Annotated in this window: 45 protein-coding genes, 1 tRNA gene and 1 pseudogene; 33 read left to right on the top strand and 14 right to left on the bottom strand. The window is 66.1% G+C overall.

Annotated elements, in window-relative coordinates; translation table 11 throughout:
• The first annotated feature begins 49 nt into the window (after positions 1 to 49).
• The 3 genes from BLIN9172_RS06015 (at position 50) to BLIN9172_RS06005 (ending at position 3,935) form a co-directional block, all read left to right on the top strand.
• Positions 50 to 1,645, top strand: a complete 1,596-nt coding sequence (locus BLIN9172_RS06015; RefSeq protein ID WP_101554245.1) for an HNH endonuclease — start codon at positions 50 to 52, stop codon at positions 1,643 to 1,645.
• Between the two features lie 171 nt (positions 1,646 to 1,816).
• Positions 1,817 to 2,281 carry a hypothetical protein gene (locus tag BLIN9172_RS06010; protein WP_101554244.1) on the top strand — a complete coding sequence of 155 codons (465 nt, stop codon included), beginning with the start codon at positions 1,817 to 1,819 and terminating at the stop codon, positions 2,279 to 2,281.
• Between the two features lie 94 nt (positions 2,282 to 2,375).
• On the top strand, positions 2,376 to 3,935 hold the full coding sequence (locus BLIN9172_RS06005; RefSeq protein ID WP_145997925.1) for a hypothetical protein: 1,560 nt from the start codon (positions 2,376 to 2,378) through the stop codon (positions 3,933 to 3,935).
• Between the two features lie 45 nt (positions 3,936 to 3,980).
• On the opposite strand, the gene BLIN9172_RS06000 is transcribed toward BLIN9172_RS06005, so the two are convergent.
• Complete coding sequence (locus tag BLIN9172_RS06000; protein WP_101554242.1) at positions 3,981 to 5,939, bottom strand: FAD-binding monooxygenase; 1,959 nt, start codon at positions 5,937 to 5,939, stop codon at positions 3,981 to 3,983.
• Positions 5,940 to 5,984: 45 nt separating this feature from the next.
• On the bottom strand, positions 5,985 to 7,388 hold the full coding sequence (locus BLIN9172_RS05995) for an MFS transporter (RefSeq protein ID WP_101554241.1): 1,404 nt from the start codon (positions 7,386 to 7,388) through the stop codon (positions 5,985 to 5,987).
• Positions 7,389 to 7,506: 118 nt separating this feature from the next.
• Between BLIN9172_RS05995 and BLIN9172_RS05990 the strand changes: the two genes are divergently transcribed.
• From BLIN9172_RS05990 to BLIN9172_RS05965, 6 genes are read left to right on the top strand one after another with little or no spacing between them, the layout of a single operon-like run.
• Positions 7,507 to 8,997 (top strand): fumarylacetoacetate hydrolase family protein, encoded by a 1,491-nt coding sequence (locus BLIN9172_RS05990; protein ID WP_101554240.1) that lies wholly within the window; start codon positions 7,507 to 7,509, stop codon positions 8,995 to 8,997.
• Positions 8,979 to 9,716, top strand: a complete 738-nt coding sequence (locus BLIN9172_RS05985; RefSeq protein ID WP_025777012.1) for a GntR family transcriptional regulator — start codon at positions 8,979 to 8,981, stop codon at positions 9,714 to 9,716. Before BLIN9172_RS05990 ends, BLIN9172_RS05985 begins: the two co-directional genes overlap by 19 nt.
• Positions 9,713 to 11,218: an aldehyde dehydrogenase gene (locus BLIN9172_RS05980; protein ID WP_101554239.1), complete on the top strand. Its 1,506-nt coding sequence runs from the start codon at positions 9,713 to 9,715 to the stop codon at positions 11,216 to 11,218. The genes BLIN9172_RS05985 and BLIN9172_RS05980 overlap by 4 nt, the downstream gene beginning before the upstream one ends.
• Before the next feature lie 7 nt (positions 11,219 to 11,225).
• Entirely contained in the window at positions 11,226 to 12,362 is a 1,137-nt protein-coding gene (hpaD, locus tag BLIN9172_RS05975) for a 3,4-dihydroxyphenylacetate 2,3-dioxygenase (RefSeq protein ID WP_101554238.1), read from the top strand.
• A gap of 11 nt (positions 12,363 to 12,373) precedes the next feature.
• A complete protein-coding gene (locus BLIN9172_RS05970) occupies positions 12,374 to 13,159 on the top strand; it encodes a fumarylacetoacetate hydrolase family protein (protein ID WP_101554237.1) in 786 nt (261 codons plus the stop codon).
• Entirely contained in the window at positions 13,144 to 13,932 is a 789-nt protein-coding gene (locus tag BLIN9172_RS05965) for an HpcH/HpaI aldolase family protein (RefSeq protein ID WP_101554236.1), read from the top strand. The genes BLIN9172_RS05970 and BLIN9172_RS05965 overlap by 16 nt, the downstream gene beginning before the upstream one ends.
• Before the next feature lie 58 nt (positions 13,933 to 13,990).
• Here BLIN9172_RS05965 and BLIN9172_RS05960 read toward each other — a convergent pair whose 3' ends face one another.
• Positions 13,991 to 16,015: an LPXTG cell wall anchor domain-containing protein gene (locus BLIN9172_RS05960; protein WP_101554235.1), complete on the bottom strand. Its 2,025-nt coding sequence runs from the start codon at positions 16,013 to 16,015 to the stop codon at positions 13,991 to 13,993.
• Positions 16,016 to 16,843: 828 nt separating this feature from the next.
• On the opposite strand from BLIN9172_RS05960, the gene BLIN9172_RS05955 reads away from it, so the two are divergent.
• Both BLIN9172_RS05955 and BLIN9172_RS05950 read left to right on the top strand, forming a co-directional pair.
• Positions 16,844 to 18,193, top strand: coding sequence for a PrsW family intramembrane metalloprotease (locus tag BLIN9172_RS05955; protein WP_240812022.1), 1,350 nt, complete (start codon positions 16,844 to 16,846; stop codon positions 18,191 to 18,193).
• Between the two features lie 9 nt (positions 18,194 to 18,202).
• A complete protein-coding gene (locus tag BLIN9172_RS05950; RefSeq protein WP_101554234.1) occupies positions 18,203 to 19,393 on the top strand; it encodes a MarP family serine protease in 1,191 nt (396 codons plus the stop codon).
• A gap of 42 nt (positions 19,394 to 19,435) precedes the next feature.
• Here BLIN9172_RS05950 and BLIN9172_RS05945 read toward each other — a convergent pair whose 3' ends face one another.
• From BLIN9172_RS05945 to upp, 3 genes are all read right to left on the bottom strand, one after another.
• Positions 19,436 to 20,377, bottom strand: coding sequence for an endonuclease/exonuclease/phosphatase family protein (locus BLIN9172_RS05945; RefSeq protein WP_101554233.1), 942 nt, complete (start codon positions 20,375 to 20,377; stop codon positions 19,436 to 19,438).
• A gap of 75 nt (positions 20,378 to 20,452) precedes the next feature.
• A complete protein-coding gene (locus tag BLIN9172_RS05940; RefSeq protein WP_101554232.1) occupies positions 20,453 to 21,271 on the bottom strand; it encodes a winged helix-turn-helix transcriptional regulator in 819 nt (272 codons plus the stop codon).
• 286 nt (positions 21,272 to 21,557) lie between these two features.
• The gene (gene upp / locus BLIN9172_RS05935) at positions 21,558 to 22,196 is read right to left on the bottom strand and encodes a uracil phosphoribosyltransferase (protein WP_025777002.1); all 639 of its coding nucleotides are present in this window, start codon (positions 22,194 to 22,196) and stop codon (positions 21,558 to 21,560) included.
• A 73-nt stretch (positions 22,197 to 22,269) separates the two neighbouring features.
• On the opposite strand from upp, the gene BLIN9172_RS05930 reads away from it, so the two are divergent.
• The 11 genes and pseudogenes from BLIN9172_RS05930 to BLIN9172_RS05880 all read left to right on the top strand — a co-directional run bounded on the left by BLIN9172_RS05930 (position 22,270) and on the right by BLIN9172_RS05880 (position 34,467).
• The gene (locus BLIN9172_RS05930; protein ID WP_101554231.1) at positions 22,270 to 22,821 is read left to right on the top strand and encodes a tRNA adenosine deaminase-associated protein; all 552 of its coding nucleotides are present in this window, start codon (positions 22,270 to 22,272) and stop codon (positions 22,819 to 22,821) included.
• A 32-nt stretch (positions 22,822 to 22,853) separates the two neighbouring features.
• Positions 22,854 to 23,285, top strand: a complete 432-nt coding sequence (locus BLIN9172_RS05925) for a nucleoside deaminase (protein ID WP_101554230.1) — start codon at positions 22,854 to 22,856, stop codon at positions 23,283 to 23,285.
• Positions 23,286 to 23,348: 63 nt separating this feature from the next.
• Positions 23,349 to 23,439, top strand: a tRNA-Ser gene (locus tag BLIN9172_RS05920).
• Between the two features lie 272 nt (positions 23,440 to 23,711).
• The gene (locus BLIN9172_RS05915; protein ID WP_101554229.1) at positions 23,712 to 25,172 is read left to right on the top strand and encodes an NCS2 family permease; all 1,461 of its coding nucleotides are present in this window, start codon (positions 23,712 to 23,714) and stop codon (positions 25,170 to 25,172) included.
• A 196-nt stretch (positions 25,173 to 25,368) separates the two neighbouring features.
• Positions 25,369 to 26,826 (top strand): xanthine dehydrogenase small subunit, encoded by a 1,458-nt coding sequence (locus BLIN9172_RS05910; RefSeq protein ID WP_101554228.1) that lies wholly within the window; start codon positions 25,369 to 25,371, stop codon positions 26,824 to 26,826.
• Positions 26,826 to 29,204, top strand: a complete 2,379-nt coding sequence (gene xdhB, locus BLIN9172_RS05905) for a xanthine dehydrogenase molybdopterin binding subunit (RefSeq protein ID WP_101554227.1) — start codon at positions 26,826 to 26,828, stop codon at positions 29,202 to 29,204. Before BLIN9172_RS05910 ends, xdhB begins: the two co-directional genes overlap by 1 nt.
• Positions 29,201 to 29,986 (top strand): xanthine dehydrogenase accessory protein XdhC, encoded by a 786-nt coding sequence (gene xdhC, locus BLIN9172_RS05900; protein WP_170286880.1) that lies wholly within the window; start codon positions 29,201 to 29,203, stop codon positions 29,984 to 29,986. Before xdhB ends, xdhC begins: the two co-directional genes overlap by 4 nt.
• Positions 29,987 to 30,018: 32 nt before the next feature.
• Complete coding sequence (gene guaD / locus BLIN9172_RS05895; protein ID WP_101554226.1) at positions 30,019 to 31,296, top strand: guanine deaminase; 1,278 nt, start codon at positions 30,019 to 30,021, stop codon at positions 31,294 to 31,296.
• Between the two features lie 100 nt (positions 31,297 to 31,396).
• A pseudogene (locus BLIN9172_RS05890) lies at positions 31,397 to 31,849 on the top strand (thiamine pyrophosphate-dependent enzyme); the annotation flags it as partial.
• A gap of 128 nt (positions 31,850 to 31,977) precedes the next feature.
• Positions 31,978 to 33,333: an allantoinase AllB gene (allB, locus tag BLIN9172_RS05885; protein WP_101554225.1), complete on the top strand. Its 1,356-nt coding sequence runs from the start codon at positions 31,978 to 31,980 to the stop codon at positions 33,331 to 33,333.
• Between the two features lie 240 nt (positions 33,334 to 33,573).
• A complete protein-coding gene (locus BLIN9172_RS05880; RefSeq protein ID WP_101554224.1) occupies positions 33,574 to 34,467 on the top strand; it encodes a DUF559 domain-containing protein in 894 nt (297 codons plus the stop codon).
• A gap of 70 nt (positions 34,468 to 34,537) precedes the next feature.
• Here BLIN9172_RS05880 and BLIN9172_RS05875 read toward each other — a convergent pair whose 3' ends face one another.
• Both BLIN9172_RS05875 and BLIN9172_RS05870 read right to left on the bottom strand, forming a co-directional pair.
• A complete protein-coding gene (locus BLIN9172_RS05875) occupies positions 34,538 to 35,017 on the bottom strand; it encodes a peroxiredoxin (protein ID WP_101554223.1) in 480 nt (159 codons plus the stop codon).
• Positions 35,014 to 36,207, bottom strand: coding sequence for a glycerate kinase (locus tag BLIN9172_RS05870; protein ID WP_101554222.1), 1,194 nt, complete (start codon positions 36,205 to 36,207; stop codon positions 35,014 to 35,016). The genes BLIN9172_RS05875 and BLIN9172_RS05870 overlap by 4 nt, the downstream gene beginning before the upstream one ends.
• Positions 36,208 to 36,406: 199 nt before the next feature.
• Between BLIN9172_RS05870 and uraD the strand changes: the two genes are divergently transcribed.
• The 4 genes from uraD (at position 36,407) to aceE (ending at position 41,097) form a co-directional block, all read left to right on the top strand.
• The gene (uraD, locus tag BLIN9172_RS05865) at positions 36,407 to 36,898 is read left to right on the top strand and encodes a 2-oxo-4-hydroxy-4-carboxy-5-ureidoimidazoline decarboxylase (protein ID WP_101554221.1); all 492 of its coding nucleotides are present in this window, start codon (positions 36,407 to 36,409) and stop codon (positions 36,896 to 36,898) included.
• Positions 36,895 to 37,218, top strand: a complete 324-nt coding sequence (gene uraH / locus BLIN9172_RS05860; RefSeq protein WP_101554220.1) for a hydroxyisourate hydrolase — start codon at positions 36,895 to 36,897, stop codon at positions 37,216 to 37,218. The genes uraD and uraH overlap by 4 nt, the downstream gene beginning before the upstream one ends.
• A gap of 154 nt (positions 37,219 to 37,372) precedes the next feature.
• Entirely contained in the window at positions 37,373 to 38,257 is an 885-nt protein-coding gene (gene pucL / locus BLIN9172_RS05855) for a factor-independent urate hydroxylase (protein WP_101554219.1), read from the top strand.
• A gap of 95 nt (positions 38,258 to 38,352) precedes the next feature.
• Positions 38,353 to 41,097 (top strand): pyruvate dehydrogenase (acetyl-transferring), homodimeric type, encoded by a 2,745-nt coding sequence (gene aceE, locus BLIN9172_RS05850; protein WP_101554218.1) that lies wholly within the window; start codon positions 38,353 to 38,355, stop codon positions 41,095 to 41,097.
• A 19-nt stretch (positions 41,098 to 41,116) separates the two neighbouring features.
• Here the strand turns inward: aceE and BLIN9172_RS05845 are convergent, their stop codons facing one another.
• Entirely contained in the window at positions 41,117 to 41,896 is a 780-nt protein-coding gene (locus tag BLIN9172_RS05845) for an IclR family transcriptional regulator (RefSeq protein ID WP_101554217.1), read from the bottom strand.
• Between the two features lie 161 nt (positions 41,897 to 42,057).
• On the opposite strand from BLIN9172_RS05845, the gene BLIN9172_RS05840 reads away from it, so the two are divergent.
• The 3 genes from BLIN9172_RS05840 to BLIN9172_RS05830 all read left to right on the top strand — a co-directional run bounded on the left by BLIN9172_RS05840 (position 42,058) and on the right by BLIN9172_RS05830 (position 45,713).
• Complete coding sequence (locus BLIN9172_RS05840; RefSeq protein WP_101554216.1) at positions 42,058 to 43,440, top strand: NAD-dependent malic enzyme; 1,383 nt, start codon at positions 42,058 to 42,060, stop codon at positions 43,438 to 43,440.
• Positions 43,441 to 43,540: 100 nt separating this feature from the next.
• Positions 43,541 to 44,854 (top strand): DUF6986 family protein, encoded by a 1,314-nt coding sequence (locus tag BLIN9172_RS05835; protein WP_101554215.1) that lies wholly within the window; start codon positions 43,541 to 43,543, stop codon positions 44,852 to 44,854.
• A gap of 34 nt (positions 44,855 to 44,888) precedes the next feature.
• On the top strand, positions 44,889 to 45,713 hold the full coding sequence (locus BLIN9172_RS05830; RefSeq protein WP_101554214.1) for a bifunctional allantoicase/(S)-ureidoglycine aminohydrolase: 825 nt from the start codon (positions 44,889 to 44,891) through the stop codon (positions 45,711 to 45,713).
• A gap of 126 nt (positions 45,714 to 45,839) precedes the next feature.
• Here BLIN9172_RS05830 and BLIN9172_RS05825 read toward each other — a convergent pair whose 3' ends face one another.
• The gene (locus BLIN9172_RS05825) at positions 45,840 to 47,315 is read right to left on the bottom strand and encodes a malate:quinone oxidoreductase (protein WP_101554213.1); all 1,476 of its coding nucleotides are present in this window, start codon (positions 47,313 to 47,315) and stop codon (positions 45,840 to 45,842) included.
• Positions 47,316 to 47,529: 214 nt separating this feature from the next.
• On the opposite strand from BLIN9172_RS05825, the gene BLIN9172_RS05820 reads away from it, so the two are divergent.
• Together BLIN9172_RS05820 and BLIN9172_RS05815 are read left to right on the top strand one after the other, a co-directional pair.
• Positions 47,530 to 48,591, top strand: coding sequence for an aminotransferase class I/II-fold pyridoxal phosphate-dependent enzyme (locus tag BLIN9172_RS05820; RefSeq protein WP_101554212.1), 1,062 nt, complete (start codon positions 47,530 to 47,532; stop codon positions 48,589 to 48,591).
• Between the two features lie 2 nt (positions 48,592 to 48,593).
• Positions 48,594 to 50,000, top strand: a complete 1,407-nt coding sequence (locus tag BLIN9172_RS05815; protein ID WP_101554211.1) for an FAD-binding oxidoreductase — start codon at positions 48,594 to 48,596, stop codon at positions 49,998 to 50,000.
• Between the two features lie 19 nt (positions 50,001 to 50,019).
• Here the strand turns inward: BLIN9172_RS05815 and BLIN9172_RS05810 are convergent, their stop codons facing one another.
• Positions 50,020 to 50,625: a flavin reductase family protein gene (locus tag BLIN9172_RS05810; RefSeq protein ID WP_240812023.1), complete on the bottom strand. Its 606-nt coding sequence runs from the start codon at positions 50,623 to 50,625 to the stop codon at positions 50,020 to 50,022.
• A 105-nt stretch (positions 50,626 to 50,730) separates the two neighbouring features.
• On the opposite strand from BLIN9172_RS05810, the gene BLIN9172_RS05805 reads away from it, so the two are divergent.
• Positions 50,731 to 51,738 (top strand): isopenicillin N synthase family dioxygenase, encoded by a 1,008-nt coding sequence (locus BLIN9172_RS05805; protein WP_101554210.1) that lies wholly within the window; start codon positions 50,731 to 50,733, stop codon positions 51,736 to 51,738.
• Positions 51,739 to 51,742: 4 nt separating this feature from the next.
• Here the strand turns inward: BLIN9172_RS05805 and mmuM are convergent, their stop codons facing one another.
• Positions 51,743 to 52,660, bottom strand: coding sequence for a homocysteine S-methyltransferase (gene mmuM / locus BLIN9172_RS05800; protein WP_101554209.1), 918 nt, complete (start codon positions 52,658 to 52,660; stop codon positions 51,743 to 51,745).
• A 21-nt stretch (positions 52,661 to 52,681) separates the two neighbouring features.
• Here mmuM and tgt point away from each other — a divergent pair, with 21 nt between their 5' ends.
• Positions 52,682 to 53,938, top strand: a complete 1,257-nt coding sequence (gene tgt, locus BLIN9172_RS05795) for a tRNA guanosine(34) transglycosylase Tgt (RefSeq protein ID WP_205751040.1) — start codon at positions 52,682 to 52,684, stop codon at positions 53,936 to 53,938.
• A 248-nt stretch (positions 53,939 to 54,186) separates the two neighbouring features.
• Here the strand turns inward: tgt and BLIN9172_RS05790 are convergent, their stop codons facing one another.
• Together BLIN9172_RS05790 and BLIN9172_RS05785 are read right to left on the bottom strand one after the other, a co-directional pair.
• Positions 54,187 to 54,945, bottom strand: a complete 759-nt coding sequence (locus tag BLIN9172_RS05790; protein ID WP_240812024.1) for a queuosine precursor transporter — start codon at positions 54,943 to 54,945, stop codon at positions 54,187 to 54,189.
• A complete protein-coding gene (locus tag BLIN9172_RS05785; RefSeq protein ID WP_101554208.1) occupies positions 54,926 to 57,508 on the bottom strand; it encodes a M3 family metallopeptidase in 2,583 nt (860 codons plus the stop codon). Before BLIN9172_RS05785 ends, BLIN9172_RS05790 begins: the two co-directional genes overlap by 20 nt.
• Positions 57,509 to 57,671: the final 163 nt, after the last annotated feature.

The following is a 57,671-nucleotide window of genomic DNA, read 5'->3' as shown; positions in this document are numbered from 1 at the left end:
CGGCGGACGGCGGCGAAGTCGTGTCAGTGCCGCTGGGTACTGTCTTCATATGGACGTCGACCCCGCACGGGAACCAGCGTCGGTTCCAGTTCCGCTGACCGAGATCACTCGGTTCGGTGCCTTCCTGCGCGCACTCGACCCGGGCGAGACCGAGGCCGAGACGCTGGAGCGGATCACAGCGCTCGAAGAACTCAAGTCTGCTGTCGCCGCCGCACAGGCGAAAGAGGCAGTGGCTTTCGAGACACTGCGCATCGAGCGGGACCGGCTCAACCGGGTGCCCGCGCTCGACTGCGGAAGACGCGCCGGTGACGAGGTCGGGCTGGCGAAGAAGGTCTCGCCCGGATCGGGCCGGAGGTTCCTCAGCACTGCCCGCTCGATCGTCACGGGCATGCCCAATACCTTCAAAGCTCTGGCCGGCGGGGAGATCTCCGAGGACAAGGCGCGCATCATGGTCGATGAGACCGCGGTCCTCGTCTCTGCCGATCGGCGCACGGTCGATACGCGGATGAAGCGGAGTCTGGGGCCGTCCGGGCTGCGGAGCCTGCGCGCCGAAGTGCGTGCGCTCAGTGCGGAGATGGACGCCGAGGCGGCCGCGAAGAGGGCAGCGAAAGCGAAGTCCCATCGTCGAGTGAACATGACCGTGATCGATGACGGGATGGCCAGGATCTCCGCGATCCTGCCGCTGACGCAGGCCGTCGCCGCCTATGAGAGCCTCCGGGCCGGCGCTGAGACGATCACTGCTGCCGGTGATGCCGGCGGACGGAACCGCCAGCAGGTCCTCGCCGATACGTTCGTCGAACGGCTGAGCGGGCAGGCGAGCGCAACGGCGGTGCCCGCGGAGATCCATCTGCTCGTCGACACCGAATCTCTGCTCTCCGACGGACTCGTTCCGGCCTGCCTTCCAGGGTACGGTCCGCTGCCGGCGAAGACGGCCCGGGAGTTCATCGCCGCGAACGAAGCGCAGATGTTCATCAGCCGGATCTTCACCCGCCCCGAGGATGGGCAGCTGGTGGGAATGGACGCGAAGAGCCGGGAGTTCACCGGCCGACTGCGGCAGATGATCACCTTCCGTGACGATGTCTGCCGGACCCCGTGGTGCGATGCCCCGATCCGGCACGCCGACCACGCTCAGCCTGTCGCCGCAGGCGGAGAAACCACCTGGGAGAACGGCTCCGGGCTGTGTGCGTCCTGCAACTACGCGAAGGAACATCCCGGATGGACGCACGAGGCCACGGCGGACGGGCTGCGCGTCACCACGCCGAGTGGGCGTTCCTATGAGGTGGCCACGCCAGCGGTGGTCCGTCGCATACGGTTCCCGCGTCCCGCATCAGTGTCGGAACCGGGCGGTTCTCCGCCGGGATCGGACTGGCAGCAGCTCTTCTCCCGGTTCCTCGAACCGGATAGGGAGGAAGCCAGGAGAGCAGCGAGGGAAGACAGCGGGGCAACGGCCGCCGCCGAAGAGGTCGGCACAGACGAACCGCAGCCGGCGGCTCAGCCGGATGAGCTGCCACCACGGTACTGCACTCGTGCCGAGAAGATCGCGGATTGGCGCAGACGCAATGCGCACCGGCGCCCGTCCGCGAAGGACTGCGGAGGCAGCTCGGTCGAGCAGCAGTTGGTGCAGGTGGTGTTCGGGCCCGACTGAGCTGCGTGTCGGATCTGGAACATGGCGGTAACACCTGTCACAGAGATACTGCGGAGAATTGTGGTTATGGACAGGGCGGGTAGGAACGGAAGCACACCACTGACGACTGCGCGGGGGCGCAGTCTCAACCTCGTGGCGCGTGTGCTCCCATCAGGAGCGGTGGCCTGTTGGGTGATCACCATCTTCGTGCCGGTCCTCGACAGCGGTGGACCCGGATCGATGCGGATCCGTGTGACGTCTCTCGGGTTCTCGCCGATCGACATGAATGACCTCGATGAGGTCTACCTCGTGCTCTGGGTCGTCATTCTCACCGGCGCGTTCGCTGCCTGGCTGCTGTCCGCATCGAAGTGGTGGTCGATCGCGGCCATCGTTCTGGGCACAGTGCTGGGACTGCGACTCCTGCAGATGGTCGCCGATCCGCCGATCATGATGTGGGACGGGCAGACGGCCGACGGCATGCCCACCGGCGGCATGGAAGTCGCCTATCCTGCGGCAGGCTTCGGCCTGTGGGTTCTGGGAAGCCTTCTGTTCGTCGCCGCCGGCATCTGTGGTCTGGTCGCAGCCGCCCAACAGGACCATTACCGTCGTGAACGAATCAAACGCTGCATGTCGAAGCGCCATGGTCCCGCCGCGTGAGTCTCGGCCCGCGACGGTGCGAGTCGCGGACGGCAGATGGCTGCTGCGATCCGCCCAAGCGCTGTCTCTGTCTGCCCTCTGCTTGTGGATCGTCATGCTGTGGGTGCCAATCTGCGCCAGTGCTGAGGACACCTCCGAATCACCGCACCCGCCGCGCATCATCGTCACTGCCCTCGGTGGAGCGCCATTCGACCTCGAAGAAGCTCGTATGCCGTACATCCTGGTCGCACTCGGGGTCTTCGCGTGCGCAGCTTCTGCCTTACTCCTCACCGTCCGGTCTCAGCCAGATATGCACCCGTGGCCGGACGTCGTCGCACGTATGTGGTCTGTCGGCACCCTCTTTCTGAGTCTCTGTGCGTTCCTTGTCCTGGCCGAACTGCTAATGAATCTGCCGACGATCATGTGGGACGCCGTCGACGATCAGGGGCGGCCGATCTTCGGGACGGTCGTCGCGCAACCGTCGATCGGCGCAGGGCTGTGGCTCATCGGCTGTCTCTGTCTGCTGGCAGCGGGAGTCTGCGGCCTCCTCGGCGACGTCAGGCGGAGGAGGGCTGTCCCCGGTAGTGGGACAGCACTGCGCGAAGAAGCAGCACCCGTTCACCACGCAAACTCGAGAATCACCCCATGGTCCCGAGGGAACCGAACGCACCGCCTCGCGCAACGGCTGCCGTGGGTCGCGTTGGCCTGCTGGGTGCTGATGATCTGGGTACCGCTTTTCGACAGCGGCGACCATGGTGATGATCGACTCACGGTGACATCGCTCGGACGGGTACCCTTCGATCTCGCCGACCTCACCCCGGAAATCATCCTGCCCTGGGTGGTCGTTCTCGTCTGCGCAACTACCGCGAAACGGTTCGACACCTTCGCCCACTGGCCTCTTCTGTCGGTGGCAGCCGGAGTCGGCCTGTTCATCCAGCAGGCGACGATGGTCACCGATCTTCCGCGAGAGCGGGTGACCAGCACCGATGCCGCTGGCGAAAAGCTCAGTGCCTTCATCGTCGGGTATCCGTCAGAGGGCCACTATCTCTGGACGATCGGCTGCCTTGCACTCGTTGCCGCAGGCATCAGCGGACTCCTCAGCGATCGGCGGCGGATAGATCGGCAGAGGCAGCGGCAGATGCAGCGGCAGGCAAAGCGTCCGCCGGAAAAGATCATTCGCCGACGCCAACGCAAACTGCAACAGCTGGCCCGGCTGCTGCCTTTCATCGCGGTCACCATGTGGATCGCCACGATCTTCATCCCCGTCGTCGACAGCTTCAACAGCGTCGGCCCTCGCATCCGATTCACCTCGCTGGGGGACTTGACGTTCGATGACGGCGGTGAAATGCTGCCGCCTTTCATTCTCCTCTGGGCGATTGTGGTCGGCTTTACCGCGCTCGGCCTCGGCTTCGCCGCTGACCAGTGGTGGAACGTGGCGGCCGTGCTCATCGCCGCGCTCATCGTCCTCATCTTCGTCGCCATCCTTCTCAACCCTCCGACGATTATGTGGGACGGTCAGCTGCCCGACGGCACGCCGATCGGGGGCATGGAAGTTGGACGGCCGTCCTTCGGCTTCGGACTGTGGCTCATCGGAGCAGCCTCACTCGCCGCGGCCGGTATCTGCGGATTCGCGGCAAATGCACAGCGCCCCCGACACACGGTCGAGGGCGCTTGAGTCTCAGCGAACAGAAATTCGACTGAGGGCGGAAAGAGGGCTGTATCACTTCACTGGTTCGAAGACCCCTGCGAAGAAGTCGCCGATCTCGCCGTGTGCGTCCAACGGGAAGATGCCGGAGACGTACTGATCGGGGCGGACCACGACGACGGCGCCGTCGCGGCTGATCTCACGGGCCTCGAAGATGTCCTCGTCGGGCAGGGTCGCGTAGATCTTCTCCACGTATTCGAGGTCGTAGGCGCCCACGTGCGGACGGAAGACCTTCGGCACATCGGGAAACGCGAAATCCTTGTGTTCCTGCTGGTAGATGACGCTGAGCTCGACGAGGGCATCGGGATCCTCGCCCTCCCAGCGGAAGGCGACCAGGGGAGAGGCCGGATCAGATTCGAGCCACTCCGCCAGCGCCGCCACCTTCGACTCACCGGCGGAGCCGCCAGCAGAGCCGCCAGCAGAGCCGCCAGCGGAGCTGTCGACGACGGGAGCGGCCCGATCGGCGAAGACATAGACTCTCCAGCGACCATCGGCACGCGCTTCGTGACCGAGGTGGATGAAGTTCGCATCGCAGCTGCGCTTGACCCGAGCCGACTTGAACCGCTTGCCGATCGGGAATCCGACCGCGAGCTCCTGATGCGTCGTCGGCGTCGTGATCATCGACGCCGTGTACTCGGTCATGAACCCGGCTGGGAACTCCGCGGTCTTGACGTAGAAGTCCTCGAGGTAGGTCTTATCCGGCAGCTCCTCCTGCGGAGTTGCCATGAGCGTCGACCATTCCTTGTCGAACTCGATGAGATTCTTCGCCGCGACCTGCCGTTCGGCCGAGTAGGTGCGCAGCAGCTCCGTCGACGACCGGCCCGAGATGACCTGCCCGAGCTTCCACGCGATGTTGAAGCCGTCCTGCATGGACACGTTCATTCCCTGTCCGGCCTTCGCCGAGTGCGTATGGCAGGCATCGCCGGTGATGAACACGCGTGGGCAATGCGAATCGGGTGCGGTCTCATCGGTGTCGTCGAAGGCGTCCGTGAGCCTGTGCCCGACCTCGTAGACCGAATGCCAGGCCACGTTCTTCACGTCGATGCTGTAGGGCGCGATGATCGCATTCGCCCGGCGGATGATCTCGTCGATGCTCGTCGACCGCACCTTGCGCGCATCATCTTCGGGCACCTCGCCGAGATCGACGTACATCCGGAACAGATGCCCGCCCTCGCGGGGGATGTGGAGGATGTTGCCGTGCTTCGACGAGATCGCGCACTTGGTGCGGATATCGGGGAAATCGGAATCCGCGAGCACATCCATCACGCCCCAGGCATGATTGGCCTGATCGCCGGACATCGTCCGACCGATCGACGACCGGACCTTCGACCGGGCACCGTCGCAGCCGACGACGTAGCCGGCGCGGATGGTGCGTTCCTCCCCGGTGCGCTCGCCTGCGGTGTAACGGACGGTGACCGATACCGGATGATCCTTCGCCGAGGCGGTCGCGGCGTCCTGGTCGACCGTGAGGTCGACGAATTCGATCCCGTAGTCGGGCGTGATCTTGCCGGGGGAATGGGCGGCGAACTGGGCGAAGTAGTCGAGCACGCGTGCCTGGTTGACGATGAGGTGCGGGAATTCGCTGATCCCGTGCTCGTCGTCCTTGGGCCGACCGGTGCGGATGATGTGTTCGGGGTTCTCCGGATCCGGATTCCAGAACGCCATCTCCGTGATGTGGTAGCCCTCGCGCATGATCTCCTCGGCGAAGCCGAACGCCTGGAAGGTCTCGACGGAACGCGCCTGGATGCCGTCGGCCTGACCGATGACCAGCCGCGAATCGCGCTTCTCGATCATTCGTGCGTTCACGTGCGGGTACTGCGACAGCTGGGCCGCGGCGATCATCCCCGCGGGACCGCTGCCGACGATGAGGACATCGACCTCATCGGGCAGCTCCTCGCTGCGCTCGATTCCGTACCCAGCGGCCTCTTCGATCCGCGGGTCCGCGGACACGTAGCCGTTCTGATGGAAATGCATGTCAACCTCCGGTTCGTGACACGTCGTCGTGATATTCGAATGCTATCAGTTCATATACGATCTGGTGTCGGCGGGGTGGCGCCGGTCACTGTCATCGCAGGTCACCTGCGGCGCCCCGATCCCGATGATCGGGCTCACCGCCTGCTCGTCCTCGTGGTCGGGGCCCAGCGGAATTCCGGTGCGATCACGCAGCAGCAGGGTCGCGGCGAGGGCGAGTACGGCGACGACGCCCAGGTACACCGCCACCGAGGCGGTCGTTCCCGTCGATGACACGAGGCCCTTCGCGATCGTCGGGGCGAAGGCGCCGCCGAGGATCGACCCGATCGCATAGGAGACCGAGACTCCGGAGAAGCGGACGCTGGAGGGGAACAGCTCGGCGTACATCGCCGGCTGCTGACCGTAGGTGAAGCCCAAGCCGATGGTGAGGACGACGAGTCCGAGCAGGAGCATGCCCACCGAACCGGTGTTGACCAGCGGGAACAGAGAGAAGATGCCCGCGAGCAGGAGGATCCAGCCGAGGATGTAGGTGGTCCGGCGTCCGATCCTGTCCGAGACGGCGCCCGCGATGATCGTGAACACCAGCCAGGACACCGCCGAGGCGGCCACGGCCCAGAGCACGGGACCGCGCTCGAGGCCGATGGGGCCGGCCGGGTCCGTGGCGTAGTTCTGGATGTATCCGCCGGTGGTCATGTATCCGGCGGCGTTGTTGCCCATGAAGACGAGCGAGGCGAGGACGACGAGCAGCCAGTGACTCTTGATGAGCGTGCCCAGCGGGTTCGTCACCTGCTCCTTGCGTTCGGCGATCTCGTGGAACACGGGGGATTCCTCGACTTCGCGGCGGATCCAGTAGCCGATGAAGACGAGCACGATGGAGAGGAAGAACGGCACCCGCCAGCCCCAGTCGAGGAAGGCGTCGCCCGGGGCGATCGACGTCATCAGGGCGAGTACGCCCGACGACAGCAGGAGCCCGATGGACACGCCGATCTGCGGGAAGGAACCGAGCAGTCCGCGTGTCTTCGCATCCGCGTGCTCGACGGCGAGCAGGACGGCTCCGCCCCATTCCCCGCCGGCCGAGATGCCCTGGACGATGCGCAGAGCGATGAGCAGGATCGGGGCGAGCACGCCCGCGGATTCGAAGGTCGGCAGGAAGCCGATGAGCGCAGTTGCGGCACCCATGGCGATGAGCGTGATGATGAGGACCACCCGGCGGCCGAGCTTGTCGCCGAAATGTCCGGCGAGGAATGCGCCCAAGGGGCGGAAGAGGAAGCTGATCCCGACCGTCGCGAAGGCGACCATGGTCGACAGCGTCGATCCGAGCGGGCCGAAGAAGAGCTGGTTGAAGATCAGCCCCGAGGCCGCCGCGTAGAGGAAGTAGTCGTACCACTCGATGCTCGTGCCGACGATCGTCGCGAACGCCACCCGGGTCTGAGTGTGCTTCTGTGCTGCCATGACTCCTGTGTCCTGTCGTGCGTCCCGGCCACATTCTCTGTGGCCCGGATTACTTGCTCTCCGGAACCATATCATATACGATTTGAGGTGAAGCCAATCGAAATGAGGTGTGAGATCGATGTCGACTCCAGCAGGTGTCCCCGCCCGTCCGGGCAAGATCATTGCCGTTCATGTGGCCTACGAGTCCCGTGCGGCGCAACGAGGAAAGCGCCCCGCCCAGCCGTCCTACTTCCTCAAAGCGGCCAGCTCCGTCGCCGCCTCCGGCCAGTCCATCGAACGCCCGGCAGGCACCTCGCTGCTCGCCTTCGAAGGTGAGATCGCCGTCGTCATCGGCACGTCTGCCCGCAATGTCACCGAGGCCGACGCCTGGTCGTATGTGGCCGGCGTGACCGCGTCGAACGACTTCGGCCTCTACGACATGAAGACCCCGGACAAGGGGTCGAACGTGCGCTCGAAGAGCCGCGACGGATACACCCCGCTGGGTCCCGAACTCATTCCCGCCGCCGAGGCGGCCCCCGACTCCCTGCGCCTGCGCACCTGGGTCAACGGCGAGGTCGTCCAGGACGACGGCACGCGAGCCGACCAGCTCATCTTCACCCTCCCGCGCATCGTCGCGGACCTCAGCCAGCACCTCACCCTCGAGCCCGGTGACGTCATCCTCACCGGCACCCCGGCCGGATCCTCGGTCGTCGCTCCCGGTGACACGGTCGAGGTCGAGGTCACGGCCGCCTCGGCGAACGGGGAGGAGCTGAGCTCCGGACGGCTGACCACCACGGTCGTCGACGGACCCGGCGACTTCGACGAGAACCTCGGCAGCCTGCCCGCTGCGAACGAAGCACTCACCGTCGATGCCTGGGGCTCGCGTGTTGCCGCCGGACTCGCCCCGGAGGGCGACGCCGAGGGCACTGCCGCGACGGCACTCGACGCCGACCTCGTCGCCAAGCTCACCGAGGCTCCGACTGCGGGCCTGTCGGCTCAGCTGCGGTCGCGTGGACTCAACAATGTCGTCATCGAAGGTGTGGCCCCGCTGAAGCCGGGCGCGAAGATCGTCGGCAGCGCGAAGACATTGCGCTTCGTGCCCAACCGCGAAGACCTGTTCAAATCCCACGGCGGCGGATTCAACGCCCAGAAGCAGGCCTTCGACTCGATCCGCCCCGGCGAGGTCGTCGTCATCGAGGCCCGCGGCGAATCCGGCTCGGGCACCCTCGGCGACATCCTCGCCCTGCGTGCGAAATCTCTCGGCGCCGCCGGTGTCGTCACCGACGGGGGAGTCCGCGACTCCGCCGAGGTGGCCGAGATCCTGCCCGTGTTCTCCACCGCGAAGCACCCTGCCGTGCTCGGTCGCAAGCACGTGCCGTGGGAATCGGACGTGGCCGTGGCCTGCGGAAACGCCACCGTCCTGCCCGGTGATGTCATCGTCGCCGACGACGATGGAGCCATCGTCATCCCCCGTGGCCTCGTCGAAGAAGTCGTCGACGCGGCACTGGCCAAGGAGGTCGAGGACGGTTGGGTGGCCGAACAGGTCGCCGCCGGCAACCCGATCGAAGAGCTCTTCCCGCCCAAGGGCGAATGGAAGGCGAAATTCGACGAATGGAAGGCCTCACGGTGAAGACCGAACAGGCAACGACCGCGGCCCCGTCCCTGAGCAAGGCCGAGACCGCCTACCGGTGGATCCGCGAGCGCGTCGCCGACCAGACCTATCAGCCCGGGCACAAACTTGTGCTCGCGCAGATCGCCCTCGAGCTCGACACCTCCGTGGTGCCGGTGCGCGAGGCCATCCGCCGGCTGGAGGCCGACGGGCTCGTGACCTTCGAGCGCAACGTCGGGGCCCGCGTGGCCATGGTCGACCAGGGCTCCTACACCCAGTCGATGGAAGCGGTCGCGATTCTCGAGGCCGCGGCCGTCGCCCAAGCGCAGGGCCACCTCGGCGCCGATGATCTCGATGCCGCGGAGCAGATCAACGATCGGATGCGGGCGCTGCTCGACGAATTCGAACCGGCCGAGTTCACCCGACTCAACCACGAATTCCACGAGACGCTCTACCGGCGCTGCCCGAACGAGCGGCTGTGCACCCTCGTCGAACTCGAATGGGACCGACTCAACCACCTGCGGGATTCGACGTTCTCCTTCGTCCCCGAACGGGCGTTGGAATCGGTGGAGGAACACTCCCGCATCGTCGCCCTCATCCGAGCCCGCGCCTCGGCGCAGGAGGTCGAACGGGCCGTGCGCGAGCACCGCTCGGCCACTCTGCACAGCTTCCAGAACTCCCAGACGACCACAGCCCCGACCACGGATCTGCAGACAGATTCACGAAAGGACAACTCATGACACAGTCCACCACCCTGCCGGCCGCAATGCCGGAGAAGATCCGCCACTACATCGGCGGCGAGTTCGTCGACTCCATCGACGGAGACGAATTCGACGTCCTCAACCCGGTGACGAACGAGCCCTACATCACGGCGGCCTCGGGCAAGAAAGCCGATATCGAAGCCGCCGTCGCCGCGGCGAAGGCGGCCTTCGACGAGGGCCCGTGGCCGACGATGCTCCCGCGCGAGCGCGCCCGCATCCTGGGCAAGATCGCCGATATCGTCGAATCCCGCAAGGACGAACTCGCGGCCATGGAGTCCTTCGACTCCGGACTGCCGATCACCCAGGCCAAGGGGCAGGCGGCGCGCGCGGCGGAGAACTTCCGCTTCTTCGCCGACCTCATCGTCGCTCAGGTCGATGACGCCTTCAAGGTCCCCGGCCGACAGGCGAACTACGTCAACCGCAAGCCGATCGGCGTGGCCGGGCTCATCACTCCGTGGAACACGCCGTTCATGCTCGAGTCCTGGAAGCTGGGACCGGCGATCGCGACCGGCAACACCGTCGTGCTCAAACCCGCCGAGTTCACTCCGCTCTCGGCCTCCCTGTGGCCGGGCATCTTCGAAGAGGCAGGACTGCCCACCGGTGTGTTCAACATGGTCAACGGCTTCGGTGAGGAAGGTTTCGCCGGCGATTCGCTCGTCAAGCACCCCGACGTTCCGCTCATCTCCTTCACCGGCGAATCGAGCACCGGCCAGACGATCTTCGCCAATGCCGCTCCCTGGCTCAAGGGCCTGTCGATGGAGCTCGGCGGCAAGTCCCCGGCCGTCGTCTTCGCCGACGCGGACATCGAGGCTGCCGTCAACGCCACGATCTTCGGCGTCTTCTCCCTCAACGGGGAGCGCTGCACCGCCGGTTCGCGCATCCTCGTCGAGGAATCGATCTACGACGAGTTCGTCGAGCGCTACGCGGCCCAGGCCAAGCGCGTGAAGGTCGGTCTGCCCTCGGATCCCGATACCGAGGTGGCTGCGCTCGTCCACCCCGAGCACCATGAGAAGGTCATGTCCTACGTCGAGATCGGCAAGTCCGAGGCCCGCCTTGTCGCCGGCGGTGGACGCCCCGAGGGCTTCGAGACAGGAAACTTCGTCCAGCCGACCGTGTTCGCCGATGTGAAGCCCGACGCGCGTATCTTCCAGGAGGAGATCTTCGGGCCCGTCGTCGCCATCACCCCGTTCTCCTCCGACGAGGAGGCCCTGGAGTTGGCGAACAACACGAAGTACGGTCTGGCCGCCTATATCTGGACCTCGGATCTCAAGCGCGCCCACAACTTCTCCCAGGCCGTCGAGTCGGGAATGGTGTGGTTGAACTCGAACAACGTCCGTGACCTGCGCACCCCCTTCGGCGGCGTCAAGGCCTCGGGGCTCGGCCACGAGGGCGGCTACCGGTCGATTGACTTCTACACAGAACAGCAGTCCGTGCACATCAACCTCGGCGAGGTCCACAACCCCGTCTTCGGAAAGCAGTGAAGCAGCCATGACCAAACGCACTGATATGACTCGGACCTCTGCCGGCTATTTTGTCAGCCAGGAGACGAGCATCGCCGCCGACAATCCCATCGCAACGCCGCAGGCGAGCCCGCCCGACATCCTCCGCTGCGCCTATATGGAACTCGTCGTCACCGATCTGGCCGCGTCGCGGGAGTTCTACGTCGACGTGCTCGGACTCTATGTCACCGAGGAGGACGAGAACACGCTCTACCTGCGCTCGACGGAGGAGTTCATCCACCACAACCTGGTCCTGCGCAAGGGCGAGGTCGCTGCCGTGGCCGCGTTCTCCTACCGGGTGCGCAGCCCGGAGGAGCTCGACCAGGCCGTGGCCTTCTACACCGAACTCGGCTGCGATGTCCGCCGCAGCCCCGACGGCTTCGTCAAGGGTGTGGGCGACTCCGTGCGGGTGGTCGACCCGCTCGGCTTCCCGTACGAGTTCTTCTACCAATCCGATCATGTCGAACGCATGTCCTGGCGCTACGACCTGCACATCCCCGGCGAACTCGTCCGCCTCGACCACTTCAATCAGGTCACCCCGGATGTGCCGCGGGCGGTGAAGTACATGCAGGACCTCGGGTTCCGCGTCACGGAGGACATCCAGGACGAAGAGGGCACGGTCTACGCCGCGTGGATGCGTCGCAAGGCCACCGTCCATGACACGGCGATGACCGGCGGAGACGGACCGCGCATGCACCACGTCTGCTTCGCCACGCACGAGAAGCACAACATCCTCTCCATCTGCGACAAGCTCGGTGCCCTCCGCAGGTCCGACTCGATCGAACGCGGACCCGGACGCCACGGTGTCTCGAATGCGTTCTACCTCTACCTGCGCGACCCCGACGGGCACCGCGTCGAGGTCTACACGCAGGACTACTACACCGGCGACCCGGACAATCCGGTCATTACGTGGGACGTCCACGACAATCAGCGCCGCGACTGGTGGGGCAATCCCGTCGTGCCGTCCTGGTACACGGATGCCTCACTCGTCCTCGATCTTGACGGCAACCCGCAGCCCGTGCACGCCCGCACGGAGGATTCGGAGATGGCCGTGACGATCGGTGCCGACGGCTTCTCCTACACCCGCGCGGACGAGAACGAGGGCAAGCTGGGCAACCAGCTCTGAAAGGAATCCACATGCTCGATGAGGCAACGATCGCGGCCATCGCCGACGATCTCGCTCACGCGGAGCGGACACGATCGAAGATCGGTCTGCTCACCGCGAAGTATCCGGATATGACGGTCGAAGACTCCTATGCGGTGCAGAACGAATGGCGCCGTCGCGGGGAGGCTGCCGGCCGTCGGCTCTATGGTCATAAGATCGGACTGACCTCGAAGCCGATGCAGCAGGCCACCGGCATCACCGAACCCGACTACGGAGCGATCTTCGCCGACCAGGTCTATGACACCGGTTCCGTGATCGATCATGCGCAGTACTCCGGCGTGCGCATCGAGGTCGAACTCGCCTTCGTGCTGCGTGATGAGCTTCGCGGACCCGATGTCAGTCTCTTCGACGTCCTCCGCGCCACCGAGTACGTCGTCCCCGCACTCGAGGTCCTGTCCTCGCGCATCGAGATGGAGGGGCGCACGATCGTCGACACCATCTCCGACAATGCGGCGCTGGGGGCGATGGTCCTCGGTGGTCGGCCGGTCGCCGTCGATGCCGTCGACCTGCGTCGGGTGAACGCTCTGCTCTATCGCAATGAGACGATCGAGGACTCCGGCGTCGCCGCCGCCGTCCTCGACCATCCGGCGCGCGGAATCGTGTGGCTGGCGAACAAGCTCGCCGAACACGGAGACGTGCTGCGGGCAGGAGAGACCGTGCTCGCCGGATCGTTCACCCGCCCCATGTGGGTCCATCCCGGCGACACCGTCCACGCCGACTACGGAGAGCTGGGAGTCATCACATGCCGTTTCGAGTAGAGCTTCCGCAGACCTTCACCGACCGTGTGGCCGGACTCGGCGGCGGCGAGTACCTTGCCGGGATGTGGGTGTGCTCGGGTTCGCCCGTGGCCGCCGAGATCGCCGCGGCCTCGGGAATGCAGTGGGTACTCATCGACGCCGAGCATTCCCCGATCGGACTCGAGACCACAACGAGTCTGCTGCGCGCGATGAACGGCTACCCGGCAACCCCCGTCGTCCGGGTGCCGGTCAACGACACGGTGCTCATCAAGCAGCACCTCGACCTCGGAGCGCAGAACCTGCTCGTGCCGATGGTCGATACGAAATCCGACGCCGAGGCGGCTGTGGCGGCCGTCCATTATCCGCCGAAGGGTGTGCGCGGGGTCGGTTCGGCCCTGGCCAGGGCCTCCCGGTGGAACGCCGTGGACGGGTACCTCGGTCGTGCCGAGGAATTCGTGTCCCTGACCGTGCAGATCGAATCAGCGACCGCGGTGGACAACGCCGCCGAGATCGCCGCAGTCGACGGAATCGACCAGATCTTCGTCGGTCCCTCGGACCTGGCCGCGTCGATGGGGCTGCTCGGCCAGCAGACCCACCCGGACGTCACCGACGCGGTGGCCAGGACCTTCGAGGCAGTGAAGGCTGCCGGCAAACCTGTCGGTGTCAACGCCTTCGATCCCGAGCAGGCTCGGAAGTACCTGGAAGCCGGAGCGTCCTTCGTCCTCGTCGGGGCCGACGTCGGCCTGATGATGAACGGCGCCCGCGCCTGGGCGGAGACTTGGGTTCAGGACTGAGCACACTCCGCCCCCGACTGCAGTCTTGCGGTCGGGGGTGTCGTGTAGTCACTGTCTCCTAGTATTTGCTGCGGCGGCTGCCGGAGATGAGCAGGATCGTTGAGCCGAGTCCGACGAGGACGATGCCCAGTCCGATGAGCATGCCGTTGCCGGTCGCGCCGGTGCGGGGCAGTTCGCCTGTCGGGGCCGGAGCTGCCGGGGTCTCGGGTGCCGCGGGAGTCTCGGCGACCGGTTCGACCGGCGGGGTATCGGGCTTCTCCGGAGTCTCGGGCTCTTCGGGAGGAGCCGGGGGAGTGCTCGGCTGCTCGGGTTGCTCAGGCGGCGTCGGCGGAGTGCTCGGTTCCTCGGGGGGTGCCGGGGGAGTCGACGGCTTCTCCTCAGATGGGCGGTGCACGGTTTCGGCCGGGACACCCCAGTCGCTCGTCCATGCGGCGTTGACGTCGCTGCCCTCGATTGCGGTGACATAGGTGACCCAACCGATCGGCATATCGATCGGTTCCGTGCTGATCTCGACGTGGCCGTTCTCATCGGCGATGACGGTGAAGTCCTGTACGGACAGCTCCGTGCCGTCGGTCTTCTTCGACTGCTCGGGTTCGGTCTCCACATGGTAGGCGGTGATGGTGAGCACGGCTTCGGAACCGGGTCGCAGACCCGTCACGGCCACCTCGTCATGGGTCGATGTGCCCTCGAACACCGCCTCGGTGTCGGCAGTCGGAGCCCACGGGACGAACCCGGTCTCACGGGGTTGGCCGTGGATTCCCTTCCATTCCTTCGTCGCTTTGTCCCCGGCGATCGTCTCGGTGAAGTAGAGCCAGCCGCGGAAGTCCTCGGGCACGGTGACCTCGCCGGACGTGTGGGTGCCGTTGCCGACATCCTTCGAGGTCACGGACCCGATCTCGCGGGCATCATCGTTCTTCACACCCTGTTTCGGTGCCGTCGCGGTCTGCCACAGGGTGTGTTCGACCGTGACCGTGTGGTCGCCGATGAGACCGGAGACCGTGAACTCGTCGGTGACGGACCCGCCGGGTGTCGGGGTCTGATCGGAGATCTCAGTGGTCACCTTCGGCTGGGACGTCAGTTCCAACGACGCCTTGTCCGTGACGGAATCGGGAGTGTCCGGGGTGATGACTCGCTGCACGCGTGTACCGGAAGTCGGTTCGAAGACACGCACGGTATGCGGGGCGACCTTCGCCGAGGCGGTTACGGACAAGTTCCCGGGCGCGCTCGCCTTGAGCGTTTGAGCCACTGGTTCTGCTCCGGTGGTCACGGTTTTCGGGGCCTTCTCAGCTCCGGCAATCTTGAGGGTGACGGGGACATCGGGAACTTGGGCTCCGGAGGCGCTGAGGAGGGAGACCTTCAGCGTCGCCTCATCGGTCGGAGTGCCGAGGATCTTCGGGCGGTCGTCGTCTTTGCTGCTCTCAGGCGAATCCTGGTCGCTGTTCGGCGAATCTTTGTCGCTGTTCGGCGAATCGGAGGCCCAGGGATCAGGAGAAGGGGAGGATTCCGGGGCGGCATAGGGCTCGAGAACAGGCATCCGCATGACCGACTCGAGGCTGATGTCGAGAGTGTAGGGGCCCGCGAACTTCTTCGCTTCGGCGAGGATCGACGAGTGCTTCTTCGCCGCCGCTGCGAACTTCTTGCCCAGGTCGGCCGGCTTCTGCGGCGGCACCTTGTGATCGTGGGGAAGGTTCTTGTCGAGGCGCGCCATCGCGCTCAGTGCGGCCTGCACATCTTTCGACTTTGATCCCGCATATTCAGAGAGGGCCCAGGCCGTCTGGGCCGAGGCGATCTTTTCGGCCTTCGCGCCCTGGAAGTACTTCGGCAGCGGTGACTTCTTCCCCGCATCGATGCAGTAGGCGGAAGTGTCGGGGAAGGTCCGATACGAGCCGTACCACGTCTTGCCCTGCTTCGCGTGATGCCAGATGCCTGGACCATAGGCGTTGGGGGCGGTGTGCACCGGAACCTCGCCGAGGCTGACCGGCGGTCCCGCGGCCATGGCCGGTCCCAGTCCGATGAGCGAGGCCACGGAGAGGACGACGAAGAGCAGTGCGGTGCGCAGCGATGCGAGTCTGAGAGTAGTCATGGACCGATTCGACATGGATCGGCAGCTCTGCGGCCAGGGGCGAACGAGGACCTGTGGAAAGCGGTTTGCGTATCCACAGGAATTGACGTTGGAGTGGGGCGAGTCCCGACAGCGCAGTGGTGGGGGAGTGGAACGCGCTGTGTCCGCGGTTCTTGGCGTTCCAGAAGCGATCAGGCTCGCGAAGGCGGTCCCACCATTTGTGGGATCTGCGCCCGTGATTGCTTGGCCGTCCACAGCAGAAAATGTTTGAGTCAGCTGAGCGTAGGCATTCGGGTGAGGGCGAATTCGGATACGAGGTGTTCGGACGACGTCGGCATTCGCATGAGTTGGCAGTCGGCTGAAGTGTTGCTGGATGGATACACAGTCAGGCGGTCTGTTGCCGGTGCTGACTCTAGACTGTGGTGAGCGGCAATTTCCCCAATGCAGAAGGACACACCTATGTCGGCACAGAACGGTCCCGGTTCGCAGAGACCGCAGCCGCCCCGCGTGCAGGGCCCTCCGAACCCGAGCGTGCCACCGGTGCAGGGGCAGACGCCGGCGCAGGGACAGCAGGGGCAGGTGCCGCCGCAGGGCCAGGTTCCGCCCCAGCAGGCACAGAATCAGCAGCCGAATCATGATCGGTTCCGACCGCGGCCACAGGGAACGCAGCAGCCGAACCAGCAGCCTCCCATGCAGCAGAGGCAGCCACAGGTTCCGCAGCCCCAGCAGGCGCCCGGCCGACAGATGCCGCCGCAGGGGCAGCCTCCCATGCAGGGCCAGCCGATGGCACAGCAAGGGCAGTCGGTTCCAGGCCAACCAGTTCCAGGTCAGCCGATGCAGGGCCAGCCCATGCCCGGGCAACCCATGCCCGGTCAGCCGGTGATGTATGCGCCCGCGCCAGCGCAGGCTCGCGTCTATGCTCAGCCGCGGTTTGCGCCGACGGTGACTCAGGAGATGCGGATCCGTGCAGGAATGCAGGCACCTCAACAGGTCGTCACCGATACTCCCTGGACCGGTGCCGTGCGAAAGGCACAACCGGAGACCGAACCCGATTCGACCGGAAACATCGTCCGCCTCGTCGCCGCGATCCTCGTTCTCGTCGCTCTTGTCGGTGGGCTCGGCCTTCTCGCTCTGCTCGGCGGACTGAGCTTCGGTGTCCGCCTCTTCGGTCTCATCGGACTTGCGGCGATCCCGCTTCTGGCAATCATCGCGTATGTGCTCTGGCTCGATCGATGGAAACCGCAGCCGAAGCTCCTCCTCGGTATCTGTTTGCTCTGGGGAGCCGTCGCCTCGGTCATCCTCACCCTCGGCTTCTCACTCGTCGGTGACATCGCGCTCTATATGGTCGGCATCAATGGGGTGCCCGACGTCATCGGTGCAGTCATTCAGGCTCCGATCCTCGAGGAATCGACCAAGACCGTTCTCTTGCTCGTCATCGTCCTCGGCGCCCGTCGCCACTTCGAAGGCCCCCTCGACGGGCTCGTGTACGGTTCGCTCATCGGTGCCGGATTCGCCTTCACCGAGAACATCCTCTACCTCGGCCAATCGTGGAACGACGGCGAACTTCCGGGACTGGCAGTGACATTCGCCATGCGCTGCCTCGGCTCACCGCTGCTGCACACTGCGTTTTCGACCTGCGCCGGTGTGTCGATCGGCCTCGCCGCCCGCAAATGGCCGTGGTGGTCGCTCATCCTCATGTGGCTGCCCGGGCTCGCACTCGGCATGGTCCTGCACGGCTTCTGGAACGCCTCGATGACTCTCCTCGGTGCGTTCGGGCAAGCGACCCGCAACGTGATGGGCGGAATGCTCCCGCAGATCATCGGCCTCGTCGTGCTCAGCGCCATTCTCTCCGCCGCCTGGGTGACGCTGGGACTCATTCTGCGCCGCAGCGAGCGAATGCACACCCAGAACATGCTCGGCGACTATGCGAACTCCGGTTGGCTCACCCACGCCGAGGTCGACATGCTCGGCACCTGGAAGGGTCGGAAGAACGGCCGCGACTGGGCGAAGTCGTTCCCCGGCGGCAAGGAGGAGATGAAGACCATGATCCGCACCTCCGGCAAACTGTCGACGACGCGGATGCGTGTGCTCGCGGGTATCGGCGGAGAACAGGAACGCAAGATCGAACGAGCCGAACTCAAACAGTTCTCCGACGCCCGCGAACGACTGCTCGCGGCCTCCAGACAGACTGTGCGGTAAGTTCCAGCGGTGACGATCTTCGACATCCTCCTCATCGTCCTCGGCATCGGGGCGCTCTTCGCCGGGTTCCGCCAGGGCATCATCACCGCGCTCGGAACCGCGGCCGGCTTCATCGTCGGCTGGATTCTCGGGCGCCTGCTCTCCCCGTTCGTCGAATCGCTGAGCACCGGCACCGACGTCATGGACAACCCCGGTGTGCTCATGCTGCTGGCCTCGATGCCGTTGGTCCTCAGTGTTCTCTTCGCCTTCGCCGGCAGCGGCATCGGCGCGTGGATCAAGCACAACATGGACTCCGACCTCGGTCAGGGCATCGATGCCATCGGCGGCACCATCACCGCCGGAGTCGTCTATGTCCTCGTCGTCTGGCTCGCCGCCGGCTTCATCCGCACCTCCCCGCTCGTCGAACCCAACCGCTGGGTCGCCGACTCCACCGTCATCGCCGCGATCGACCGCACCATTCCCTACTCTTCCCAGAACGCGCTGGGCGGACTGGCGAAGGGACTGAGCGCCTCCGGGTTCCCTCAGGTGTTCTCCGGTCAGCCCGAACAGATCCGCGGAGTCGGAGAACCCGATGAAGGTATGGTCGACGTCGGACGCAGCGTCGACGATTCGGTCGTCAAGATCACGACGACGGCCACCAGCTGCGCCACCGGTTCTGAAGGCTCAGGCTTCGTCTATGAGGACGGACTCGTCGCCACCAACGCCCACGTCGTGGCCGGGTCCACGGAACTGGCCGTGCAGGTCGGCGGCAAGGGCAGGCCGTACCGGGCGGAGGTCGTCGAATTCGATGCCGAAGCCGATGTGGCTGTGCTCCGAGTCGCTGGGCTCGAGGCCCCCGCCCTCGACTTCGGAAGCGGGCTCGGACCCGGCGACGACTCCGTCGTCGTGGGATTCCCCGCCAACGGTCCCTATACGATCTCACCGGCCCGCGTGCGGGAGAAGATCAACGCCCGCGGACTCGACATCTACGACTCGCAGTCGGTCGTCCGTGAAGTCTATGCCCTGCGCGGAATCGTGAGGGAAGGCAACTCGGGAGGCCCGCTCATCGATGCCGACGGAAACGTCGTCGGCATGGTCTTCGCCCGTTCGGCCACCGATGACGAAACCGGCTATGCGCTCACCCGAGCCGAGATCGCCGACGAACTCGACGCCGGTGCCGCCGAGCGCACACCGCAGCCGACAGGGCAGTGCACGAACTGAAACGCGTGCACGAACTGAAACGCGTGCACGAAGTGACTCCGCCTACTTGAGGTCGAGCCCGGCGAGGACGGCGCGATGGTCGCTCGATCCGCGTTCGAGCACCTCGTCGGAGGTGGCGTCGAAACCGCGATAGAGGACATGGTCGAGCCGCGTGACGGGGAACCGGGCGGGCCAGGTGAAGCCGAAGCCGCCTCGGGCCTCTTCCCGGGTATCCTGCAGCGGCGGCACCAGGGTCTTCATGTTGTTGTCCGTCGTCGCCGTGTTGAAGTCGCCGGCGACGACGACGTGGTCGGCGCTGTCGGTCTCCACGGTCGTGGCCAAGCGGCGCAGTGCGGCATTGCGCATCGATTCGTGACCGGGGCGCACCGACGGCATATGCACGGCATAGAAGCGGATGTCACCGTGATCGGTCGAGATCGTGGTCGCGAAAGCCCGCGGCCACTGCAGGCCGAGGTCGACCTCCTGGGGCTCCGACATCGGCCATTTCGACCACACGCCGATGGTGTCGACGACCTGAGAATGCTCGAACGAGGAGTCGAGCTCTTTGTGGATGATCTTGCCCGACAGCGACTCGAGCTCCTGGACCGTGACGATGTCCGGATCACGGTCGACGATGTTCTGCGCGGCCGCTGTGGGCTGCGGCATCCTCGCCCCCACGTTGTGGGTGGCCACCGACAGGTCCGGATCACCGGAATCATCGTTCGGCAGCAGGGCGGGACCGAACATCCCCGTCCACACCAGAGCGGGCACGAGGAATCCGATGGCCGAGAGCCACGAGAAGCGGATGAGGAACATGAGCAGCACGAGTGCGAGGACGATCCCCGTCCACGGCAGCACCGATTCGAGGATGAGCGCGATGCCCATCCGCGTCGGCAGCAGATTGTGGAGGAGCAGGAATGCCGCATAGAGGATCCCGAAGATCAATGCGGTGATGCCCTTCGCGGGGCTGTGCCTTCTGCGCGGTGCGGAATATGCCTGGTTCATCGATCAACGATCTTAACCGGGAAGTCTGGCCCCGCGCTGGAAGCGACTTGCGATGCGGCTCACAGCCGCATGAGATCAGCGACGCGCCGTCGCGCTCCACACCGTCACATCGGGGTGAGTGTCGTAGCGATAGCCCGACCCCCGCATCGTGCGCACCACGGAGGCATACTCGCCGAGGCGGCGCCGCAGTCGGCGGATGTGGACGTCCACGGTGCGTTCGTCGGGAACCTCACCGCCGGACCACACCGCGGTGATGAGGTCCTCCCGGGGCAGGGTCTCATCGGCGTGGGAGACGAGGGTGGCGAGCAGGTCGAATTCCTTCGTCGTGACATCGACGAGGTCACCGTCGATGCGGGCCTCGCGGCGGGGAATGTCGATGCGCAGGCGTTCCCCGGCCGCCTGGGTGTAGGCATCGCCGGCGCGACCGCCGAAACCGCGGGGCGCGGGGGCCGCCGGAGCGGTCTCCTCGCGTAGAGCCGGCGGGTGGATGCGGTTGGGAATGCGCGAACGCACGGGGCCGTGGGTCGCCGCCGGCGCACCGGTCGCGGCGGGGGAACCGGTGGCCACGGCCCGGACGGCGTCGATGTCGCTGCCGCGGCCCTCCGGGGCCAAGGCGATGACGGCCTGGGTCTCGGCCTGACTGGCCAGTTCCTTGGCGTAGGCCTGCAGCTCGGCGGCGATCGCGGACAGGTTCGTGCCGTCGGCCGCGGCCTTGGACTCATCGAGTCCGATGTAGACGATGATTCCGCGAGCGGCCTTCGGCGAGGGGACGACCCCGGCCGGTCCGAAGGTGTGCGGTGCGTTCTGCGGGTCGACTGCGCTCAACCTGGCTCCTGCACGTCGAGTGGCCACTGCACTGCGCGGGTGGACGTAGGCGGGTTCTGGATTCGGCATAGCTGTCCTTTGCTTTCGACCATGAGGTCGATATGACTGGAGGAGTCCGCTGCTTGAGTGAACTCGTTCGAGGCCGGACAGCGGGAGTGAGATCACCGACCACGAACGCAGGGCATACACATATGTGCACCCGGCATTCGCATCTGATGAATCGTCGAAGTCATGGCTTCATTATTTGTCACAAAACTTCGGCCGCGCAAAGGAAAACCCGAAAATGAGACGACTGTGACGAAATATGACGTTTCGGTCGCCGAGGCTGACGACCGAAATCGTCATCCGCGAGGCCTCAGTCGACGATTCCGTACATCCGGTCCCCGGCATCGCCGAGTCCGGGCACGATGTAGCCCTTCTCGTTGAGCTTCTCGTCGAGTGCGGCCGTGTACACCTTCACCTCGGCGGAATCGCTGTAGTCGCGTTCGATGCGCGCCACACCCTCGGGGGCGGAGACGAGGCACACTGCGGTGACGTCACGCGCCCCGCGAGCGAGCAGGAAGTCGATGGCCATGGCCAGGGTGCCGCCGGTGGCGAGCATCGGGTCGACGACGAAGATCTGCCGACCGGTGAGGTCATCGGGCAGGCGGTCGGCATAGGCGCTGGGTTCGAAGGTCGTCTCGTCGCGGACCATTCCGAGGAAGCCCACCTCGGCGGTGGGCAGGATGCGCAGCATTCCGTCGAGCATGCCGAGGCCGGCACGCAGGATCGGGACCACGACGGGACGGGGTTCGGCGATGCGGGTGCCGGTGGTCGTCGTCACCGGGGTCGAGATCTCCTTGTCCTCGACCGCCACCGATCGGGTCGCCTCGTAGGCCAGCAGCATGACGAGCTCTTCGGTGAGCTGACGGAAGCGAGCGGAATCCGTGTTCGCATCGCGCAGAGCGGTGAGTTTGTGTGCGATGAGCGGGTGATCGGCTACGTGAAGATGCATACCCCAAATGGTACGGGAGAACTTCGCCTCGTCGGCAGTGGTCAATGCGGTCCGAAGCGTTCACAATGGAGGCATGTCGTACTTCACTGAGATCCTGGCCGATTCCGGCGATGGCTTCCGCGCCCTCGACGTCGACGTCCGCGACGCGAACGACCTCGACGACCTCGTCGATATGATGCGTTCGGCCGCCGGTGACGACGGTGAGGCCGTGGCCGTCATCGAACATGAAGACGAGTGGTTCGGGCTCGTGCGCCTGTGCGGGAACAATGAGGTCAAGGTCTTCCTGTCCGATCTCGCCGCGGTCGAGGCGAGCCCGTTCGCGGAGATCTTCGCCGACTTCCTCGACTCCCGCCCCGACGCCTACGACGCCGAACCCGAAGAGGACTTCGGCGCCGCCGAGGAGGAGGACGCCGCCGCCGAGGACGATGACGAAGACGAGGTCGAGATGCTCGAATTCGACGCCGACTCCGAATGGGGCGGAGACGCCGATATCTACTCCGACCGCGGAGTCCCCGCCGCCATGCTCATCGACCAGGTCGAGAGCTATCGATCCGATCCCGCCCGCGTCGTCGCCCACGTCGGTGAGACCGTCGGCTTCGCCGATCAGCTCGAGGCCGCACGCTGACCGCTGCGACCACGGCCCGGTTCGGCGAATGGATGGGACATGCCCTCGCCGAGGCGGTCCTGGCACCCGCTCATGACGACGTTCCCGTCGGGGCCGTTGTCGTCGACGGGTACGGTGAGATCATCGGGCGCGGTCACAATCGGCGGGAGGTCGATGCCGATCCGCTCGGCCACGCCGAGCTCATGGCGATCTCCGCTGCCGCCTCGGCGAGGGGGACGTGGCGCTTGGACAGCTGCACGCTCGTCGTCACCCTGGAACCATGCGCGATGTGCGCCGGGGCCCTCGTCGGCTCTCGGATCGACCGAGTCGTCTTCGCCGCCTTCGACGACAAGGCCGGGGCGGTCGGCTCGGTCTGGGATCTGCTGCGCGACCGCGCCGCACTCCACCAGCCAGAGGTCACCTCGGGCGTCCGGGCGGAGGAGAGTCGGGCCCTGCTGAGGGAGTTCTTCGCGGCCAAACGCTGACGTGTCCCAGCTCACGGCGAACCGATTTGGACGCAGAAAGTCCACCGCTGTACAGTTGTCGGCGGTGGCGTGTCCGAGCGGCCGAAGGTGCAACACTCGAAATGTTGTGTAGGGCAACCCCCTACCGTGGGTTCAAATCCCACCGCCACCGCCACGGGAAACCCCTGATCAGTCGATTCTGATCAGGGGTTTCGTCTGTCCCGTCGAAGGATGGCATCGGTGCGGGCAGGGGTGTGATGATTGACACATCAGGGTCGAGCGGCGAGACTTGCTCGGTGAAACAGAAAGAGTTTTCCGGGATGTGGAAATCGCGGTGCGGTCGAGGACCGATGCCTGCCTGTTTCATTGCGCATGTTCAAGGCGCAGGGCCGACGACGATGATGTCGCCGGCTGACCAAATCGAACAACCTGAGGTGGTCCATGAAAATGGCTGACAATGACCAAGCGGTGAAGACCGCATCGTCGAGACCGGGGCTTCTCGACAGATTCTTCGAAATCACCCCACGTGGGTCGACGATCAGGCAGGAGATCCGCGGAGGCATCGTCGCCTTCGTCGCGATGGCCTATATCGTCGTCCTCAATCCGCTCATCCTCGGCGGCTCCCAGGACATCGCCGGTGACAGCCTCGACTTCGCCCAGCTGACCGCGGTCACCGGGCTCGTCGCCGGCGTCATCACGATCCTCTTCGGCGTCGTCGCCAGACTGCCCTTCGGTCTCGCCGCAGGCCTGGGAATGAACAGCTTCCTCGCCGTCTCCGTCGTCCAGGAAGTCACCTGGGCCGATGCTATGGGGCTCGTGGTCATCAACGGCGTCATCATCGTCGTCCTCGGCGCCACGGGCATCCGCACCGCGATCTTCAACGCCGTCCCGCATGCGCTGAAGATCGCCATCACGGTGGGCATCGGACTCTTCATCGCCTTCATCGGCTTCGTCAACGCCGGATTCGTCACCCGCACCCCGTCAGGACCACCAGTCCAGCTGGGACAGGACGGATCGATCGGCTCCCTGCCGACGCTGGTATTCGTCTTCGCGCTCGTCCTCATCGGCATCCTCGTGGCGCGGAGGATCCCCGGCGGCATCCTCATGGGCATCATCGTGGCCACGATCGCCGCGATCATCATCCAGGCGTTCGCGAAGCTCGGCACCGTCGGCGACCCCGTCGATCCGGACCCGCTGGGCTGGAACCTCTCCGCTCCGGAATTCCCGCAGCAGGTCGTCGCGCTTCCCGACTTCGGTCTCATCGGCGCCTTCGACCTCGTCGGCGGATTCCAGCAGATCGGCGTCCTCGCTGCCACGATGCTCGTGTTCACCCTCGTGTTCACGAACTTCTTCGACGCCATGGGCTCGATGACGGGGCTCGCCCGCAGCGCCGGGCTGCAGACCGACGACGGAATGTTCCCGCGCATCCGCGGAGCCTTCATCGTCGAAGGTCTCGGCGCGGTCTTCGGCGGCGGCGCATCCGCGTCGTCGAATACGGTCTTCGTCGACTCCGCGGCGGGAATCGCCGAAGGCGCACGGACCGGTCTGGCCGCCTGCGTCACCGGTGTGCTGTTCCTGCTGTCGATGTTCTTCTCACCGCTCATTGCCGTCATCCCGATGGAAGCCGGAGCCGCGGCGCTCGTCGTCGTCGGAGCCATGATGGTCACGCAGATCCGTGAGATCGACATGACCGACTTCCGCACCTCGCTGCCGGTCTTCCTCACCATGGTGACGATGCCGCTGACCTATTCGATCGCCAATGGAATCGGCGTCGGATTCATCTCTTGGGCACTCATCCACGCCATGAGCAACCGCGCCCGTCAGGTCCACTGGCTGCTGTGGGTCGTCTCGGCCGGATTCGTCCTGTACTTCGTTCGCGGCCCGATTTCGGCTATCTTGGGGGCATGAGAACAATGGTTGGACACTCAGCTTGGGGAAAGGGTCAGATCGCCCACGGGGCCTGACCCGCGGGGACGCCTCGTCCCCTGATTCCACGTTCTTCTGCGCTGTTCGCATGGATAACCAGAAGCTCGAAGAACGAAGCACAATGTTCCAACCATGCACTGTGCGCCTCAGTGAAGAGGCGCGGGAGGTGTGAAGTGCGATGTCCGCAGCGACAACGGACCAGTCAACTGCCGAAGTGACAATCAACGGGACCGTCCGCGAATTCGACGGCCCACCCCATACGAATGCGCTGGACTTCCTGCGCGGTCAGGGGCTGACCGGAGCGAAGGAAGGCTGCGCCGAAGGCGAATGCGGGGCCTGCGCGATCATGGTCGCCCGCCCCGACGAATCCGGCGGAACCCGCTGGACGTCAGTGAACTCCTGCCTGCTGCCGGCGGCAGCCCTCGACGGGGGAGAGGTCGTGACCTCCGAAGGTCTGGCCGACGGAGACACCGTCCACCCCGTCCAGGAAGAGATGGCCGTGCGCGGCGGATCCCAGTGCGGATACTGCACCCCCGGTTTCATCTCGTCGATGGCCGCCGAATACTACCGCCCTGATCGCTGCGAGGACGGCTTCGACCTCCACTCCCTGTCGGGCAATCTGTGCCGCTGCACCGGCTACCGTCCCATCCGCGACGCCGCGAACGCTCTCGGACAGCCCACCGCCGACGATGCGCTGGCCGCCCGCCGTGACCGCCCGGCACCGGCCCCCGTGGCCACCGATTATCAGCGGGCCGACACCGCCACGGGCCGGATCGGACGCTACCGTCGTCCCGCCACCCTCGCCGAGGCGACCTCCATCCTCAGCCAGGACCCCGAGGTCACCGTCGTGGCCGGGGCCACCGACTGGGGCGTCGAGGTCAACATCAAGGGAGCGCGCGCGAAGAACATCCTCGCCGTCGACCGGCTCGAGGAGATGCGCGGAATCCGCCGCACCGAATCGTTCGTCGAACTCGGCGCCTCCCACACCCTGTCCGAACTCGAACGCGAACTGAACGGCAGCATTCCGCTGCTGGGCAAACTGTTCCCGCAGTTCGCCTCCCGCCTCATCCGCAACGGGGCGACGATCGGCGGCAACCTCGGCACCGGTTCGCCCATCGGCGACACCCCGCCGGCCCTGCTGGCCCTCGAAGCCGAACTCGTGCTCACCTCGGTGCGCGGGTCCCGGACCGTGGCGCTGGCCGACTACTTCACCGGATACCGGCAGACGGTGCGGGCCTCCGATGAGCTCATCACCGCCATCCGCATCCCGCTGCCGCTGTCTCCGCTGACGTCGTTCCAGAAGATCGCCAAACGCCGCTTCGATGACATCTCCTCGGTGGCGATCGGCTACGCCGTCGACATCCGCGACGGAATGATCGCCAAGGCCCGGATCGGCCTCGGCGGAGTCGCGGCCACCCCGCTGCGCGCCACCGCCACCGAAGCCCTCCTCGAAGGCCGACCGTGGAGCCTGGAGACCGTGCATGCGGCGGCCGAGACGCTGGCCGCCGAAGGCACCCCGATGGACGACCACCGAGCAAGTGCGAAATACCGGACCGCGATGCTGCGGTCCTCCCTTGAACGCTTCTATGCCGAGCAGCTCGGCCACCCGGCCGTGACCAGCAAGGAGGTCCAGTGATGAGCCAGCTCTCCCACCGCCCCGCCGACCCGGTCGTCGGCGAACGCCACCACCACGAAAGCGCCTTCGGCCACGTCACCGGAACCGCGCTCTACACCGATGACCTCATCGGCCGCCTCACCGGCGTCCTCCACGCCTTCCCCGTGCAGTCGACGACCGCGCACGGCCGCCTCGGCGCCATCGACGTCGCACCCGCCTATGCGGTGCCCGGCGTCGTCAAGGTCATCACCGCCGCCGACATCCCCGGCGTCAACGACCAGGGCGTCAAACACGATGAGCCGATGCTGCCGGTCGACGAGATCATGTTCTTCGGCCAGCCCCTGGCCTGGGTCCTCGCCGAGGATCTCGAGGCCGCGAAGGAAGGCGCTGCAGCAGTGACCGCCGAGGTCGAGGAGCTGCCGTCGCTGGTGACCGTGCGCGATGCCATCGCCGCCGACAGCTACCACGGCACACCCCTGTCGATCGACAAGGGCGAAGTCGACTCCGCGTTCGCCGACGCCGCTCATGTCTTCGAAGGCGAATTCGAGTTCGCCGGTCAGGAGCACTTCTATCTCGAGACGCAGGCCTGCCTGGCTCATGTGGACGAGAACGAGCAGGTCTTCATCCAGTCCTCGACCCAGCACCCCACCGAGACTCAGGATATCGTCTCCCACGTCCTCGGAGTCCCCGCCCACGAGGTGACCGTGCAGTGCCTGCGCATGGGCGGCGGCTTCGGCGGCAAGGAGATGCAGCCCCACGGCTACGCTGCCCTGGCCGCGCTCGGTGCGAAGCTCACCGGCAGGCCCGTGCGACTGCGGCTCGACCGCACCCGCGATATCACCATGACCGGCAAACGACACGGCTTCCACTCGTCGTGGAAGATCGGATTCACCGAGGAGGGGAAGATCCTCGCCCTCGATGCGACGCTGACCGCCGACGGCGGGTGGAGCCTCGACCTGTCCGAACCCGTGCTCACCCGCGCGATGTGCCATATCGACAACGCCTACTGGGTGCCCAACATCCGAGTCACCGGCCGCATCGCCAAATGCAACAAGACCTCGCAGACGGCCTTCCGCGGTTTCGGCGGCCCGCAGGGCATGCTCGTCATGGAGGACATCATCGGACGTGTCGCCCCGCAGCTGGGACTGAGCGCCCGGGAGCTGCGGCGCCGGAACTTCTACGCCGACGGCCAGGACACTCCCTACTATCAGCCGGTGCGCCACCCCGAGCGGATCGAAGCGTGCTGGGATCAGCTCATCTCCCAGTCCGATCTGGACGCCCGCGAAGCCGAGATCCGCGCCTTCAACTCGAGCCACGAGCACATCAAGCGGGGGCTGGCGATCACTCCGGTGAAGTTCGGGATCTCGTTCAACCTGACCGCCTTCAACCAGGGCGGAGCGCTCGTGCTCGTGTACAAGGACGGCTCCGTCCTCGTCACCCACGGCGGCACCGAGATGGGCCAGGGCCTGCACCAGAAGATGCTGCAGGTCGCGGCCACCACCCTCGGCGTGCCCCTGTCGACGGTGCGTCTGGCGCCGACCCGCACGGACAAGGTGCCCAACACCTCGGCGACGGCAGCGAGCTCCGGATCCGACCTCAACGGCGGAGCGGTGAAGAACGCCTGCGACCAGATCCTCGACCGGCTGCGACAGGTCGCCGCGGGCATCCTCGGTGCTCCTGCGCATGAAGTCGAGATCTCACGCGGAATCGTCTCCGCGCTGTCGTCGACGAAGACGGTGACCTGGGAAGAGCTGATCAACACCGCGTACTTCCAGCGCATCCAGCTCTCGGCCTCCGGCTTCTACCGCACCGAGGGACTGCACTGGAATCTCTCGCAGATGCGCGGGGAGCCGTTCAAGTACTTCGCCTACGGGGCGGCGGTGTCCGAGGTCGAAGTCAACCGCTTCGACGGCTCCTACACCCTGCGTCGCGTCGACATCGTCCACGACGTCGGGGACTCCCTGTCGCCGCTGCTCGATCTCGGACAGATCGAGGGCGGCTTCATCCAGGGTGCCGGCTGGCTGACGCTGGAAGATCTGCGCTGGGACGAATCGGACAAGCCGAGCCGGGGGCGTCTGGCCACTCAGGCGGCGAGCACGTACAAGATTCCGAGCTTCTCCGAAGTCCCCGAGGTCTTCAATGTCACCTTCCTCGACAAGGCGCACGAAGAGGGAGCCGTGTACGGGTCGAAGGCCGTGGGCGAACCCCCGCTCATGCTCGCCTTCTCCGTTCGCGAAGCCCTGCGCGAGGCCGTCGGGGCCTTCGCACGCCCCGGTCACAGCGTCGACCTCGCGTCCCCGGCCACACCCGAAGCGGTGTTCTGGGCGATCGAAGAAGCCCGCGGTCAGGGCTCGGGGGCGGCCGCCTCGGCGAGGGAAGGGCAACGAATTCCGTCATGACCTGGATGGACACCGCAGCCGAGCTTCGCGCAGCTCGGGTGCCGGCTGTCCTCATCACTCTCGCCGCGGTGCGTGGGCACGCCCCACGTGAGGCGGGAGCGAAGATGATCGCCACCGCCGATGACCTGTTCGGGACCATCGGCGGGGGCAATCTCGAGATGACGGCCCTCACCCGTGCCCGGGAGCTGCTCGCCGAGGGACAGACGGCCCCGGAGATGCTCACCCTGCGGCTCAACGACAAGGCTCCGGCGAAATACGGTCGCCAATGCTGCGGCGGAGAGGTCACGATGCTGTTCGAACCCCTGCCCGTGCCCGCCTCGGTGGCGATCTTCGGCATCGGCAACATCGGCCTCGAACTCACGCGGATCCTGGCCCGCCACGATCTCGACCTCACCGTGTCCGATTCCCGACCGGAGCAGCTCGAGGCTCTCGATGGGTTGGAGGCGCCGGTGGCGCGGATCCGCCGCGAATTCGCCGTCGTCGGCGAAGAGGTGCTTGAGAGCCTGCCGGCCGGCGCGCACGTGGTCATCATGACCCATGACCATGCCGAAGACCTGCACCTGTGCTCCGCGGCGCTGACCCGCGGCGACCTCGGCTCGGTCGGACTCATCGGCTCGAACGCGAAATGGCAGCGCTTTCGCAAGAACCTCGCCGCCGAGGGCTTCGACCTCGAGGCCGTCGACACCATCCGGTGCCCCATCGGACTGCCCGAGCTGCCGGGCAAAGCGCCCGCAACGATCGCCGTGAGCGTCGCCGCGGACCTGCTCGGCCGCATCGGCTGATTTTTACCACCACTGACTCAAGGAGAACCACTGTGGTCATCTACCGTGCCCGCGTCTTCGATACGCCGGACAACCCGTTCACCGGAGGCCGGCTGCGTTCGGCGTCCGATGTCGCCCTCGTCGTCGACGACGGGCTCATCACCTCCCGCACCGATGTCGACACGGCCCGGGCAGCACATCCGGACGCCGAGGTCGTCGACCTCCGCGACGGTGTGCTCATCCCCGGACTCATCGATACGCACGTCCATCTGCCGCAGGTCCGTGCCATCGGCCACCTCGGGCGGCCTCTGCTCGACTGGCTCGACCAGTGCGCCCTGCCCGAAGAGGCGAAACTCGCCGACCCCGCCTACGCGAAGGCGGTGGCCGGCGAATTCCTCACGGGGCTGATCTCGGCGGGGACCACCTCGGCGATGGTCTTCGGTTCGCACTTCGCGAGCGCCATGGACATCTTCTTCTCCGCCGCGTCAGAGTCGGGGCTGCGGATCACCTCCGGCCTGGTCACCAGCGACCGGAACTTACCAGAGGCGCTGCTCACCGACGTGGAGCGCTCGGCGCAGGAGAGTCAGGCGCTCATCGACCGGTGGCACGGGAAGGGACGATTGCGCTACGCGGTGACGCCGCGGTTCTCGTTCTCCGCAGGTCCCGAGCTGCTGGCCGCCGGCGGCCGCCTCGTGGAGGAGAATCCGGGAATCTGGGTGACTTCGCACCTGAACGAGAACGTCGATGAGATCTCCGGAGTCGCGCAGATCCACCCGGAGGCTCGTGACTATCTCGACACCTACGACCGGGCGGGGCTCGTCGGTCGGCGCACGGTGCTCGCGCACAACGTCCACCCGCAGGATCGGGAACTGGCACGCATGGCCGAGGCCGGGTCCGTGGCCGCGCACTGTCCGACCTCGAACTCGGCTCTGGCCAGCGGTTTCTTTCCGTTGCGCCGGCATATCGAGGCGGGTGTCCGGGTGGCTTTGGGCTCCGACGTCGGGGCGGGGACCGGGTTCAACCTGCTCAAGGAAGGGGTGCAGTCGTACTTCATGCAGCAGCTCGATCCGTCCGGGGGAGTGGCACTGAACTCGGCGCATCTGCTGCACCTGGCGACTGCGGCCGGCGCCGAGGCGCTCGAGCTCGACGATGTCGGCGTGCTCAGCGAGGGCAAGCGCTTCGACGCCGTGCTCATCCGCCCGGCCGCGGGGCAGCCCTTGGACGTCGGCATCCGCCACGCTGCCGACGACGAGGACGCCTTGGCAAAGATCTTCGCGATGGGCACCCCGGGCGACATCGCCGGCGTCTGGGTCGACGGCACCCCTCTCTGACCCCAATTACTACCTGACGGCGGCCCAGCAACCTCGCGCGAGGTTGCTGGGCCGCCGTCAGGTAGTTCTGAGGGGAAGGTCTTGACGGGACCTCCGCGGGCGATTCATGCTCGAAGAGCTCGCTGTCGGCGCGCAGCACCGGATCCCCTATGTCCACATCGTCGTCAACAACTCCTACCTGGGCCTCATCCGTCAGTCCCAGCGCGGCTTCGAGATGGACTACGAGGTGTCGCTGGCATTCGAGAACATCAACGCCGCCGGTTCCGCATCCTCCGGATACGGCGTCGACCACGTGGCCGTGACCCAGGGGCTCGGGTGCAAGGCGCTGCGGGTCGAGGATCCCGAACTCATCGGCGAAGGCCTGCGGGTGGCCAAGGGACTCATGGACGAACATCAGGTGCCCGTGGTCGTCGAGGTCATCCTCGAACGCGTCACGAACATCTCGATGGGCATCGCCCTCGACCAGATCAACGAGTTCGAGACGCTTGCCCAGACCCCGGCCGACGCTCCGAGCGCGCTGAGCCCGATGGGCGAACTGGCCGCAGCGAAATAGGCCGGGCCCGGTCTCGCTGGCCCGAACCGCGGGAGGGCTGGGCCGAACCGCCCGAGCCGAGTAGTCTAGAACGGTATACCGGAACTGCATCCACCCGGCCCTCAAGGACGGGCGACCGAGGAGGAACATTGAGCAACGACGCCGACTTCGACCTGATCATCCATGCCGAGAAGGCTCTGCTGCCCGACGGCATCGAACCGGTGACGATCGGGGTCAGGGGTGGGAAGATCGCCGAGATCGCCCGCGGTGGACAGGATCAGGGCACAATCGCCTCGGCGGAGGTGACAGTCATCGAGGTCGGGGATGATCAGGTGCTGCTGCCCGGTCTCGTCGACTCCCACGTCCACGTCAACGATCCCGGTCGCGCCGAATGGGAGGGCTTCGCCAGCGCGACCCGCGCGGCCGCGGCCGGGGGAGTGACGACGATTATCGATATGCCGCTGAACTCGCTGCCACCGACGGTCAACGTCGCAGCCCTGGAGACGAAACGCGAGGTCGCCGAGCCCAAGGCCTTCGTCGACGTCGGCTTCTGGGGCGGGGCGATTCCTGGCAACACCGCGGATCTGCGTCCTCTGCACGAAGCGGGCGTCTACGGGTTCAAATGCTTCCTCGAGGACTCCGGCGTCGAGGAGTTCCCGCCGCTGGAACCGGCCGAGATGAAGGCGGACATGGCCGAGATCGCCTCCTTCGACGGAATGCTCATCGTCCATGCCGAGGATCACGAGGTGATGACCTCGGCGCCGAAGAACTCGGGCCCGAAGTTCGCCGACTTCCTCGCCACGCGCCCCCGCGAAGCCGAGAACGTCGCGATCGCCCGAGTCGTCGACGCAGCCCGGGAGACCGGGGCCCGGGCGCACATCCTGCACCTGTCCTCGGCGGATGCGCTGGGGCAGATCGCCGCGGCCAAGGCCGAGGGCATCAAGCTCACCGTCGAGACCTGCCCGCACTACCTCGTCTTCACCGCCGAGGAGATCCCGGACGGGGCGACGACGCACAAATGCTGCCCGCCGATCCGTGAGGAATCGAACCGGGAGGCGCTGTGGCAGGGGCTCATCGACGGCACGATCGACTGCATCGTCTCCGACCACTCGCCGTCGACGGCCGAACTCAAACTGCTCGACACAGGCGATTTCGGTGCGGCGTGGGGCGGGATCTCGTCGCTGCAGCTGGGACTCTCGCTCGTGTGGACCGAAGCCGCGAAGCGCGGAATCGAGCTCGCCGAGGTGGTCCGCTGGATGTCCGCGGCGCCGGCGGCCGTGGCCCGGGTTGACGGCAAGGGGGCGATCGCCGAGGGCAATGACGCGGACTTCGCCGTCTTCGCCCCCGACGACGAGTGGACGGTGCGGGCCGCGGAGCTCTGGCACCGCAACCAGATCAGCGCGTACGACACCCGCGCCGTCCGCGGTCGGGTGACGCGAACCGTGCTGCGCGGTGCCCCGGTCGACTTCGAGGCCCCCGCAGGCCGCCTCCTCACCGCCCGCTGAATTACTACCCGACGGCGGCCCAGCAACCTCGCGCGAGGTTGCTGGGCCGCCGTCGGGTAGTTCCGGGGAGAAGTTATCCACAGATTACGCCCACATATTGTGCTTTGATGCCGGATAGTGCAATTTGGTTTCATGTACTTAAGTATGACGACTCAAAAGCTCTATCGGCTCGGGTTCACCAAAGACGAGATTCGGCGCGGGGAGAAGTGCTGTCTCGAACGCGTAGCGCGAGGACGATATGTGGCCACCGGCTCCTGCGCGGATGCGCGACATGAGCCGATCTGGGCGGCCCTGACCGAAGCCGACTTCGAAGAATTCGGCCACCAGGGCGATATGCGCGATGAGATCGAACCCCTGAGAGTGCTCATCCGCACGCGGGCCGAGAAGATCCACACCGCATCGGGGCGATGGCGGGTGACGAAAGGGCGCGAGGTCTTCTCCCATCTGTCGGCGGCACTCATCCACAACCTCCCGATCGCCTATCCGGCTGAGACGAGGGTGGAGGTGTTCCGGCCGAACGTCAGCCGCAAGTACCGGCACCTCTATGTGCGCAATCGCGCGATTCCGTCCGCGCACCGGAAGATGGTCGGCATCTATGCGGTGACGACGATGGAGCGCACGCTCATCGACATCGCCCGGGACTACGCACCGGACGTGTCCGTGCCGATGCTCGACGAGGTGATCCGCCGGCGCCGCACCACGCGTTTCCGCATCGAAGCGGTGCTGGCGGAGTGTCCCGAATCCCGCGGTGACGCCGCGGTGCTGCGTGCTCTCGACCTCACCGACGGCAGGCGCGAAGCCCCCTCGGAGTCGATCGCAGCGGTGCGCTTCTTCGAACACGGCATCACCGGATTCGAACCGCAGGTGGAGTTCTTCGGCCACCTCGGCGAGGTCATCGCCCGTGTCGACTTCTGCAACCACGATGCCCGGCTCATCGTCGAGATCGACGGCATGGAGAAGTACACGATGGACGGCCGTTCGACACGAGAGAGCCTCGCCGCGGAGAAGGCGCGCGAAGCAGCGCTCGAGGCCCGGGGGTACAAGATCATTCGCCTGACCTTCGGAGACCTGTTCCGCACCGCGCCGTTCGAACGCATCCTCGGGACCCTCGCCGCGCGTCTGCGCACCGGATGATGCGCCCAGAAGCACCTGACGGCGGCCCAGCAACCTCGCGCGAGGTTGCTGGGCCGCCGTCAGGTAGCAATCAGGGGAGGAGGTGGGTGCGGAGGCGGGCCACGTGGCCGCGGGCGTCGACGTTGTACTCGGCGTGGGTGAGCGTGCCGTCGGCGCCGATGACGAAGGTCGAGCGCTGGGTTCCCTGGAACGTGTGCTCCCCGATCGTCTTCTGCCCGTAGCTGCCGTAGGCCTTCGCCACCGCCGCACCGGGGTCGGAGAGCAGCGAGAACGTCAGGCCCTCCTCAGCGGCGAATTCCTTGAGCGATTCGGTGTCGTCTGGGGAGACTCCGAGGACCTCGAAGCCGGCGGCCGACAGGGCGGAGAGATTGTCCCGGAAATCACAGGCCTCCGTCGTGCAGCCCGGCGATGCGGCCTTCGGGTAGAAGTAGAGGATGACGTCGCGGCCGGCGAGATCGTCCTTCGAGACGGTCCGTCCCTCGGCGTCGGTGAGCGTGAAGTCGGGAGCGATGTCTCCGACGGTGAGCTGAGTCTGAGTGGTCGTGGTCATGGTGCGTCCTTTCGTCGTTGAAATGGTGTGTTCGGCGGCGAGCTGAGTGCGCACGCCTGCGCGGCCGTGTCCTCGATGAGCGCTTCGGCGCGCTCGGACAGGGTGGCCAGGTCCGCGGGGCCCGGTGCGATCGACAGCGCCGCCGTGATCCCGGCCTCCCGGCACTCCGCGGCGGACAGGCCGACCCGACCGGCGATGACGATCACCCTCGCCGAGGCGGGGGCGTGGTCCCGTACGGCCGCGACGACCTTCCCGCCCAAGGATTGGGAATCGAAGGATCCCTCTCCCGTGAGCACAAAGTCGGATTCGGCCAGAGCCTCGGCCAGGCCCACGGCCTCGGCGACCATCGTCGACCCGGGAACCACCTCGGCGCCGAGCAGCGTCGTCAGCGTCAGCGGTATCCCGCCGGCGGCCCCGAATCCCGGAGTCGCCGCCAGAGCCTCGGCCTCTTCAGAGGTGCCGGTGAGCACCTCGGCCAAGTGACCGAGCCCGGAATCGAGCACGTCCACCGATTCCGCATCCGCTCCCTTCTGCGGGCCGAAGACCGCGGCGGCCCCGCGGGGTCCGGTGAGCGGATTGTCGACGTCGACGGCGATGCGCCACCGCACCGCCGTGGCCCGTCGGTCCAGCCCCGAGGTGTCGACCGCGGAGATCGCTGCCAGCCCGCCACCGCCCTGTGCGACCGGCTGACCTGCGGCATCGGTGAAGCGTGCGCCGAGGGCTGCCAGGATTCCGGTCCCGCCGTCCGTGCTCGCCGAACCGCCGATGCACAGGAGGATCTCCTCGACCCCGAGGTCGAGTGCCGCGGCCGCGATGAGTCCGACGCCGAAGGTAGCGGCGCGTTCGGGCTGCAGCTCCACGTCCGAGACCTGCGGCAGGCCATTGGCCTGGGCGGCTTCGATGACCGCGGTCCGTCCGTCCGGGGAGAGACCGAAGTCCGCCGAGGTGGTTCTGCCCAGGGCATCGACCGTGTCCACGGTGCGAGGCCGAGTTCCCCAGACGGCGAGCAGAGCGTCGAGCGTGCCCTCCCCGCCGTCGGCGAAGGGCAGCTCGGCGACTCGCGCTCCGGGGAAGACCGCCCGGGCACCGCGGGCCATGGCGGCCGCGGCGGCAGGGGCGGAGGCCGAACCTTTGAAGGAGTCGGGCGCGCAGACGATCGTCGGGGTCGGATCAATGGTTGTCAGGCTCATGCACTCATTCAACCTCATCGTCGATGGTCGGGTATGCGGCGGTTGCCACACACCCAGTATCCACCATACGGAAGAAAGTTTCCACAAAAATATGTGAGCAATTTGACATTCCCGGTGGTGCCCAGCAGACTCGGAGCAGTTGTTCGGAAATGGTATTCCGAACGGTGAAAGTCATTCAGCGCCTGCCAAGGAGGTCACCGTGGACCTGGCCGAGTTCAACCGACTCCCAGCCGATGATGCCCGCGGAATTCTGCGTCCCTGCCTCGACGTCGACCGGTGGATCGACGCGGTCGTCGACGCCCGCCCCCTGGCCGACCTCGACTCCGCCAAGGCGGCATCCCGAACCGCCGCACCGCTGACCGGCGCCGAGATCGACGCGGCGATGTCCCATCATCCGCGCATCGGCGAGAAGGCGAAGGGCGACAGCGCCGAGGCGGCCCATTCGAGCCGTGAACAGGCCGGACTCGGCACCATGGAAGCCGATGTGCAGTCCCAGCTGGCCGCGGGCAACGCCGCCTACGAAGCCCGCTTCGACCGCGTCTTCCTCATTCGCGCCGCCGGCCGCACCCCTGAGGAGATCCTGTCCGAACTGCAGCGCCGCATGGACAACACCGCAGAGGATGAGGCCGCCGAGGTCGGGCAGCAGCTCATCCAGATCGCCGAACTCAGACTCGAAGGAATCCTCGCATGAGCTTCATCACCGCCCACGCCCTCGACTCGATGGTCGGCACCCCCGCCGCCGACCTCGAGGTCACTCTCTACTCCGGTGACGAGGTCATCGTCTCGGCCCGCACCGACGACAACGGGAGGGTCTCCGACTTCGGCCCCGACTACCTCGAGCCGGGCAACTACCGGATCGTCTTCGGCACCGGCGACTACTTCGCAGCCCGAAAGGTCGACCACTTCCACCCCGTGGTCACCATCGACTTCACCGTCCAGGCCGGCCAGGAGCACTATCACATTCCGCTGCTGCTCAGCCCCTTCGCCTACAGCACCTACCGCGGCAGCTGAGCCGCGCCCACAACCGCTCACAGGGGAAGCAGGCCCCCTGCAGGATCGCATCCTCAACAAACCGCCGAAGCCGACCGGGAACTGCCGGCAGGCCTCGCCAATCGAATGGTCACGGCGTGCGCAGGGCCGCACGCCGACGAACTGGAGGAAGAAAATGAGCAAGGTCCGACTGACATCGAACCAGTACGGCAAGGCGGAGAACCGACTCATGCGGGTCTACCGCGACACCGACCGCCACGAGATCCGCGATCTCAACGTCACCTCGCAGCTGTGGGGCGATTTCGAGACCGCGCACACCGAAGGCAACAACGAGCACGTCGTCGCCACCGACACCCAGAAGAACACGGTCTTCGCGAAGGCCAAGGAGCTGGGCGTGAGCTCGCCCGAACAGTTCCTCATGGGCCTGGCCGATCATTTCACCTCGAGCTTCGACTGGGTCACCGGCGGTCGCTGGGAGGCCGAGGAATACGGCTGGGACCGGATCAACGACCACAAGCACTCGTTCTTCAAGTCCGCTCCCGAGGTCCGCACCGTCGTCTTCACCCGCGACGGCGACAAGGACACGCTGATCTCCGGCTTCAACGGGCTCACCGTGCTCAAGACCACGGAATCGGGCTTCGTCGGCTACCCGAAGGACAAGTACACGACCCTGCCGGAGACCGACGACCGGATCCTCGCCACCGATATCGCCACCCGATGGATCTACAACACCACCGACCTCGACTTCGAGGCCGTCTACACGAAAGTCAAGGAGATCATCCTCGACTCATTCACCGACCACTTCTCCCATGCCCTGCAGCACACGCTGTACCAGATGGGGGAGAAGGTCATCGAGGCCGTGCCGGAGATCGACGAGATCCGCTTCTCCTGCCCGAACAAACACCACTTCCTCTATGACATCGACCGTTTCGGGCTCGAGAACCCGAACGAGGTCTTCATCGTCGCCGACCGTCCCTACGGCCTCATCGAAGCCACCTTCACCCGTGAAGGCGTCGACGAGAACAAGGACGCGTGGGCGCAGGTCGCCGGCTTCTGCTGAGACCTGACCATCACCTGCTGAGACAGGACTTTCCATCTCCGGGCTCCCGGGGTACTGTTCCGGGAGCCCGGACCCCGTGAGAAGGAAACCCCGATATGACACAGGACACAACCTCGGCGAGTCCGAGGGGAATCACCGACGAAGAGGTCGATGAATGGATCGAGTCCTGGGAAGGGCTCGTCGACGCGCGCGGAACCCAGCGCGCGGCCGAGATCATGGAGGCGCTGCGTGCACGCGCGGCCACGAACTCCGTCGCCCAGCCCAAGGTCACCACCACTGACTACGTCAACACCATCCCCGTCGACCAGGAGCCCTTCTATCCGGGTGAGGAGAAGGTCGAACGTCGCTTCCGAAAATGGCTGCGCTGGAACGCCGCCATGCTCGTCCACCGGGCGCAGCGGCCCGAGATCTCCGTGGGCGGACACATCTCCACCTACGCCGGCGCCGCGACACTCTACGAAATCGGTTTCAACAACTTCTTCCGCGGCCAGGACCATCCCGGCGGCGGCGACCAGGTCTTCTTCCAGGGCCATGCCTCACCGGGGATGTACGCCAGGGCGTTCCTCGAAGGCCGCCTGTCCGAGGCTGACCTCGACGGGTTCCGCCAGGAGGTCTCTCGCGCCCCGCACGGACTGAGCTCGTATCCGCACCCGCGGCTGATGCCGGAGTTCTGGCAGTTCCCGACCGTGTCGATGGGGCTGGGCCCGATCAACGCGATCTATCAGGCGCAGATGAACCGCTACCTCCACAACCGCGGCATCTCCGACACCTCGGATCAGCGGGTGTGGGCGTTCCTCGGCGACGGTGAGATGGACGAACCCGAATCGCGCGGCGCCCTGCAGCTGGCCGCCAACGAAGGCCTCGACAACCTCACCTTCGTCATCAACTGCAACCTCCAGCGCCTCGACGGACCCGTGCGCGGCAACGGCAAGATCGTCCAGGAGCTCGAGGCGACCTTCACCGGCGCCGGGTGGGACGTCATCAAGGTCCTGTGGGGCCGCGAATGGGATGACCTGCTGGCCGCCGACCGCACCGGCGACCTCGTGAAGATCATGAACGAGACCCTCGACGGGGACTACCAGACGTTCAAGGCCGAATCCGGCGGATTCATCCGCGACAACTTCTTCGGCCGCACCCCTGCGACGAAGGGCCTCGTCGACCACCTGTCCGATGACGACATCTGGAACCTCAAGCGCGGCGGCCACGACTATCACAAGGTCTTCGCCGCCTACCAGAAGGCCGTGAACACCAAGGGCAAGCCCACCGTCATCCTCGTGCAGACCGTCAAAGGCTACGGTCTGGGCACGACGTTCGAGTCCCGCAACGCCACCCACCAGATGAAGAAGTTCACCGCCGACGACGTCAAGGCCTTCCGCGATCGGATGGACATCCCGATCAGCGATAAGGTCATCGACGAGGATCCGTATGCCGTGCCCTACTATCACCCGGGCAAGGACTCCGAGGAGATCCAGTACATGCTCGACCGCCGGCGTCAGCTCGGCGGATTCCTGCCGGCGCGGAAGCCGGAGAACAATCGGATCACCCTGCCCGCACCGAGTGACAAGGCGTTCGCGCAGACGAAGAAGGGCTCGGGCCAGCAGATGGCCGCCTCGACGATGGCCTTCGTCCGGCTGCTCAAGGACCTCATGCGAGAGAAGGGGCTGGGCGAGCGGATCGTGCCGATCATCCCCGATGAGGCCCGCACCTTCGGCATCGACGCGTTCTTCCCGACCGCGAAGATCTACAACCCGAACGGGCAGAACTACCTCGCCGTCGACCGCGAGATGTTCCTCTCCTACAAGGAGGCCACCAGCGGTCAGCTCCTCCACGTGGGCATCAACGAGGCCGGTGCCGCCGCCGGATTCACCGCTGCGGGTACCGCGTACTCGACCCACGGCGAACCGATGATCCCGGTCTACGTGTTCTACTCGATGTTCGGTTTCCAGCGCACCGGCGACGCCTTCTGGGCCGCCGGCGACCAGATGACCCGCGGGTTCATCATCGGCGCCACCGCCGGCCGGACGACCCTGACCGGCGAGGGCCTGCAGCACGCCGACGGCCATTCCCCGGTGCTCGCGGCCACGAACCCGGCCGTGCGCGCCTATGATCCGGCCTTCGGCTACGAGATCGGGCACATCGTCCGCGACGGTCTGCATCGCATGTACGGCGAGCACGACCTCGGCGAGGACGAGCGCAACGTCATGTACTACCTCACCGTGTACAACGAGCCGATGCTCCAGCCGGCCGAACCGGACGACGTCGACGTCGAGGGCATCCTCAAGGGCATCCACCGCGTCGCCGAGGCGGCCGGAGGCGACCGTCCGCAAGCGCAGCTGCTCGCCTCCGGCGTGGCAGTGCCCTGGGCGCTCGAAGCCCGGGAGCTGCTCTCAGCCGACTGGGGCGTCGACGCCGCCGTATGGTCGGTGACCTCGTGGGCCCAGCTGCGCCGCGACGGCCTCGAATGCGAAGCCGCGGAACTCAACGCTGCAGGCGGCACCGAGGCGGCCGACCGCGTGCCGTACGTGCGGCAGAAGCTGGAGGGCCAGCCGGGACCGATCGTGGCCACGAGCGATTTCGACTCGACCCAGCCGGACCTGATCCGGCCGTACCTCGAGCACGATTTCGCGACGCTGGGCGCCGACGGGTTCGGCTTCTCCGATACCCGTGCCGCCGCTCGCCGGCACTTCAAGATCGACGCGCACTCGATGGTCGTGCGCACCCTGCAGCTGCTTGCCAAGCGCGGTGAGATCGACGGATCCACCCCCGCCGAGGCGGCTCGACGTTATCGTCTGAACGACGTCAACGCCGGCACTTCGGGAACGGCCGGCGGAGACTCCTGACCCGATCGGAGAACTGAAGTCAGCGGCCGCTCTGCATCTCTGCGGAGATGCGGGCGGCCGCGTCTTTGAGCAGCGGGACCGCGCGATCGGCGAACGACTGGTCGACGCGGCTGATCGGCCCCGATACGGAGATCGCCAAGGGAGCGGGGGAGTCGGGGATGGCCATGGCGAAGCAGCGCACTCCGAGCTCCTGCTCCTGTTCGTCGATGGCATAGCCGCGTTCGCGGATGCGCTCGAGCTCGGCCTCGAGCTCCTCGATCGTGCCGATGCTGTATTCCGTGGGGGTGGGCATGCCCGCGGTGGTCGCGATATGCCTCACCTGCTCGGAGTCGAGGCCCGCGAGGATGGCCTTTCCGACCCCGGTGGCGTGCATATGGGCACGGCGTCCCACCTCGGTGAACATCCTCATCTGTCGATCCGACGCGACCTGATCGACGTAGACGACCATGTCTCCGTCTATCGTTGCCACATTCGCCGACTCCCCGAGTTCGGCGACGAGCTCGCGCAGATAGGGCCGCGCAATCGCGCCGAGCTGCGAGCCGGCGATATCGCCGAGGCGGACCAGCCCGGGTCCGAGCGCATAGCCGCGATCGGGCAGCTGCCGGACCACACCGAGGTTGACCAGGGTGTTGAGCAGACGGTGGATCGTCGGCAGCGGCAGATTGACGTCCGCGGCGATATGGCTCAGCGTTGCCGAGCCCGCGGAGTTCGCAATGCACTCCAGCAGTCCGAATGCACGTTCGACGGACTGTACGCCGCCCTTGGACTGGCGGATCGCCGGGGTGTCCTTGCTGCTCATCGATGTTCCTTAATCTGTGGGAGTCTCGGCAGTGAAACTGCGTTCAGTCTAGTCCTCAAATGGAAGAAACTTTCCGAATTCACTGACACCAACTAGAATTTCCGCTAGGCAAAAGTTATTGTCCATAATACGGAAACTCGATATCAAGGAGGATATTGCCCATGGTCGCCACCAGCCCCGGATACTCCATCACTCTGCGCGTCGGCACCGAGGTCGGTCAGGCCTCGACCTCCGACCTCGTCGCCGCGGCCGCCGCCACCGGTGCGTCGGTCACCGCCCTCGACGTCGTCGAATCCGCACCGCATTCGGTCATCATCGACGTCAGCGCCGATACCCGAGATGTCGCCCATGCCGACGAGGTCTCCGCTGCGCTCAATGCTCTGGACGGCGTGGAGGTCGGCAAGGTCTCTGACCGGACCTTCCTCCTCCACCTCGGCGGCAAGCTCGAATCTGCCCCGAAGGTGCCGCTGCGCAACCGTGACGACCTCTCCCGCGCCTACACCCCGGGCGTGGCCCGCGTGTGCAAGGCGATCGCTGAGAACAAAGAGGATGCCCGCCGGCTGACGATCAAACGCAACACCGTCGCCGTGGTCACCGACGGCACCGCGGTGCTCGGTCTCGGCGATATCGGTCCCGAAGCGGCCATGCCGGTGATGGAGGGCAAGGCCGTGCTGTTCAAGCAGTTCGCCGACGTCGACGCCTGGCCGGTGGCCCTCGATACGAAGGACACCGAGGAGATCATCTCCATCTGCAAGGCCCTCGCCCCGGCCTACGGCGGAATCAACCTCGAGGACATCGCGGCCCCGCGCTGCTTCGAGATCGAGGCCCGGCTGCGCGAGGAACTCGACATCCCCGTCTTCCACGATGACCAGCACGGCACCGGCGTCGTCACCCTGGCCGCGCTGAAGAACGCACTCAAGGTCGTGGGCAAGAAGCTCGAGGACCTGCGCATCGTCGTCTCGGGAGTCGGCGCGGCCGGCAACGCCATCATCCGCCTCCTCCAGGTCGCCGGAGCCACGAACATCATCGCCTGCGGCCGGGACGGAGCGATCGGCCCGGATTCGACCGTCGACACCGACCACAAGAGGTGGCTGCAGGCGAACACGAACCCCGAGGGCTTCTCCGGCACGCTGAAGGAAGCCGTCGTCGGTGCCGACGCATTCATCGGCGTCTCCGCCCCGAACGTGCTGAACGGGGACGATATCGCGGCCATGAACACGGACGCGCTGGTCTTCGCCATGGCCAATCCCGACCCCGAGGTCGACCCCGCCGAGGCGGCGAAGCACGCCGCCGTCGTGGCCACCGGCCGCAGCGACTTCCCGAACCAGATCAACAACGTGCTCGCGTTCCCCGGGATCTTCCGCGGCCTCCTCGATGCCGAAGCCCGCGACGTCGACGAGAACATCATGGTCGCCGCCGCCGATGCCATCGCCTCGTGCATCCCCGAGGACGAACTCCACCCCGGCTACGTCATCCCCTCGGTCTTCGACCCGGAGGTGGCGAAGAAGGTCGCCGAGGCGGTCGCCCACGTCTCGTCCCGATGACCCGGAGAGCCTTACGTGCCAGGCGGTGGTGAATGAGAGACAATGAGGCCGAGCCGGGCATTGCCGCCTCGCCGTCGAACCCCGTGCAGAGAAAGAGAATATGAAAGTGGAACGATCAACACTGGCCGATATCGACTCACTGCTGGGGGACACAGACGAGCTTCTGGCGACCGCGTATCCGGGAGATCGCGACGTCCGACAGCCCGTGCACACCGTGTACGTGCCCGGACACCGCACGAGTGCGGACCTGCCGTACCAGTGGGGTCAGCAGGCGCTCGAATGCGTCGAGGCCCACGGCGGAATGCTGCAGCTGGCCGAACGTGTCATCACCGCCGCCCGGAAGGAATCCGGGCCCGCGATCCCCGGCCAGGTGGCCAGCATCCATCAGGTGGCACGAGAGGCCGAACTCCTCGCCGAGGCGGTCACCGCGAAGCTCGAACGTGAGCCGATCGAGGACCTGCGCTTGGATTTCGAAGACGGTTTCGGCGACCAGGGCGATGAGACCGAGGACCGGTGGGTCGTCCAGGCCGCCCGCGATGCGGTGGCCGGACGCACCGAGAGGGGAGCCCCCGGCTTCGTCGGCATCCGCTTCAAATGCCTGGAGAAGGCCACCCGGGAACGCGGTCTGCGCACCCTCGACCTGTTCCTGACCGAGCTCATCAAGACCGGCGGCAGTCTGCCGGACAACCTCGTGCTCACCCTTCCGAAGGTCAGCACCGTCGACCAGGTGAGGGCGATGGTGCTCGCCGCGCGTGCGCTGGAAGCCGAGCACCGCCTCGGCGAGGGGACGATCACCTTCGAGATTCAGGTCGAGACTCCGCAGATCGTCCTCGCCGCCGACGGCACCGTGCCCCTGGCGACGGCACTGCAGGCGGGGGCCGGGCGCGTGACCTCGCTGCACTACGGAACCTATGACTATTCGGCGTCGCTGGGCGTGGCCGCGGCCTACCAGGCGATGGACCATCCGGTTGCGGACTTCGCGAAGAACCAGATGATGCTCGCCGTCGCCGGCACCGGAGTCCACCTCTCCGACGGGTCGACGAACATCCTCCCGCTCGGCGAGCCTGCAGAGGTCCACCACGGTTGGGCGCTGCACGCCGGCCTCGTCCGCCGCCACCTCAAGCGGGGGATCTACCAGGGCTGGGACCTGCACCCGCACCAGCTGCCGACCCGGTTCCTGGCGACCTTCGCCTTCTACCGCGAAGGCGGGGCCCGGGCGGCGCAGCGCCTGCACGACTATGTGTTCAAGGCGGATTCGACGGTCCTCGACGAACCCGCCACCGCGAAGGCGCTCGCCCGCTACCTCGATCGGGGGCTCGTCTGCGGAGCCCACACCGAGGAGTTCGTGACCTCGCGGACGAACCTCAGCCTCACCCAGCTCGGGCAGCTCGCCCGCACCGGCTTGCTCGACTGAGCGCACTGACCACCGACCGAAGGAGACCCCGCCCATGACGACGACCGACCCGTACACCTACTGGGCCCCGACCGGCGGACACCCGCCGCAGTCCGATCTGCTCACCGACCGCGCGCTCGTCACCGAGGCCTATACGGTCATCCCGCGCGGAGTGCTGCGCGACATCGTCACCTCGAATCTGCCCGAATGGACCGGGACCCGGTCGTGGGTGCTGAGCAAGCCCGTGGCCGGGGGAGCGGTGACGTTCTCGCAGACGATCCTCGAAGTCGCCCCCGGAGGCGGCTCCGAGAAGCCGGAACCGCAGCCCGAGGTCGAGGGGTTCCTCTTCGTCATGGCGGGAACGCTCGAGGTCACCCATGAGGGCACCGCGCACACGCTGACCCCGGGAGGGTTCGCGTTCCTGCCCGCCGGATCGACGTGGTCGGCGAAGTCCACCGGCACCGAGGCGGCCCGCTTCCATTGGGTGCGCAAACGCTACCAGCCCGTGGCCGGGCTGACCCCGGAGGCGAAGTTCGGCAACGAAGCCGATGTCGAGCCCTCGCCGATGCCCGGCACCGACGGGCGCTGGCGCACGACCCGTCCGCTCGACCCGGACGATCTCGCCTATGACATGCACGTCAACATCGTCACGTTCGAGGCCGGAGCGGTCATCCCGTTCGAGGAGACGCACGAGATGGAGCACGGCCTCTACGTGCTCGAGGGCAAGGCCGTCTACCGTCTCAACGGCGACTGGGTCGAGGTGCAGGAGGGTGACTTCATCTCCATGCGCGCCTTCTGCCCGCAGGCCTGCTACGCCGGCGGGCCCGGACGCTTCCGCTACCTGCTCTACAAGGACGTCAACCGCCAAGTCGAGCTCTGAGGCCCTGCTGAGGGACTTAGCCTGAGGCCCTGCTGAGGGACCTGGCCTGACACAAGAAGCGGCCTGCCGGAAGTGATTCCGGCAGGCCGCTTCTCTCGCCTGCGCTGTGTCAGATGAAGCCCAGTGTCAGATGAGCTGCAGCGTCCGCGAGGTGTATTCGGAGACCTCCTTGAGCAGCGTCTCGTCGTCGACGAGGTCGCGGCCGAGCGACGGGATCATGTTCTTGAAGCTCTTCTCCCAGCCCGCGTACTCACGCGGGAAGCAGGTCTTGAGCAGTTCGATCATGATCGGCACCGCCGTCGAGGCACCCGGCGAGGCGCCGAGGAGAGCGGCGATCGAACCGTCGGCCGATGAGATGAGCTCGGTGCCGAACTGGAGCACACCGCCCTTCTTCGGACCCTTCTTCATCACCTGCACGCGCTGACCGGCCTGGATGAACTCCCAGTCGGATGGGTCGATGTTCGGGATGAACTGGTTCATCGCCTCGAAGCGCGCCTTCTTCGTCGCAGCCAGCTCGCCGAGGAGGTAGGTGACTAGATCCGTGTTGTCCTTGGCGACGTTGAGCATCGTGGCGAGGTTGTTCCCGCGCACGGAGAACGGCAGGTCGGTGAAGCGTCCCTTCTTGAGGAACTTCGGCGAGAAGCCGGCGTAGGGGCCGAACATCAGGTAGTCCTTGCCGTCGACGACACGGGTGTCGAGGTGCGGCACGGACATCGGGGGAGCACCCTGTGCCGCCTGGCCGTAGACCTTCGCCTGGTGGCGGGCGACGAGATCCTCATTGCCGGTGCGCAGGAAGATTCCGGAGACCGGGAAGCCGCCGTAGCCGCGTCCCTCGGGGATGCCGGACTTCTGCAGCAGCGGCAGCGCGCCGCCGCCGGCACCGACGAAGACGAACTTCGCGCCCACCTGGTGGGTCTCGTGCGAGAGCAGGTCCTTGACGGTGAGAGTCCATCCGTCGGAGGAGCGCTGCAGATCGGTGACCTGGTGGCTGGTGCGCACGGTCGCGCCCTTGTCGGCGATGTAGCTGAGCAGCTGAGTCGACAGAGAGCCGAAGTCGACGTCAGTGCCCTTCTTGATCCGCGAGATGCCGTTGACCTGTCCCGGTCCGCGGCCGTCGAACATCAGCGGCAGCCAGTCGGCCTGAGTCGCCGGGTCGTCGGTGTACTCCATGTCCGCGAACAGCGGGTTGCGCACCATCGTCTCGTAGCGGTTCTTGATGTAGTCACGGCCCTTGTCGCCGCGGCCGTAGCTGACGTGGGCGATGGGGTTGATGAAGGATTTCGGGTCGGTGATGACACCGGTGTCGACGAGGTGCGACCAGTACTGGCGCGAGTGGTGGAACTGCTGGTTGATGTTCGAGGCCTTCTCCAGGTCGATCTGACCGTTGGAGTCCTCGGGGGTGTAGTTGAGTTCGCAGAGTGCGGCGTGGCCGGTGCCGGCATTGTTCCAGGGATCCGAGCTCTCGGTGGCCACATAGTCGAGCTTCTCGTACACACGGATGTCCCATTCGGGCTGAAGTTCGGTCAGCATGGCGCCCAGCGTGGCGCTCATGATGCCGCCGCCGATCAAGACGACGTCGACTTTTTCCTGCGGTGAGGGCATTTGGACTCTCATTCCTCGTCTCTGACTACGTGTATTCGTCTCTCAGGGTACTCTCCGGCATCAGCACTCCTGTAACTCGGGCAGTGGCAACAGCGTGTGGCGAGAGCATTCTCACAGCGGATGAGTGTCCGCCCCAGCCGTCGGAATCCGACCATTCGGACGCTTTGGCAAGACAGTCTGTGTTGCTCGCCACAAGGTGTGCAACTATGGGCACATGTCCAAACGTTTCCTGCTCCGTGACGCGCTCGCCGAGTTCCCTCCCTATGTTCCCGGCAAGCCTCCCGTCGCATCCCCGGGCCTGACCCCGTTCAAACTGTCCTCGAACGAGAACCACCTGCCGCCGCTGCCGGGCATCGTCGAATCGGTGGCGACCGCCTCGGCGATTCCGGGGAACTACCCCGATCCCACCGCGGCCGCGCTCGTGGCCGATATCGCCTCCCACCTCGATGTCGAACCCGCCGAGGTGGTCCCCGGCGCCGGGGCCTCCGAGGTCCTCACGGCGCTGACGAACATCACCCTCGAGGCGGGCACCTCCGTGGTCTATCCGTGGCCGTCGTTCGAGATGTACCCGATCCTCGCCTCGGCGCGGGGTGCCCAGAAGCGCCCCGTCGATCTCCTGGCAGACGGTCGCCACGACTTCGCCGGCCTGGCTGCGGCGATCGATGACACGACCCGCCTCGTGCTGCTGTGCTCGCCGAACAATCCGACCGGTCCGACGATCACGGACGCCGAACTCGAGGGATTCCTCGCCGAGGTGCCCGAGTCTGTCATCGTCGTCCTCGACGAGGCGTACCTCGAATTCGCCACCGAGGCGGCCGACGGTCTGGCCGCGCGGAAGCGGCACCCGAATCTCGTGCTCGCCCGCACCTTCTCGAAGGCGCACGGCCTGGCGGGTCTGCGTGTGGGCTACGGCATCGCCGATGTCGAGATCGCCTCGGCGATGCGACAGGTCATCGCTCCGTTCTCCGTCACCGCCGGCGCTCAGGCCGCGGCCCGGGAATCGCTGTCCCGGGTCGACGAGGTGGCCGTGCGCGCCAAGGAGAGCGCCGCGGTGCGCGACCGGTTCGCGCATGATCTGCGGGAGCTGGGTCTGTCCGTGCCCGACGCCCAGGGCAACTATGTGTGGATCGCACTCGACCCCGAGGCGGCCGTCGCCTTCGAAGGCGAGTGTGCGAAGCAGGCCGTGGCCGTGCGTCGCCTGCAGGGCGGCGTGCGTGTGAGCATCGGACCCGATGAGGCACTCGAGCGCGTGCTCAAGGTGGCTGCGTCGCTGTGACGATGAGTGCAGACGCTGCAGTGACTGCGGATCTGTCCGGACTCGCCGCCGAGTTGAGTCCGGGAGCGTTGGTCACCGATCGGGATGTCATCGACTCCTATTCGGCGGACAAGGCCCTGTTCTGTCCGGTCGGGACTGCCTCGGCGCTCGTTCGTGCTGCCGACGTCGATGATGTGGTCGCGGTGATGCGCTTCGCCACCGCGCATCGGATCCCGGTGGTCACTCAGGGTTCCAGGACGGGTTTGTCGGGGGCGGCGAACGCCACCGATGGGGCGATCCTGCTCAACGTCGCGAAGCTGAACGCGATCGTCGATATCGACGAGGTGAACCAGACGTGCCGTGTCCAGCCCGGTGTGATCAACCAAGATCTCAAATCGGCTCTGGCCGAGCACGGTCTGTCGTATCCGCCGGATCCGGGGTCGGTGGCGATCTCCACGATCGGCGGGAACGTGGCGACGAATGCCGGTGGCATGTGCTGTGTGAAGTACGGGGTGACGCGAGACTATGTGCGCGGTCTGACCGTGGTCCTCGCCGATGGGACAGTGACCCGGTTGGGTCGGCAGACGGCGAAGGGTGTGGCCGGTCTCGATCTGGCGGGTCTGTTCGTCGGGTCCGAGGGGACACTGGGAGTCATCGTCGAGATCACCCTCGGGCTCAGACCTCTGTTGGCTCCGCCGGTGACCGGTGTCGGGATCTTCCCGGACTTGGAGTCGGCCGGGCATACGGTCTCTGAGTTCATGGCGTCCGGGGCGGCCCCGTCGATGCTCGAGCTCATGGACGGAGGCACCGTGGGCATGATCAATGCCTATGGTGATTTCGGGCTGCCCGACGGGGCCGGTGCGCTGTTGTTGGTGCAGTCGGATGCTCCGGGGCAGGCTGGTGTGACCGAGCTGGAATCGTTCGAGGCGATCGCCAGGGCGCAGGGTGCCGATGAGGTGTTCTTCTCCGATGATCCGGCGGATTCGGAGATGCTGGTGGCGGCCCGGCGTGCGGTGTCTCCGGCGATGGAGAAGTACGTGTCGGGGCTTGGTGGGGGAGAGCTCATTGATGATGTGTGCGTTCCTCGGTCCCGCCTCGGCGAGTTCTTCGCCAGGTTGGACGAGATCGCGGCCGCGCACTCGGTGGAGGTGTCCACGGCCGGTCATGCCGGGGATGGGAACATGCATCCGAGTGTGCTCTTCGATGCTCACGATCCGGCGAGCGTGGCCGAAGCGAAGGAGACGTTCGCGGAGATCATGCAGCTTGGTCTGGATCTGGGTGGGACGATCACGGGTGAGCACGGGGTCGGGTATCTGAAGAAGGACTGGCTGGTGCGCGAACTCGATGCCGGCGCTCAGATGCTGCAGTCGTCGATCAAGTCCGCGGTCGATCCTTTGGGGATCCTCAACCCCGGCAAGATGCTCGGCTGAGCTCCTCGGGTGATCGAACTCAGCCCGGTCGGCGCATGTCGAAGCGCTGATCCGAGCTGATCCCGAAGTATGCGGTCGGTCCGCCGCCGCGCAGCACCGGCTCGGCGGCGGCTGTGTCGACGATCCCGTCGGTGAGCAGGGATTCGTCGAGATGGACCCCCACCACTTCACCCACGGTGAACCACGAGCCGGAGCTCTCCCCGTCCGCGGTGAGCAGGTCGATGATCTGAGTGACTCGGCATTCGAAGGTCGCCGGTGAGGCTGCCACACGTGGCGCAGAGATCTCCACGGACTCGGCCGCCTCGACGTCTGCGGCGGAGAACTCGTCGACCTCCGCGGTGGTCGACGAGGCGTTCATCGCCTCGGCGAGGGTCCGAGTGACGAGGTTCCAGGTGAACTCCCCGGTCTCTCGGCAGTTGGCAACGGTGTCCTTCCACGCGTTGCTGGAGAAGCCCACGAGCGGTGGAGAGTAGTTCAGCGCATTGAAGAACGAATAGGGCGCGAGATTGCGGCGGCCCTCGGCATCGACTGTGCCGATCCAGCCGATGGGTCGCGGTGCGACGATGGCGTTGAAGGGGTCGTGCGGCAGGCGGTGGCCCTCGGACGGGCGATAGAAGTGGGTCACCCGACCATTCAAGCAGGAGTTCCGGGAGAGCACACTGTGACTGAGTGTTGCGCACGATGACGGAATGCCGCTGCGACGACGGCGGACGTGCCTATCGTCTGTGACATGACCGTCACCCAGCTCCCCATCCTCGACCTCAGCCTGGCCGATGACCCCGCGACCGCCGAGGCATTCCGTGCGGACCTGCGCCGCATCACCCATGAGATCGGCTTCTTCTACCTCACCGGCCACGGAATTCCCGATGCCGACTTCACCCGCATCATCGACGTCGCCGATCGCTTCTTCGCTCTGCCCGAGGAAGAGAAGCTCGCGATCGAGAACACGAACTCCCCGCACTTCCGCGGCTACACTCGTACCGGCGGCGAACGCACCCAAGGCCGCGTCGACTGGCGGGAGCAGATCGACATCGGCCCAGAACGCGCACCCGTGACCGAACCGGTCAACGACTTCGACCACCTCACCGGTCCCAACCAGTACCCGGAATCGCTGCCCGAGCTGCGCGAGGCCACGGAATCCTGGCACGCGCAGCTGAGCGAGGTCGGCGCTCGTCTCCTCGAACAGTGGGCGCTGAGCCTCGGTCAGGCGGGCGATCATTTCGCGTCCGCCTTCGCCGAGGATGCCGAATCCTTCATCAAGATCGTCCGCTACCCCGAAGCCGAATCCGAGTCCGTCACCCAGGGCGTGGGCGAACACCGGGACGCCGGCACACTCACCCTGCTCTACCCGCAGCCGGGCACCACCGGCCTGCAGGTGCTCACCGATGACGGTTGGATCGATGCGGATCCGATCGAGAACACCTTCGTCGTCAACATCGGCAAACTCCTCGAAGTCGCCACGAACGGCTACCTCAAAGCCACCGTCCACCGTGTCCTGCCGACCGGACCCGGGCAGGACCGCATCTCCATCCCGTTCTTCTTCAACCCGGCTCTGAACGCTCGTCTGCCCGAGGTCGAATTGCCCGCCGAACTCGCCGCCGATGCCCGCGGTGTGACTCAGGACGAACGCGACGCTCTGCACGCCGTGTACGGCGAGAACGCCTTCCTCTCCCGGCTGCGGTCCCACCCGAACGTCGCCGAGAAGTTCTATCCGGACCTCGTGAGAGCTCGGGCCTGAGGACTCAGGCTCGGGTCCGCTCCGTCAGGACTGCGATGTCCTCCGGACGCACCCGACAGCAGCCGCCGATGATCCGCGCGCCGAGGCGGGTCCACTCCGCCACCGGCCACGAACCGACGCCGGCTTCCGCGCCGTCGCGCCAGGTCAGGGTGTTCGCGTCGTAGATCTCACCCGAGTTCGGATAGGCGATGAGCGGCAGATCCGTGTGCCGGGACAGTTCTCTCAGTGCCGGAGTCACCAGGGATGGGCGCACACAGTTGACTCCGATCGCCTGCACACTCGCCGAGGCGGCCGCCGCCTCCGCGAGCTCCGCCAAGGTGCTGCCGTCGGGCAAGGTCGGGACGTTCGTGTCCGTGCCGGTCTGTAGAGTCACGGTCACCCAGGAGGGAAGTCCGGTCTCGTCTGTCAGGCCGATGATCGCTGCGATCTCGTCGAGGCGCGGCTGGGTTTCGATGGCGAGCAGGTCCGCTCCCGCCTCGGCGAGGGCAGCGATGCGCGGACGATGGAAGGCGGTGTATTCGGACGAGGACAAGCGGTAGTCGCCGGTGTATTCGGCACCGTGGCCCAGAGCTGCGCCGTAGGGGCCGACGGAACCGGCGGTGAGGACGTCTCTGCGTTCTGCGGCACTGCGCGCGACTCTCACGCTGTCGGTGATGATCCGGTTGCCTTCCGCGACGCTGATTCCTGCTTCGACGAAGCCCGTCGGCGTCGCCTGGTAACTCGCGGTCGTAAGGATGCGGGCACCGGCATCAGCGAAGGCGGAGTGCACTGCCAGCAGGGTGTCCGGATCACGGCGGATGAGCTCGGCCGACCACAGGGCGTGGCCGAGGTCGATGCCGCGATCTTCGGCGGCGCTGCCCAGACCGCCGTCGATGACGATGGGGGCGGCCTCCGAGAGGGTGAGCATCTGGGTGAACGTCATGGACTTAGTTAAGCTTGTCTGGTGACTGCAGACGAAACTTCGGCGGCATTCGAGACCGCACCCATCAACGACCGATCGAACTTCGGATTCGAGGTGGGCACCCGCATGGACACGGGCGGACGCACCGGGGTCATCCACACCCCGCATGGCGATATCCAGACCCCGGCGTTCATTCCGGTCGGCACGAAGGCCACGGTCAAAGCCGTGCGTCCCGACGAGGTCGCCGAACTCGGCGGTCAGGCGGTGCTCTCGAACGCCTACCACCTCTACCTGCAGCCGGGGTCGGACCTCATCGACGAGGCCGGCGGTCTGGGCAGGTTCATGAACTGGCCGGGACCGACCTTCACCGACTCGGGCGGATTCCAGGTGATGAGCCTGGGGTCGGGATTCAAGAAGGTCATCTCGATGGAGTCGACGGGCGAGCAGAACGATGAACTCGTCGCCGTCGGCAAGGAGCGGCTGTCGAACGTCGACGACGACGGAGTGACGTTCAAGTCCCACCTCGACGGGTCGATGCACCGCTTCACCCCGGAGATCTCGATGCGTGTGCAGCACGAACTCGGCGCCGACATCATGTTCGCCTTCGACGAGCTGACCACTCTGGTCAACACCCGCGGCTACCAGGAGGAATCCCTGGAGAGGACCCGACTGTGGGCGATCCGCTGCATCGAGGAGCACTTCCGCCTCACCGAGGAGCGGTCGCACCGGCCCTACCAGGCGCTGTTCGGTGTGCTGCAGGGTGCGCAGTACGAAGACCTGCGACGGAAGGCCGCCCGCGACCTGGGCGACATGGACTTCGACGGCTTCGGCATCGGCGGTGCGCTGGAGAAGGAGAACCTCGGCATCATCATCCGCTGGGTGTGCGAGGAGCTGCCGGAGAACAAGCCGCGTCACCTGCTGGGCATCTCCGAACCCGACGACCTGTTCGAGGCGATCAAGACCGGCGCGGACACCTTCGACTGCGTCTCGCCCTCCCGTGTGGCCCGCAATGCCGCGATCTACGCCCGCGACGGCCGGTACAACCTCACCGGCGCGAAGTACCGCCGTGATTTCGGCCCGCTCGACCCGGACTGTTCTTGCTACACGTGCCGGAACTACTCACGGGCGTACCTGCGGCACCTGTACAAGGCGAAGGAGATGCTCTTCTCCACCCTGTGCACCATCCACAACGAGCACTTCGTCGTCTCGCTCGTGGACGAGATCCGGCAGTCGATTGTCGACGGCCGCTTCTCAGAGCTGGAGACGGACGTCCTCGGCCGGTACTACGCGAAGAAGTAGGCGCGGACCCGGTGGTGGCGGTCGCCCCGGCCCGTGCCGGTCGGTCTTCGACTGGTCCGTTCCGGTCAGTCATCGACTTCTGATCAGCGCATCGAGTTTTATCTCGATAACCTGATCAGAAGTCGATGCGTTCAGGGACAGAAGTCGATGCGGCCGAGGACGAAACTCGATGACACTCGCCGCAGACCACCGTTCGTACCTGGCCGACCACGCTGCTTCCGGGGCCGGCCACACTGCGTCCGGTTCACCTAAGCCCTGGCGGAGTCGAGTTCGTAGCTGGGTTCGTGGCGTTTGACGAGCTTGATGACGCGGTAGGTCACGGGCAGGAAGATGATCTCGACGGCGACCTTGTAGACGAAGCCGACGATGATGTAGTTGAGGAAGTCGAGCCCCGGGATGACTCCGGCGAAGGCGATGACGCAGAACAGCAGGGTGTCGACGAACTCGCCGACACCGGTCGACGTGAGCAGCCGCACCCACAGCTTCGACTCGCCCATGCGCTTCTTCACCGCCACGAGCACCCAGGAGTTGAGCAGCTGGCCGACGAAGTAGCCGACGAGGGAGGCCGCGACGATACGCGGGTAGAAGCCGAGTACCGCGGCGAAGGCGTCCTGGTTCTCGTAGCCTGGTCCCGGAGGCGAGATGAGCACGAGCCAGAAGACGAAGGTCGCCAGGATCTGCAGGCCGAAACCGGTGATCACAGCCTTGCGAGCGGCTTTGAAGCCGTAGACCTCGCTGATCACATCGCCGAGGATGTACGCGATGGGGAAGAGGAACGCGCCACCGTCGGTGACTACGGGGCCGAAGCCGATGACCTTCGTGGCCGAGATGTTCGAGATGATGAGCACCGCGCAGAACACGGCGAGGAAGACCGCATAGTAGCGGCCCCGAGAGGAAGCGAAAGCTGCGAAACGTGCAGCCGAGGTGGTGTGCGCCGGATCGGTGGTGCGACCCGGCTGCCCAGACTCAGACTCGGAGCGCCCAGACTCAGGACTCTTCTGCGACAACGGTGATTTCCTTTCCTCCGGTGACCGTGAGCAGCTGCTCGTACGTCAGGGGCACCATCGAATTCGGTGTCCCCGCGCCGGCCCAGAGAACAGGATAGTCCTTCAGCGACACATCGACATAGGTGGGAATCGGGCCCGGATGACCGCAGGGTGCGACCCCGCCGATGACCTGCCCCGTGGCCTCGCGCACGAGTTCCTTCGACGCCCGGTCGAGGGAGTCGACGCCGATGAGTTCGGCGACATGGGCGGTGTCGACCCGGTGGGCGCCCGAGGCCATGATGAGCACGGGGGAGCCGCCGGAGGAGAAGATGAGGCTGTTCGCGATCGCCCCGACCTCGATGCCCAGGGCCTCGGCCGCTGCGGCTGCCGTCGGCGTCGAGCCGTCGAAGATCTCGATGCGCGGATCGATGCCCGCAGCCGTGAGATCGGCGGCGACCGCCTCGTGGTTGGGGTGGTCCCACCTCGCCGCGGCGGCTCCGGGCTCGGTCTCGGTCGTGGCCTCCTCGTCCTGATCGTCCGCCTCGGTGACAGGTTCGGCGAGACCGCGGCGGCGCAGCAGCGGGGCGACATCCGGGCGGGTGCCGAAGAAGCGTTCGATCGCGGCCATCGGGTCGACCGAATAGCCCGGCGCGAGGATCGCCTCGCGGAAGGCCTCACCGGCTTCCCGGTTGAGCCCGCCCTGGGCCTCGAACCATTCGCTCACCCAGGCGGCGATGACCTCGGAGTAGAGGTAGGAGTAGTAGCCGGCCGCATAGCCGGAGGCGAAGATGTGTCCGAAGTACGTCGACCGGTAACGGGGCGGAACGAGCGGGGAGAACCCGGCCGCGGCGAGCACCTCGGATTCGAAGGACAGCACCTCGGTGATGTGTTCGCCCCCCTCAAGCGAATGCCAGGACAGGTCGAGCATGGCCGCGGCCAGGTATTCGATCGTGTCGAAGCCCTGCCCGAACTTCTCTGAGGCGATGAGGGCGTCGACGAGTTCGGCCGGCATCGGCTGCCCCGTGTCGACGTGCTTGGCGAAGTGGGGGAGGACCTGCGGGTGGAAGCGCCACATCTCATTGAGCTGGGACGGGAACTCGACATAGTCACGCGGAACCGCAGTGCCCGCCGTCGACGGGTAGGTCGAGTTCGCGAACAGGCCGTGGAGAACATGCCCGAATTCGTGGAACAGGGTCGTCAGCTCGGTCGGATTGAGCAGAGTGGGCCGCCCGGGGCCCGGCTTGGCGAGGTTGAGCGAGAGAGTGACGACCGGCAGCAGCCCGGTCAGTCGGGAGGACGGAACCAGCTGGTCCATCCAGGCTCCGCCGCGCTTGGTGTCCCTGGAATAGGGGTCGATGAGCACGAGCCCCAAGGGACGTTCGGTGACGTCGGTGACCTCGTAGACGCGGACGTCCTCATGCCAGGCCGTCACACCGTCGTAGGGGGCGAAGGTGATGCCGTACAGGCCGGTGGCGGCTCGGAAGACGCCCTCGGTCAGGACCGTGTCGAACTCGAAGTACTTGGCCACCTCGTCGGGGTCGATGCCGAATTCGTCGGCGCGGAACTTCGCAAGGTAGTACTTGACGTCTTCTGCTGCGACCGTCTCGAGGCCGTAGCGGGTCTTGACCTGTGCCAGCTCCTCATCGAGTTGGGCGTTCGCCGGATTGATGAGGGAGGAGACGATATCGGCAGCGGCATCGGGGTTGCCCGCGGTCTGATTGTCGATGGCGAAGGACGAGTAGGAGGGGTATCCGAGCAGATGCGCCTTGAGCGCACGCAGCGCCGTGGTGTCGGCGACCTGGGTGCGGGTGTCGCCGTCGCCGCCGCGGGACCCGCGCGCCATCGAATTGTTCAGCACGTGCCGGCGCGTCTGCGCTGTGTTCAGGGATTCGAGCACACCCTGCTGGGTGAAGTTGTTCAGCGGCAGCAGGTAGCCGTCGACGCCGCGCTCGGCGGCGCGATTCGCCGCTGCCGCGATCTGATCGTCGTTCATCCCGGCCAGGGAATCGGCCTCGCTGAGGTGGACGGCCAACTCGCGCGTATCGAGCTGCAGAGCGCGGGAGAAGGAGTTCTCCAAAGTGGTCAGCTCGGCCGCGATCGTGGCCATCTGCTCTCGTTCCTCTTCGCCGAGGCGGGCTCCCGCACGCACGAAGAGATCGATGGTCAGTTCCTGCTGACGCTTGTCCTCGGGGTTGAGGTCGGCGACCGAGACCTGTTCGATGCGGTGGAAGAGGTCCACGTTGAGCAGGATCTCGGTCTGGGCGGCCGACAGGAGCTCCCAGATCTCGGAGATGGCGTCGGTGAGTTCGGGACGGAGATGATTCGACTCGATGGCTGCGGCGACGGAGGCGATGCGGGTCATCGGCACGGACGCGGATTCGAATCTCACCGTGGTGGAGAAGAACGTGGACTCGGCGTCGTCGGCGACGATGGCCGCCACCTCGGCGCGGGCGAAATCGGTGGCCGTGTGAACCGCGGTCAGCAGCGTCTCTGCGGTGACCGCGGCGAAGTCGGGCAGCGAATAGTCGGTCTGCGGGTCGAGGAACGCTTCCCAGACATCGATGCCGTTCGGATCTGCGTTCATGCTCGACGATTCACTTTCTTAGCCTTGATCCACCGATGTAAATAGCCGGATCAAGCCGTTCGTGGAATGGAAATGCCCCTCCTGAGCTGGGAAAATGGTGATGTTCTAAGTCAACATTCCCGTTCAAGAAAGGGGCACCTCTCAGGTGCTATTCAATCACACG

Origin of the sequence: Brevibacterium linens ATCC 9172, assembly GCF_900169165.1 — a bacterium.
In the GTDB taxonomy this organism is placed as follows: Bacteria; Actinomycetota; Actinomycetes; order Actinomycetales; family Brevibacteriaceae; genus Brevibacterium; species Brevibacterium linens.
This window is presented reverse-complemented; position numbering and strand designations above follow the sequence as displayed.

Bases quoted from the DNA above. Each gene is read 5' to 3' on its own strand.
- BLIN9172_RS06015 (WP_101554245.1), top strand. From the start codon at position 50: ATGGACGTCGACCCCGCACGGGAACCAGCGTCGGTTCCAGTTCCGCTG.
- BLIN9172_RS06005 (WP_145997925.1), top strand. From the start codon at position 2,376: ATGCTGTGGGTGCCAATCTGCGCCAGTGCTGAGGACACCTCCGAATCA.
- BLIN9172_RS06000 (WP_101554242.1), bottom strand. From the start codon at position 5,939: ATGCATTTCCATCAGAACGGCTACGTGTCCGCGGACCCGCGGATCGAA.
- BLIN9172_RS05995 (WP_101554241.1), bottom strand. From the start codon at position 7,388: ATGGCAGCACAGAAGCACACTCAGACCCGGGTGGCGTTCGCGACGATC.
- BLIN9172_RS05990 (WP_101554240.1), top strand. From the start codon at position 7,507: ATGTCGACTCCAGCAGGTGTCCCCGCCCGTCCGGGCAAGATCATTGCC.
- BLIN9172_RS05985 (WP_025777012.1), top strand. From the start codon at position 8,979: ATGGAAGGCCTCACGGTGAAGACCGAACAGGCAACGACCGCGGCCCCG.
- BLIN9172_RS05980 (WP_101554239.1), top strand. From the start codon at position 9,713: ATGACACAGTCCACCACCCTGCCGGCCGCAATGCCGGAGAAGATCCGC.
- hpaD (WP_101554238.1), top strand. From the start codon at position 11,226: ATGACCAAACGCACTGATATGACTCGGACCTCTGCCGGCTATTTTGTC.
- BLIN9172_RS05970 (WP_101554237.1), top strand. From the start codon at position 12,374: ATGCTCGATGAGGCAACGATCGCGGCCATCGCCGACGATCTCGCTCAC.
- BLIN9172_RS05965 (WP_101554236.1), top strand. From the start codon at position 13,144: ATGCCGTTTCGAGTAGAGCTTCCGCAGACCTTCACCGACCGTGTGGCC.
- BLIN9172_RS05960 (WP_101554235.1), bottom strand. From the start codon at position 16,015: ATGACTACTCTCAGACTCGCATCGCTGCGCACCGCACTGCTCTTCGTC.
- BLIN9172_RS05955 (WP_240812022.1), top strand. From the start codon at position 16,844: ATGCCCGGGCAACCCATGCCCGGTCAGCCGGTGATGTATGCGCCCGCG.
- BLIN9172_RS05945 (WP_101554233.1), bottom strand. From the start codon at position 20,377: ATGAACCAGGCATATTCCGCACCGCGCAGAAGGCACAGCCCCGCGAAG.
- BLIN9172_RS05940 (WP_101554232.1), bottom strand. From the start codon at position 21,271: ATGCCGAATCCAGAACCCGCCTACGTCCACCCGCGCAGTGCAGTGGCC.
- upp (WP_025777002.1), bottom strand. From the start codon at position 22,196: ATGCATCTTCACGTAGCCGATCACCCGCTCATCGCACACAAACTCACC.
- BLIN9172_RS05930 (WP_101554231.1), top strand. From the start codon at position 22,270: ATGTCGTACTTCACTGAGATCCTGGCCGATTCCGGCGATGGCTTCCGC.
- BLIN9172_RS05925 (WP_101554230.1), top strand. From the start codon at position 22,854: ATGGGACATGCCCTCGCCGAGGCGGTCCTGGCACCCGCTCATGACGAC.
- BLIN9172_RS05915 (WP_101554229.1), top strand. From the start codon at position 23,712: ATGGCTGACAATGACCAAGCGGTGAAGACCGCATCGTCGAGACCGGGG.
- BLIN9172_RS05910 (WP_101554228.1), top strand. From the start codon at position 25,369: ATGTCCGCAGCGACAACGGACCAGTCAACTGCCGAAGTGACAATCAAC.
- xdhB (WP_101554227.1), top strand. From the start codon at position 26,826: ATGAGCCAGCTCTCCCACCGCCCCGCCGACCCGGTCGTCGGCGAACGC.
- xdhC (WP_170286880.1), top strand. From the start codon at position 29,201: ATGACCTGGATGGACACCGCAGCCGAGCTTCGCGCAGCTCGGGTGCCG.
- BLIN9172_RS05875 (WP_101554223.1), bottom strand. From the start codon at position 35,017: ATGACCACGACCACTCAGACTCAGCTCACCGTCGGAGACATCGCTCCC.
- BLIN9172_RS05870 (WP_101554222.1), bottom strand. From the start codon at position 36,207: ATGAGCCTGACAACCATTGATCCGACCCCGACGATCGTCTGCGCGCCC.
- uraH (WP_101554220.1), top strand. From the start codon at position 36,895: ATGAGCTTCATCACCGCCCACGCCCTCGACTCGATGGTCGGCACCCCC.
- pucL (WP_101554219.1), top strand. From the start codon at position 37,373: ATGAGCAAGGTCCGACTGACATCGAACCAGTACGGCAAGGCGGAGAAC.
- aceE (WP_101554218.1), top strand. From the start codon at position 38,353: ATGACACAGGACACAACCTCGGCGAGTCCGAGGGGAATCACCGACGAA.
- BLIN9172_RS05845 (WP_101554217.1), bottom strand. From the start codon at position 41,896: ATGAGCAGCAAGGACACCCCGGCGATCCGCCAGTCCAAGGGCGGCGTA.
- BLIN9172_RS05840 (WP_101554216.1), top strand. From the start codon at position 42,058: ATGGTCGCCACCAGCCCCGGATACTCCATCACTCTGCGCGTCGGCACC.
- BLIN9172_RS05835 (WP_101554215.1), top strand. From the start codon at position 43,541: ATGAAAGTGGAACGATCAACACTGGCCGATATCGACTCACTGCTGGGG.
- BLIN9172_RS05830 (WP_101554214.1), top strand. From the start codon at position 44,889: ATGACGACGACCGACCCGTACACCTACTGGGCCCCGACCGGCGGACAC.
- BLIN9172_RS05825 (WP_101554213.1), bottom strand. From the start codon at position 47,315: ATGCCCTCACCGCAGGAAAAAGTCGACGTCGTCTTGATCGGCGGCGGC.
- BLIN9172_RS05820 (WP_101554212.1), top strand. From the start codon at position 47,530: ATGTCCAAACGTTTCCTGCTCCGTGACGCGCTCGCCGAGTTCCCTCCC.
- BLIN9172_RS05815 (WP_101554211.1), top strand. From the start codon at position 48,594: ATGAGTGCAGACGCTGCAGTGACTGCGGATCTGTCCGGACTCGCCGCC.
- BLIN9172_RS05805 (WP_101554210.1), top strand. From the start codon at position 50,731: ATGACCGTCACCCAGCTCCCCATCCTCGACCTCAGCCTGGCCGATGAC.
- mmuM (WP_101554209.1), bottom strand. From the start codon at position 52,660: ATGACGTTCACCCAGATGCTCACCCTCTCGGAGGCCGCCCCCATCGTC.
- BLIN9172_RS05785 (WP_101554208.1), bottom strand. From the start codon at position 57,508: ATGAACGCAGATCCGAACGGCATCGATGTCTGGGAAGCGTTCCTCGAC.